The 55694-nt window shown below is 57.8% G+C and carries 58 protein-coding genes and 3 pseudogenes (2 of these 61 running past the window's edge); 21 read left to right on the forward strand and 40 right to left on the reverse strand.

Annotation, left to right across the window (positions count from 1 at the left end):
• From CAG25_RS13970 to CAG25_RS13980, 3 genes are all read left to right on the forward strand, one after another.
• Window positions 1-93 carry the 3' portion of a LysE family translocator gene (locus CAG25_RS13970; protein WP_085611844.1) on the forward strand. 504 nt of this gene lie to the left of the window's left edge, so only the last 93 of its 597 coding nucleotides appear in the window; the start codon falls outside the window, past its left edge; the stop codon is at window positions 91-93.
• A gap of 105 nt (window positions 94-198) precedes the next feature.
• Window positions 199-894, forward strand: a complete 696-nt coding sequence (locus CAG25_RS13975) for a tRNA (adenine(22)-N(1))-methyltransferase TrmK (protein WP_085611843.1) — start codon at window positions 199-201, stop codon at window positions 892-894.
• 54 nt (window positions 895-948) lie between these two features.
• Window positions 949-1113 carry a DUF2986 domain-containing protein gene (locus tag CAG25_RS13980; RefSeq protein WP_064595861.1) on the forward strand — a complete coding sequence of 55 codons (165 nt, stop codon included), beginning with the start codon at window positions 949-951 and terminating at the stop codon, window positions 1111-1113.
• A gap of 27 nt (window positions 1114-1140) precedes the next feature.
• On the opposite strand, the gene CAG25_RS13985 is transcribed toward CAG25_RS13980, so the two are convergent.
• From CAG25_RS13985 to CAG25_RS14005, 5 genes are all read right to left on the reverse strand, one after another.
• Window positions 1141-3519, reverse strand: a complete 2379-nt coding sequence (locus CAG25_RS13985; protein WP_085611842.1) for a DUF3772 domain-containing protein — start codon at window positions 3517-3519, stop codon at window positions 1141-1143.
• Window positions 3520-3636: 117 nt separating this feature from the next.
• Window positions 3637-4326 carry an arsenical resistance protein ArsH gene (gene arsH / locus CAG25_RS13990; RefSeq protein ID WP_085611841.1) on the reverse strand — a complete coding sequence of 230 codons (690 nt, stop codon included), beginning with the start codon at window positions 4324-4326 and terminating at the stop codon, window positions 3637-3639.
• A gap of 11 nt (window positions 4327-4337) precedes the next feature.
• Window positions 4338-4808, reverse strand: coding sequence for an arsenate reductase ArsC (locus tag CAG25_RS13995; RefSeq protein WP_085611840.1), 471 nt, complete (start codon window positions 4806-4808; stop codon window positions 4338-4340).
• Window positions 4809-4817: 9 nt separating this feature from the next.
• Complete coding sequence (locus CAG25_RS14000) at window positions 4818-5165, reverse strand: metalloregulator ArsR/SmtB family transcription factor (protein ID WP_085611839.1); 348 nt, start codon at window positions 5163-5165, stop codon at window positions 4818-4820.
• Window positions 5166-5283: 118 nt separating this feature from the next.
• Window positions 5284-5904, reverse strand: a complete 621-nt coding sequence (locus tag CAG25_RS14005) for a LysE family translocator (protein WP_085611838.1) — start codon at window positions 5902-5904, stop codon at window positions 5284-5286.
• Window positions 5905-6182: 278 nt separating this feature from the next.
• Between CAG25_RS14005 and CAG25_RS14010 the strand changes: the two genes are divergently transcribed.
• Genes CAG25_RS14010 through CAG25_RS14025 form a run of 4 tightly spaced genes read left to right on the forward strand, consistent with a single transcriptional unit; the run spans window position 6183 to window position 9934 of the window.
• Window positions 6183-7142, forward strand: coding sequence for a hypothetical protein (locus CAG25_RS14010; protein ID WP_256575352.1), 960 nt, complete (start codon window positions 6183-6185; stop codon window positions 7140-7142).
• Window positions 7143-7144: 2 nt separating this feature from the next.
• Window positions 7145-7774 (forward strand): DUF2997 domain-containing protein, encoded by a 630-nt coding sequence (locus CAG25_RS14015; protein WP_085611836.1) that lies wholly within the window; start codon window positions 7145-7147, stop codon window positions 7772-7774.
• A gap of 21 nt (window positions 7775-7795) precedes the next feature.
• Window positions 7796-8296 carry a 4Fe-4S single cluster domain-containing protein gene (locus CAG25_RS14020; RefSeq protein ID WP_256575355.1) on the forward strand — a complete coding sequence of 167 codons (501 nt, stop codon included), beginning with the start codon at window positions 7796-7798 and terminating at the stop codon, window positions 8294-8296.
• A 27-nt stretch (window positions 8297-8323) separates the two neighbouring features.
• A complete protein-coding gene (locus tag CAG25_RS14025) occupies window positions 8324-9934 on the forward strand; it encodes an AAA family ATPase (RefSeq protein ID WP_085611834.1) in 1611 nt (536 codons plus the stop codon).
• A gap of 57 nt (window positions 9935-9991) precedes the next feature.
• Here the strand turns inward: CAG25_RS14025 and CAG25_RS14030 are convergent, their stop codons facing one another.
• Entirely contained in the window at window positions 9992-10459 is a 468-nt protein-coding gene (locus CAG25_RS14030) for a metallophosphoesterase family protein (protein WP_085611833.1), read from the reverse strand.
• A gap of 135 nt (window positions 10460-10594) precedes the next feature.
• Here CAG25_RS14030 and CAG25_RS14035 point away from each other — a divergent pair, with 135 nt between their 5' ends.
• Window positions 10595-10996: a hypothetical protein gene (locus CAG25_RS14035; protein WP_085611832.1), complete on the forward strand. Its 402-nt coding sequence runs from the start codon at window positions 10595-10597 to the stop codon at window positions 10994-10996.
• A 641-nt stretch (window positions 10997-11637) separates the two neighbouring features.
• On the opposite strand, the gene CAG25_RS14045 is transcribed toward CAG25_RS14035, so the two are convergent.
• The 5 genes from CAG25_RS14045 to CAG25_RS14065 form a co-directional block, all read right to left on the reverse strand.
• Window positions 11638-11988 carry a DUF6124 family protein gene (locus CAG25_RS14045; RefSeq protein WP_085611831.1) on the reverse strand — a complete coding sequence of 117 codons (351 nt, stop codon included), beginning with the start codon at window positions 11986-11988 and terminating at the stop codon, window positions 11638-11640.
• Window positions 11989-12440: 452 nt separating this feature from the next.
• On the reverse strand, window positions 12441-13358 hold the full coding sequence (locus CAG25_RS14050; RefSeq protein WP_085611830.1) for an AraC family transcriptional regulator: 918 nt from the start codon (window positions 13356-13358) through the stop codon (window positions 12441-12443).
• An 81-nt stretch (window positions 13359-13439) separates the two neighbouring features.
• On the reverse strand, window positions 13440-13697 hold the full coding sequence (locus tag CAG25_RS14055) for an Atu4866 domain-containing protein (protein ID WP_039773158.1): 258 nt from the start codon (window positions 13695-13697) through the stop codon (window positions 13440-13442).
• Window positions 13698-13716: 19 nt separating this feature from the next.
• Complete coding sequence (locus CAG25_RS14060) at window positions 13717-14091, reverse strand: hypothetical protein (RefSeq protein WP_085611829.1); 375 nt, start codon at window positions 14089-14091, stop codon at window positions 13717-13719.
• Window positions 14092-14268: 177 nt separating this feature from the next.
• Window positions 14269-15033 (reverse strand): SDR family NAD(P)-dependent oxidoreductase, encoded by a 765-nt coding sequence (locus CAG25_RS14065; RefSeq protein ID WP_011333890.1) that lies wholly within the window; start codon window positions 15031-15033, stop codon window positions 14269-14271.
• 286 nt (window positions 15034-15319) lie between these two features.
• Here CAG25_RS14065 and CAG25_RS14070 point away from each other — a divergent pair, with 286 nt between their 5' ends.
• Complete coding sequence (locus CAG25_RS14070) at window positions 15320-16264, forward strand: AraC family transcriptional regulator (RefSeq protein ID WP_085611828.1); 945 nt, start codon at window positions 15320-15322, stop codon at window positions 16262-16264.
• Between the two features lie 180 nt (window positions 16265-16444).
• Entirely contained in the window at window positions 16445-17179 is a 735-nt protein-coding gene (locus CAG25_RS14075) for an SDR family oxidoreductase (protein ID WP_064595909.1), read from the forward strand.
• An 86-nt stretch (window positions 17180-17265) separates the two neighbouring features.
• Here CAG25_RS14075 and CAG25_RS14080 read toward each other — a convergent pair whose 3' ends face one another.
• From CAG25_RS14080 to CAG25_RS14090, 3 genes are all read right to left on the reverse strand, one after another.
• The gene (locus CAG25_RS14080) at window positions 17266-18651 is read right to left on the reverse strand and encodes an IS4 family transposase (protein WP_085611935.1); all 1386 of its coding nucleotides are present in this window, start codon (window positions 18649-18651) and stop codon (window positions 17266-17268) included.
• A gap of 172 nt (window positions 18652-18823) precedes the next feature.
• Window positions 18824-19384: a hypothetical protein gene (locus CAG25_RS14085; protein WP_085611827.1), complete on the reverse strand. Its 561-nt coding sequence runs from the start codon at window positions 19382-19384 to the stop codon at window positions 18824-18826.
• Between the two features lie 211 nt (window positions 19385-19595).
• Complete coding sequence (locus CAG25_RS14090; protein WP_085611826.1) at window positions 19596-20513, reverse strand: helix-turn-helix domain-containing GNAT family N-acetyltransferase; 918 nt, start codon at window positions 20511-20513, stop codon at window positions 19596-19598.
• 251 nt (window positions 20514-20764) lie between these two features.
• On the opposite strand from CAG25_RS14090, the gene CAG25_RS14095 reads away from it, so the two are divergent.
• On the forward strand, window positions 20765-21211 hold the full coding sequence (locus CAG25_RS14095; protein WP_085611825.1) for an anti-virulence regulator CigR family protein: 447 nt from the start codon (window positions 20765-20767) through the stop codon (window positions 21209-21211).
• A gap of 34 nt (window positions 21212-21245) precedes the next feature.
• Here the strand turns inward: CAG25_RS14095 and CAG25_RS14100 are convergent.
• A pseudogene (locus CAG25_RS14100) lies at window positions 21246-21419 on the reverse strand (HIT family protein); the annotation flags it as partial.
• A gap of 189 nt (window positions 21420-21608) precedes the next feature.
• Here CAG25_RS14100 and CAG25_RS14105 point away from each other — a divergent pair.
• Window positions 21609-21911: a hypothetical protein gene (locus tag CAG25_RS14105; protein WP_085611824.1), complete on the forward strand. Its 303-nt coding sequence runs from the start codon at window positions 21609-21611 to the stop codon at window positions 21909-21911.
• Window positions 21912-22146: 235 nt separating this feature from the next.
• Window positions 22147-22881, forward strand: a complete 735-nt coding sequence (locus CAG25_RS14110) for a DUF695 domain-containing protein (RefSeq protein WP_085611823.1) — start codon at window positions 22147-22149, stop codon at window positions 22879-22881.
• A gap of 101 nt (window positions 22882-22982) precedes the next feature.
• Here CAG25_RS14110 and CAG25_RS14115 read toward each other — a convergent pair whose 3' ends face one another.
• From CAG25_RS14115 to CAG25_RS14165, 11 genes and pseudogenes are all read right to left on the reverse strand, one after another.
• Entirely contained in the window at window positions 22983-23282 is a 300-nt protein-coding gene (locus tag CAG25_RS14115; RefSeq protein WP_085611822.1) for a hypothetical protein, read from the reverse strand.
• Window positions 23283-23525: 243 nt separating this feature from the next.
• Window positions 23526-23765, reverse strand: a pseudogene (locus CAG25_RS14120) (alpha/beta fold hydrolase); the annotation flags it as partial.
• A 186-nt stretch (window positions 23766-23951) separates the two neighbouring features.
• Entirely contained in the window at window positions 23952-25142 is a 1191-nt protein-coding gene (locus CAG25_RS14125; protein ID WP_256575350.1) for an MFS transporter, read from the reverse strand.
• Between the two features lie 151 nt (window positions 25143-25293).
• Window positions 25294-25653: a c-type cytochrome gene (locus tag CAG25_RS14130; RefSeq protein ID WP_143492923.1), complete on the reverse strand. Its 360-nt coding sequence runs from the start codon at window positions 25651-25653 to the stop codon at window positions 25294-25296.
• A gap of 144 nt (window positions 25654-25797) precedes the next feature.
• Window positions 25798-26727 (reverse strand): LysR family transcriptional regulator, encoded by a 930-nt coding sequence (locus CAG25_RS14135; protein WP_085611820.1) that lies wholly within the window; start codon window positions 26725-26727, stop codon window positions 25798-25800.
• 36 nt (window positions 26728-26763) lie between these two features.
• Window positions 26764-27738: a quinone oxidoreductase gene (locus CAG25_RS14140; protein WP_085611819.1), complete on the reverse strand. Its 975-nt coding sequence runs from the start codon at window positions 27736-27738 to the stop codon at window positions 26764-26766.
• A gap of 311 nt (window positions 27739-28049) precedes the next feature.
• Window positions 28050-28439, reverse strand: coding sequence for a DUF6124 family protein (locus tag CAG25_RS14145; RefSeq protein WP_085690983.1), 390 nt, complete (start codon window positions 28437-28439; stop codon window positions 28050-28052).
• Window positions 28440-29101: 662 nt separating this feature from the next.
• Window positions 29102-29320: a hypothetical protein gene (locus CAG25_RS14150; RefSeq protein ID WP_011333849.1), complete on the reverse strand. Its 219-nt coding sequence runs from the start codon at window positions 29318-29320 to the stop codon at window positions 29102-29104.
• A 357-nt stretch (window positions 29321-29677) separates the two neighbouring features.
• A complete protein-coding gene (locus tag CAG25_RS14155) occupies window positions 29678-31555 on the reverse strand; it encodes a caspase family protein (protein ID WP_085611818.1) in 1878 nt (625 codons plus the stop codon).
• Window positions 31552-32190, reverse strand: coding sequence for a hypothetical protein (locus tag CAG25_RS14160; protein WP_143492917.1), 639 nt, complete (start codon window positions 32188-32190; stop codon window positions 31552-31554). The genes CAG25_RS14155 and CAG25_RS14160 overlap by 4 nt, the downstream gene beginning before the upstream one ends.
• A gap of 392 nt (window positions 32191-32582) precedes the next feature.
• Window positions 32583-33089: a hypothetical protein gene (locus CAG25_RS14165; protein ID WP_085611816.1), complete on the reverse strand. Its 507-nt coding sequence runs from the start codon at window positions 33087-33089 to the stop codon at window positions 32583-32585.
• A gap of 283 nt (window positions 33090-33372) precedes the next feature.
• Between CAG25_RS14165 and CAG25_RS14170 the strand changes: the two genes are divergently transcribed.
• Together CAG25_RS14170 and CAG25_RS14175 are read left to right on the forward strand one after the other, a co-directional pair.
• The gene (locus CAG25_RS14170) at window positions 33373-33906 is read left to right on the forward strand and encodes a PAAR domain-containing protein (RefSeq protein ID WP_085611815.1); all 534 of its coding nucleotides are present in this window, start codon (window positions 33373-33375) and stop codon (window positions 33904-33906) included.
• A 6-nt stretch (window positions 33907-33912) separates the two neighbouring features.
• Window positions 33913-34626, forward strand: a complete 714-nt coding sequence (locus tag CAG25_RS14175) for a peptidoglycan recognition family protein (protein WP_085611814.1) — start codon at window positions 33913-33915, stop codon at window positions 34624-34626.
• A gap of 738 nt (window positions 34627-35364) precedes the next feature.
• On the opposite strand, the gene phnE is transcribed toward CAG25_RS14175, so the two are convergent.
• The 5 genes from phnE to CAG25_RS14210 all read right to left on the reverse strand — a co-directional run bounded on the left by phnE (window position 35365) and on the right by CAG25_RS14210 (window position 39541).
• Window positions 35365-36126, reverse strand: a complete 762-nt coding sequence (gene phnE / locus CAG25_RS14190) for a phosphonate ABC transporter, permease protein PhnE (protein ID WP_085611811.1) — start codon at window positions 36124-36126, stop codon at window positions 35365-35367.
• Window positions 36123-36950, reverse strand: coding sequence for an ABC transporter permease (locus CAG25_RS14195; RefSeq protein WP_085611810.1), 828 nt, complete (start codon window positions 36948-36950; stop codon window positions 36123-36125). Before CAG25_RS14195 ends, phnE begins: the two co-directional genes overlap by 4 nt.
• A complete protein-coding gene (locus CAG25_RS14200; protein ID WP_085611809.1) occupies window positions 36944-37741 on the reverse strand; it encodes a phosphonate ABC transporter ATP-binding protein in 798 nt (265 codons plus the stop codon). The genes CAG25_RS14195 and CAG25_RS14200 overlap by 7 nt, the downstream gene beginning before the upstream one ends.
• The gene (locus CAG25_RS14205; RefSeq protein ID WP_085611808.1) at window positions 37738-38592 is read right to left on the reverse strand and encodes a putative selenate ABC transporter substrate-binding protein; all 855 of its coding nucleotides are present in this window, start codon (window positions 38590-38592) and stop codon (window positions 37738-37740) included. The genes CAG25_RS14200 and CAG25_RS14205 overlap by 4 nt, the downstream gene beginning before the upstream one ends.
• A 109-nt stretch (window positions 38593-38701) precedes the next feature.
• The gene (locus CAG25_RS14210) at window positions 38702-39541 is read right to left on the reverse strand and encodes a type 1 glutamine amidotransferase domain-containing protein (protein WP_085611807.1); all 840 of its coding nucleotides are present in this window, start codon (window positions 39539-39541) and stop codon (window positions 38702-38704) included.
• Window positions 39542-39642: 101 nt separating this feature from the next.
• Here CAG25_RS14210 and CAG25_RS14215 point away from each other — a divergent pair, with 101 nt between their 5' ends.
• A complete protein-coding gene (locus tag CAG25_RS14215) occupies window positions 39643-40569 on the forward strand; it encodes a LysR family transcriptional regulator (RefSeq protein WP_085611806.1) in 927 nt (308 codons plus the stop codon).
• A 6-nt stretch (window positions 40570-40575) separates the two neighbouring features.
• Here CAG25_RS14215 and CAG25_RS14220 read toward each other — a convergent pair whose 3' ends face one another.
• A complete protein-coding gene (locus CAG25_RS14220) occupies window positions 40576-41568 on the reverse strand; it encodes a zinc-binding dehydrogenase (RefSeq protein WP_085611805.1) in 993 nt (330 codons plus the stop codon).
• A gap of 116 nt (window positions 41569-41684) precedes the next feature.
• Entirely contained in the window at window positions 41685-42581 is an 897-nt protein-coding gene (locus tag CAG25_RS14225; protein ID WP_085611804.1) for a LysR family transcriptional regulator, read from the reverse strand.
• A 164-nt stretch (window positions 42582-42745) separates the two neighbouring features.
• Between CAG25_RS14225 and CAG25_RS14230 the strand changes: the two genes are divergently transcribed.
• A complete protein-coding gene (locus CAG25_RS14230) occupies window positions 42746-43495 on the forward strand; it encodes an SDR family NAD(P)-dependent oxidoreductase (protein ID WP_085611803.1) in 750 nt (249 codons plus the stop codon).
• Between the two features lie 11 nt (window positions 43496-43506).
• Here CAG25_RS14230 and CAG25_RS14235 read toward each other — a convergent pair whose 3' ends face one another.
• Together CAG25_RS14235 and CAG25_RS14240 are read right to left on the reverse strand one after the other, a co-directional pair.
• A complete protein-coding gene (locus tag CAG25_RS14235; RefSeq protein ID WP_064381884.1) occupies window positions 43507-44178 on the reverse strand; it encodes a paraquat-inducible protein A in 672 nt (223 codons plus the stop codon).
• Entirely contained in the window at window positions 44175-44771 is a 597-nt protein-coding gene (locus tag CAG25_RS14240; protein WP_011333863.1) for a paraquat-inducible protein A, read from the reverse strand. The genes CAG25_RS14235 and CAG25_RS14240 overlap by 4 nt, the downstream gene beginning before the upstream one ends.
• A 158-nt stretch (window positions 44772-44929) precedes the next feature.
• Between CAG25_RS14240 and CAG25_RS28875 the strand changes: the two are divergent.
• A pseudogene (locus tag CAG25_RS28875) lies at window positions 44930-45121 on the forward strand (hypothetical protein); the annotation flags it as partial.
• Window positions 45122-45276: 155 nt separating this feature from the next.
• On the opposite strand, the gene gstA reads toward CAG25_RS28875, so the two are convergent.
• Window positions 45277-45891: a glutathione transferase GstA gene (gene gstA, locus CAG25_RS14250; protein ID WP_085611802.1), complete on the reverse strand. Its 615-nt coding sequence runs from the start codon at window positions 45889-45891 to the stop codon at window positions 45277-45279.
• A 108-nt stretch (window positions 45892-45999) separates the two neighbouring features.
• On the opposite strand from gstA, the gene CAG25_RS14255 reads away from it, so the two are divergent.
• Entirely contained in the window at window positions 46000-46902 is a 903-nt protein-coding gene (locus tag CAG25_RS14255) for a transcriptional regulator GcvA (protein ID WP_085611801.1), read from the forward strand.
• Window positions 46903-47025: 123 nt separating this feature from the next.
• A complete protein-coding gene (locus tag CAG25_RS14260) occupies window positions 47026-47451 on the forward strand; it encodes a cupin domain-containing protein (protein ID WP_085611800.1) in 426 nt (141 codons plus the stop codon).
• Between the two features lie 92 nt (window positions 47452-47543).
• Here CAG25_RS14260 and CAG25_RS14265 read toward each other — a convergent pair whose 3' ends face one another.
• Together CAG25_RS14265 and CAG25_RS14270 are read right to left on the reverse strand one after the other, a co-directional pair.
• Window positions 47544-47948 (reverse strand): response regulator transcription factor, encoded by a 405-nt coding sequence (locus CAG25_RS14265; protein WP_085611799.1) that lies wholly within the window; start codon window positions 47946-47948, stop codon window positions 47544-47546.
• The gene (locus CAG25_RS14270; protein WP_085611798.1) at window positions 47945-48937 is read right to left on the reverse strand and encodes a response regulator; all 993 of its coding nucleotides are present in this window, start codon (window positions 48935-48937) and stop codon (window positions 47945-47947) included. Before CAG25_RS14270 ends, CAG25_RS14265 begins: the two co-directional genes overlap by 4 nt.
• 261 nt (window positions 48938-49198) lie before the next feature.
• Here CAG25_RS14270 and CAG25_RS14275 point away from each other — a divergent pair, with 261 nt between their 5' ends.
• A complete protein-coding gene (locus CAG25_RS14275; protein WP_256575349.1) occupies window positions 49199-54340 on the forward strand; it encodes an ATP-binding sensor histidine kinase in 5142 nt (1713 codons plus the stop codon).
• Window positions 54341-54397: 57 nt separating this feature from the next.
• Here CAG25_RS14275 and CAG25_RS14280 read toward each other — a convergent pair whose 3' ends face one another.
• Both CAG25_RS14280 and CAG25_RS14285 read right to left on the reverse strand, forming a co-directional pair.
• Window positions 54398-54877: a helix-turn-helix domain-containing protein gene (locus CAG25_RS14280; RefSeq protein WP_085611797.1), complete on the reverse strand. Its 480-nt coding sequence runs from the start codon at window positions 54875-54877 to the stop codon at window positions 54398-54400.
• 111 nt (window positions 54878-54988) lie between these two features.
• Window positions 54989-55694, reverse strand: the 3' portion of a protein-coding gene (locus CAG25_RS14285) for an alkene reductase (protein WP_085611796.1). It continues 407 nt past the right edge of the window; 706 of the gene's 1113 nt are visible here — the last part of the coding sequence; its start codon lies beyond the right edge, outside the window; it ends in the stop codon at window positions 54989-54991.

The raw sequence follows: 55694 nt of genomic DNA on the forward strand, positions 1-55694 counted from the left end.
CGGTTCTTTGGATCGCCACGGGCATTGCGGCGCATGAATGCCGGGCTGGCGTTTTTGTTGTTGCTGTCGGCCTGGTTGGCGGTGTTGGTGTAGCCGGCGCGTTTGGTCACATAAATTTGAATTGCCCGCCGTTGCCCCCCAGAATCGCGCCCCGATCCGGCCACCAGCGCCGGGCGTTCAGAGTGAAAGGGGTTGCGGTTGAACGAACAGACATTGTCCATGCGCCTGGAGCGGGTGGCGGCGCACGTGCCCGCCGGTGCGCGGCTGGCCGATATCGGCTCGGATCACGGCTACCTGCCGGTGGCCCTGATGCGCCGTGGCGCGATCGCGGCGGCGGTGGCGGGCGAGATGGCCGAGACGCCGTTCCGTTCGGCGCAACGCACCGTGCGCGAAAACGATTTTGAGCAGCAGATTACCGTGCGCCTGGCCAATGGCATGTTGGCCGTCGAACCGGAAGACGGGATCACGGCAATTACCGTGTGTGGCATGGGCGGCGAAACCATCCGCGACATCCTCGAAGCCGGCAAGGCGCGCTTGAGCGGCCGCGAACGCCTGATCCTGCAACCCAACGGCGGCGAGCAACCGCTGCGCCAATGGCTGATGGACAACGACTACCGAATCCTCTGTGAGGAAATCCTTCGGGAGAACCGCTTCGACTACGAAATCATCGTGGCCGAGCGGGGCGGGCCGGTTTCCTATACCGCCGAGGAACTGTACTTCGGGCCGCTGCAGTTGCATGCGCGCAGTCCGGCGTTTGTCAGCAAGTGGCAGCACCGGCTGAGGCACAAGCAGCAGACGCTGGCTCACTTTGGACGGGCTCGGCATGCCGTTTGTGAACACAAGGTGCAGGAGCTGACGCAGCAGGTGCGCTGGATTACTGACGTGCTGGGGTGAAGCAGGCCCAACGCTGATATCATCCAACAACTTTCAAGCAGGCCAAAAAATACCATGAACCGTCAGAAAAAACTGCAACAGCTCTTCAAGGAAAAATCCAGAAAGGCCAACGCCAAACTGGCACCCAAGAGCAACAAGCCGAAGTACATCAGCAAGGCGGATCGCTTGAAGCTCGAGGCGCAAGCGGCTCCAGAGTCGATTGAAACCCCTGAGGCTTGATCAAGCTGGCGCGCAGCAGGTTTTACCTCAGGTACTCGGCGGTTTCGCCAGCTCGATTCCCGCCGCCCCCAGCCGCTTGAGAATCTCGAACAACAAATCACTCTTGGTCGTCCCGACAATCCTCGGGCTCGCCACATACCCGGTCATCGTCAACGTAATCCCGTCCGGCGTCAGCTTGCTGAAGCGCACGAACGGCGCCGGTTTTTCGAGGATGGTTTCGTGTTCCTTGTAGGTGTCGAACAGCAGGTTCTGCACCTGTTCGGGGTCGATGTCCAGCGGGAACATCAGCTCCAGCGTCGCCACGCCCTGGGCGCTGCCGCCGAGGGTGACATTGCGCAGGTTCTGCGAGATCAGTTGCGAGTTGGGCACGATCACGATCGAGCGGTCACTGAGCTGGATTTCGGTGGCGCGCACGTTGATCCGGCGGATGTCGCCCTCGACGCCGCTGATGCTGATCAGGTCGCCGACCTTGACCGGGCGTTCGGTGAGCAGGATCAGGCCGGAGACGAAGTTCTTCACGATCTCCTGCAAGCCGAAGCCGATGCCCACCGACAGGGCGCTGACGATCCACGCCAGATTGGTCCATTGCACCCCCAGCGATGACAGGGTCAGCAGGATCACCACCGCATAACCGATGTTGGAAAACAGCGTGCTGAGCGAGGCGCACATGCCCGGGTCCATGTCGGTCTTGGGCAGGAACTCGTTGTCGAGCCAGCGGCGCAGGGCGCGGATCAGGTAGATGCCGATCAGCAGCGCCAGCATCGCGTTGAGCAAGTGGCCGGGGACGATGTTCAGCTTGCGCAGGCCGGCGCCGCCGAGGATCGTGCCGATGTTGTTGGCCAGTTGGCCCAGGGTGGTGCCGATCCCGCCGACGAACAGGGTGATGACCGCCAGCAGCAACAGCGCGGCTCGACCGAAACCGGCCAGCAGGGTCGAGGCTTGTTCGAGTCGCCGGTCGCCGACGCCCAGCAGTTGTTTCAGCGCCTTGCCGCTGGAGTGGCGGGGCGAGAAGAAGTACTCGCAGCTGTCCTTGAGCAGCTGCATCAGCAGGTAAAACCCGGAAAACACGATAAACGCCCACACCAGTTCATAGGTGATGAACCGCGCCAGCGATACGTAACCCGTGAGCAGGACGCCGAACGACAGCACCATCGCCAGGGTGGCAACGGTGTAAACCACCCCGGCGAAGGTATTGCCCGCCACTTGGCTGTCTCCGGCTGCGGCCAGTGTTTTGCGCACCCTGCCGACGCGCATCAGCAGCGTGGTGACGATGCCCAGCACCGCCAGCGCAATGATGCCCCGGCCTGCGAGCACAATCTGACTGCTCATGCCGGCGGCATTGCTGACTTGCACCGCCGTCACCAGCACCAGCAGCGTCGCGGCGAGAATCCGCGCGTAGGGATGCAGCGCGAGCGCCACCGGGTCAGCCACCGCCGGCAGTCGCCAGGACGGGTGCTCGGTCGAGAGCAACGCGCGGCTGAGCCCTGTGATCAGCACGCAGGCATAAACCACTTTCCCGAACTCATCGGAAAATGTCGCCAGCATCGGCGGCAACGGCACGTGACGGGTGCAGGCGTAATAGAGCAGTTGCAGGGCGATGGCGGTGGTCGCGAGTGTCGCCAGCGCCGAGGCGAACGCCAGCGAACTGCGGCGCAGTCGACCCTCCGGCATGCGGTGGATGCACACCCACGCCAGCCAGCGGTCGGCCAGTCGCCGCCCCAGCGTCCAGACGACAAAGGCCAGTACCACCAGCAGGGCGGTGTAAAAGCGCTGACCCGGTTGCCAGGCTTCGGCGCCGGTCTGTTGCACCTGATCGACGAAAAGCCTCAGACGCTGGCGGTCATCCGCCGACGGATTGACAAGGGGAGCCCAGAAGCCGGGATTCAGAATGCTGTGGGTGCTGAGCGTCAGTTCGCTTTCGAGCAACGTGCGGCGGATACCGGCGATCTGGGTGATCAGCTCCGTGGCGTTTTGCTTGAGGGTGGCGAGGTTCTTCAACGCCGTATCGACTTTGGTTTTCTGCTCGATCAACGTCGCCCGTTGCGCGGCGATATCGGCTTGTTCGGCAGCGACCGCTTCGGCCGGCGCGGCACCGAGTACGCCCAGTTGCACGGTCAGTTGCGCCTGCTGCGGCAACAGCGATGCCGACAGCCGATCGATGTCCAGAATGAACGTCTGCACCCGGTCCTGCGGGCCTTCGAGCTGGTTGTAATTGTTGGCGGACGAGATCTGCTGCTTGAGGCCGTCGAGGCGCAGTTGAAGGGCTTGCAGATCACTTTGCGTGACGCCGGGGAGCGGGGCGCCGACATCGGGCGTGCCGGGCAGGTCGGCGGCCGACACCATCGAGACACCCGGACAGAGCAGCGTCAGGGTGATGAACATCAATGACTTCAATGCATTACGCATGGGACTGGGCGATTCCGGTTGATCACACAAACATTGAGGTTAGGTGATGGGGCCGGAGGGCGCGGAAAAGTTTCGGTGACCCGGGCGACGGGCCACCGTTCGCGGCGTTGCGGTTATTCAGATCGACCGCTGATTGACCCGCTGCATCAATTCCTCCGCCGATTCCTTGCGCTCGGAATAGCGATCCACCAGATCCGGGCGATCACGCAGCAACAGCGTGAATTTCACCAGTTCTTCCATCACGTCCACCACCCGGTCGTACAGCGCCGACGGTTTCATGCGGTTGCCTTCGTCGAATTCCAGATAAGCCTTGGGCACCGATGACTGATTGGGGATGGTGAACATGCGCATCCAGCGGCCCAGTACGCGCAGTTGATTGACCACGTTGAACGACTGCGAACCGCCGCAGACCTGCATCACCGCGAGGGTCTTGCCCTGAGTCGGGCGGACCGCGCCGAGGGCCAGCGGCACCCAGTCGATCTGCGCCTTGAACACCGCCGACATGGCGCCGTGGCGTTCCGGGGAGCACCAGACCTGGCCTTCCGACCATTGCATCAGTTCGAGCAGTTCCTGGACTTTCGGGTGATCGCCGGGTGCGTCGTCCGGCAGTGGCAGGCCTGAAGGATTGAAGGTCCGCGTCTCGGCTCCGAAGTGCTCCAGCAGGCGGGCGGCTTCTTCCACCAGCAAACGGCTGAAGGAGCGCGGGCGGGTCGAGCCGTAAAGCAGCAGGATACGCGGCTTGTGGGCGCCTTCGTCACGCGTGGTTGTTTGAAACAGTGAGGGATCGAGGTTGGGCAGGTCGGTCATGTCGGCTCCGGTTACAGCGTGCTGATGCGGTCGAGCTCGCGCTTGAGGGCATCACGGTCAAGTTGGGCGAAGGGCAGGGCGAGGAAGGCTCGGCAGCGGGTTTCGATGCGGGCGAGGGTGGCGCGGAAGGCGGCATCGATGGTCCGTTCATCGCCGACCACATCCGATGGATCTTCCAGCCCCCAATGCGCTTTCAAGGCCGGGCCGAAGTACACCGGGCAGGCTTCACCGGCGGCCTTGTCGCACACGGTGATGACGATGTCCGGCGGGTTGTCTTCGAAGGCCTCGTTGCCCTTGCTGCTCAACCCGGCGATGGAAATGCCGGCTGCCTGCAACGTGGTCAGGCTGCGCGGCAGCACCTGGCCCTTGGGGAAACTGCCGGCACTGACCGCTTCGAAACCGGCCGGCGCCAGATGGTTGAACATCGCCTCCGAAAGAATGCTTCGGCAGCTGTTGGCGGTGCACATGAATAGAACTCGCATTTTCGATCCTCAGCAGCAGGCAGACGTATTGAGCGGGCGATCGCCCATGGCCGCCAACCGCGCGCTGTTTTCTTCCAGCCAGGCGGTGTTGGCGGCGAGCGTGGTTTCAAGCAGCGTGCGAATCCATGCCGGCAAATCAGGGTTGAGCCGGTAATAAACCCATTGGCCCTGACGGCGATCCAGCAATAGACCGCAGGTGCGCAATTGCGCGAGATGGCGGGAGATTTTCGGCTGACTGTCGTCCAGCGCGCAGACCAGTTCGCAGACACACAACTCACCCTCACGGGTGATCAGCAGCGTGGCCCGGGCGCGGGTTTCGTCGGCGAGGCATTTGAAAACGGAAGCGGGGGTGAGCATGACGATGCCTTCAAGATATACGGTTGTCCGAATATACGGATATCCATATGTATTGGGCAAGCCTGGAGTTTGATGACGGTGGCAGCTCTCGACCGAAGATTTGTTTAGCGCAGGCGCTTCAACGCTTACTGAACGCCAAGCGCGCAGCAAACAACACGAAAATCATCCCGGTGGTGCGATCCATCCAGCGAATCACCTTCTTCCGGCGCAGAAAACCGGACAGTGGCTGCGTCGCGCCAATCAACACCAGCGACCAGATCAGCCCCAGCACCACATGAATGCTCACCAGCCCGAATGTCCACGGCACCAGCGGCTGACCTTGCGGAATGAACTGCGGCAGAAACGACACGTAGAAAATCCCGATCTTCGGATTCAGCACATTCCCCAGCATGCCCTTGAAAAACCAGTTCGCCCCTGGTTTGCCGTCGGCCTCGGCCGGTGCCAGCGAGCGGCGAGGGCGCAGCAACATGTTCAACCCCAGCCACGCCAGATACGCCGCGCCGCAATACTTCAACAGGTTATAGGCCAGCTCCGACACCGCAATCAACGCCCCCAACCCAAACGCCACCGCCGCGCCCCACAACAGACAACCGGCATTGATCCCCAACGCCGCACGCAACGCCTGCTGCTTGCCCTCGACGGTGGCGGTGCGCAGCACCAGCGCGGTGTCGAGGCCAGGTGTCAGGGTCAACAGCGTGGCGGCGAGGGTGAAGGCGAGGAGGTTGTCGGCGATGGACATGGTGCGTGGGTTCCCTGTTCTGGATGCGGGAACGGTAGCGGTTTCAGGCAGGGGGATCCAGCAGGGAGATGAAGTGGGCGGTAGTTTATGTAGTTAGTTGCCGACACTTACAAGGCCACGCAGGAGAGGTGCACCTGTAACGCGACCTTTCCTGAAACGTGATAAACCAAAGATGGTCATGTAGCATAGAGCCATCATCGCTACCCCGGTGCTACTCACTTCTGCCCACTCAAAAAGGTTTGTAAATGATAAAAACTATCCCGATGTGGAAAATGGTGATGGAGATCAAAGGCAAGATAATAGGACTTTTCTTGCTTGCGGCCATACCTGCTTTCATCGCTGGCAGTGCGTGGATGTTCGTTGAGACATTGAAAAAAGGGCAAATTCGCCACGCTATGGTGGGTTTTATTGCGGTGGTTTTTTTTGGTGCGTGCAGCGTTGTACTTGCACCGTCAAAAAAATATGTGCCTGGAAAAACATTCAAGTTTTATAGAGATAAAAGATTCTGTTCGAAGAAGTACATAAACTATGCTTATGCAATTACTGTTTTGATTTTTGCTGTTTGTGCCTCGGTGTCTCCAGAAGACGCGCTGAAGTCAATAGGTTATGGATCAACAGCTCTTTATGCTGTTTATATTTACTCTAAAAGCGCGAGATTTCACGCGGATGTCGATTTTTCGACGAATGAATATCTGACCACCGCTCTGGGGTTTTCTGCAGGGGAGAAAGTTCTGATCAGCTACCAGAATTTTGATGCCGAGGAGGTTAAGGCTGGTAGTAATGCTTTTGCCGCAACTGCGACCAAGTTTATTCTAGCGTCATTTGATGGAGAGGCCTGGACGAAACTGTCAAAGGACCTGAATCAAGTCTCGGGCATTGGTATCGTTGGTAAGGATGGTCAGAGTTATGCCATGAAACTGGAGTTCAATGATGGTGTCGATGCTTTGTTTTACATTGGGCTCTATGACAAGCTCACATCAAACCCGTTTATGGTAATTCGAGGGCTGTTGGACGCAATTGATGCAAGCCTCTTGAGTGACCAGGATGCACCACAGACAACCAAAAGACGTCGGGTGGTGGTCAACTCCAACAGTTCAGCTTCGACTTCAGAAAATGTTTCGGCTGATGCAACGCTTGCCGCCGGGGCACCTGTACGCAATATTGAGGTTGCTCCTGAAGTGTTGAACGCTATCCAGAATGCCGAAGTAACTGTTTCCGGTCGCAGGCTGGAGCTTTAACAATGTCTCATTGCACGAAGTTTGAATTTTCATATGTTGATGAAGAGGCCATTGCCAAAGCTTTCGGCAAGATGGGCCTCACCCCGACAACCGGCCTGGTTTCAATGTTTGCCAGCGACTTCAGTAAAAAGGTGCTGAGCGCAATAGGCTATATGGGGCAGCAACAATTTAGAGCTATTTATGGCACGGCTGGTGAGTTCAGTCTGTTTGTTTGTCAGATTGAGGAGGGTTCCTACAAACTCCTCATCGAACGGGAAACTGTTTCGGCCAACGATGAAGCGATCATGTCTGATTTGGCTTTAAGCTTTCAGAAAGCCTATATCAGCGTGGCCATCGATGAAACCGTAAAACGCATAGATGCGTCAGGTTTTCCATCAAGAGTGAAAGAAACTGTTCAAGGCTTTGAGGTTGAGTTCGGACCCAGCTACGAATACAGCATTCATGTCACTTTTACAGGCGATGAGGTGATGGAGGAAGTGCATGGCGTCAAAGGCGATATTTGCACAAAACTCACTGAAGAGCTTGAGGCACTTCTTTCCCGTCCTACTGCGGAGCTCGTGACCGAGTGGAAGCCAGCCTATGCCGTAGTCCATGAAGAGCAAACCCTTCAAATTCTCAGGGCCAATTTCTAGATGGAAATCAATGTACATCACATGGACTTGAGCAGCGTTAACGGCCCCGGGTTGCGCTTGACACTGTGGGTGCAGGGTTGCGCGCTGAATTGTAAGGGATGCTTCAATCAGAGTACCCACGCTCGCGAGGCGAGTACGCTGATGTCTGTTCATGACCTGGCAAAGAAGATCAATGCACTCGACATCGCTGGGGTTACTCTTTCCGGGGGGGAGCCGCTCGACCAGGCGCCAGCCCTTGAAAAGCTGATACATGCCGTCAATGGTGAGAAAAACTGGATACTTTATACGGGCTATACGCCAAAAGAGATATTCCAAAATGAAGCCATGATTAGAGTTGTCAAGGCCGTAGACTTGACGCTGGCAGGCCGGTATCTGCAAAACGCGAAACATCCCTATCAGCACAAACTGATTATCAAAACAAGTGATAGGGTTGATATCGACTTTTTCCGTGCCAGGAGACCTGTCGAGTTTGTTGTTTCAAACTCCGGGGTTACCAAAACCGGTCTTCCGGTGCATGTATAACTTAGTTCAGGCGCAGGGATAACAGGCATGAACCGTACCAAGCAGATAACAGATTACCTCAAGGCGCGTTACGCCATTCTGGTCATTGAAACGTTCGAGGAAGAGCGCGCCCTCAAAGAAATCTCTGAAATCGCCAAGACGCTCAGCCATCGTTTGTTCGTTTGGAACTCGACGATGGGTGTTCAGATCAATGGCGCCGTGGCCGGGGATAAAACCTTTGATTTGAAAATGGCCCTGGACTTTTGTGAAGAAAGAGCCAAGGAGGAAAACAGCAAAAACATTTTTGTCTTTTGTGACGCTCATAATTACCTTGCCCCAAGCTCGAATCCTGTCTATCGCCGTCGGCTTCGGGATCTGGCCATAAATATTCGTTCGCGTGGATATCGAAGTAATTGCATCATCGTGGCGCCAAGTTTTGAAATTGCCAATGATCTTCAGAAAGAAATCACGTTGATTGATTTCCCTTTGCCGTCGAGAGAAGAAATTAAAAGTCAGGTCAATGATTTTGTTAATTCCTGGCATGGCAACACTAGCGTCAAGATCGACCTGACTGGTGAAACCAAAGATAAACTCATTGACGCCGCTTTGGGGCTCACGGGGTTAGAAATTGACAACAGTTTGTCTCGTTCACTGGTATCCAGTCTTAGTGTCAATGAAAGTACCGTAAAGGATCTGCTTTTCGAAAAGAAACAAATCATAAGGAAGACAGGTATCCTGGAGTACATCGACTCCACGGTAAATCTTGAGGATGTTGGAGGGCTGGCGACTCTCAAGAAGTGGCTTCATTTGCGCAGCCAGTGTTTTGGGCAAATGGCTCAGGAGTTTGGTGTCAAAACCCCGAAGGGCTTGCTCTTGACCGGAGTCCCTGGCTGCGGCAAGTCGCTGACGGCAAAGTGCATATCGTCGTCCTGGAACATGCCCTTGTTGCGTCTGGATATGGGGAAAATCTTCCAGGGCGTGGTGGGTTCTTCAGAGTCAAATATTCGTTCCGCACTACACACTGCCGAAGCTATTTCGCCTTGCATCCTGTGGATCGACGAAATTGAAAAAGGACTTTCCGGTTCTTCCGGAGGAGCCTCTGATGGTGGCACGGCCACACGCGTATTCGGCACGCTGTTGACGTGGATGCAAGAAAAGACGGCGCCTGTTTTTGTATTTGCTACTGCTAACAACATCAATAGTTTGCCTCCGGAACTGTTGCGGAAGGGGCGGTTTGACGAAATATTTTTCGTTGACTTCCCGTCGACACTGGAAAGAAAAAAGATTCTTGAAATACATCTGAAGAAGTTGAAACGTGACCCGGAAAAATTTGATCTGGATCGATTGTCTGCTCTGGGAGGCGAGTCGAATTTTGGTAAAGACGTTGTGCTTTCAGGTGCTGAAATCGAAGCGTGGGTCGGGGACTCGCTGATTGAGGCGTTTTCACGGCGAATGAGCGGCACTGGTGATGCAAGTGACCTGACCATGGCTGATTTTGAAACGACTATTTCGCGTTTGGTACCCATGAGCAAAATGCGCAAAGACGAGTTTACAAAACTGCGTGACTGGGCCAATCAAAACGCAATCAGCGCTTCGGCCATGGTTGCCGGCCAGAATGATACGGAAACTCAGATCGGCGGCAGGCAAATTGACTTTTGATCTGAGGTGATTTTCAGTGGGACAGGCTTTTTTCTGGATGGGGGAACGTTAGCGGTTTCAGGCGGGTGGATCCAGCAGGGAAATCAGGCGCGGTTCGATGCAATCGGGTTGTATCTCGAGGATCGCCAGCGTGACTGGCAACTTGAAACGCCGAGGGCCGGCGCTGCCGGGGTTTACGTAGAGACGGTCACCGCGCCATTCGATGCGGGGTTTGTGGGAATGGCCGGTGATGATGAGCTTGATACCCGGATCGAGATCGGCGGGGACATCGGCGATGTCGTGGACGAGGAGGGTTGGCCAGCCGTTGAGGGTGAAGGTCAGGAGGTCGGGGAGGTTTTCGGCCCACGGGCTGTTGAGGTCGTTGTTGCCGCGCACGGCGTGGACGGGGGCGATTTTGGCCAGTTGGGCGAGGATGTCCGGGTTGCCGATGTCGCCGGCGTGGATGATCTGGTCACAGCCCTGGAGCGCGGCGAGGGCTTCGGGGCGGAGGAGGTTGTGGGTGTCGGAGATCAGGGCGGTTTTCATGGGTGGCTCTCCGTTGGTGGTTTGGGTGGGAGTGGCTGGTTTCGAGCCATAGCAGAAGTTCGACAGCACATCTGGCAGTATGGTTTTCTGACAAACCTGCCCTGAATCCATGGCAAAACCGAGTACTTTCACCCCATGAACAAAGGTCTGAGTGACGACAACCTTGATTACGTACTTGCGGTCCTTGAGAAGGCCCCAAACCCGGAATTAAGTGTGATGTGTGAACATCTGCAGATTGACAGTCGCGATCTGTTGAATCAATTGACGATCTCAGTAGCAAGACTGTTTATCACGGGCACTCGCGATTTTCATTACTGCGATGAGGTGATGAATATTGTCATCAGCGATATCGTCGACTTGTCCATTCACGCGGAAATGCCCCAGCCGGCATTTTCTATCTACCAGGCATTCGATGCAGGCGAGTATTGGCACAGCGACGATGACCGGGATGTGTTTCCTTGGGAGAAGTGGACGCGGCCTGAGCTGATGAGAATTTTGCGTGAGGTCGACGACGGCGCAAATGGGCTTTCGAAGTAGGTTCGACTTTGATTCGATTTGTTAGCCGCTTTAGATACCCCCGAAACCGAAAAGCCAGAAAGGTAATGCTCTGCCTCTATGCCCCTCATACTCCGATTCACTCTCAAGCTGTTTTCGACAATAAAACAAACTGATAATGGCTGGGATAAATAATAAGGTGAACAACCATTGAAATACGTCAGTTGATTTCAAGGTGGCCGCCACCAGTAAATTAATTAGAGTCATGCCAATAATGAATAAGTTGTATCTAATATGTCGACGCTTCGTTGAAGCAAAGCTTTCCCAATCATAAATCAGCCAGTCGTGGGAAAAATCGTCGCATTTAGGACACCTAAGGCTTGGCGGAAGCTTGTCTGCGATATAACCGCAGCTAGGGCATCGAACTTTCATGGCGTTATCCTGACACCTTCACATTAGTTGACATGCCATGTCGTGGTAAGCGCGAGATCTATCGAGGGATAACGCGATAGGGATGACGGCAAGCCCGACTACGATAAAGAGGGTAGCAGGACACAATCCATTTGCCCGTAGTCTGTCCACCGACTGCTGTTGGCCGAAGCTGCCATTCACAATGGCAGCTTCGGCCAACGCTCATTCCCTCTGTCGTTCCGAACTAGTCGGTCACCAAAGAGGGCTAGCGTTTAGCTCTTCACCTCAACATGATCCAACGCCAACTCACTCAGCATCACCAACTGCGCAATCCCGATCGCGGTCTTGCGATGAGCAGGCTCCAGCGTGGCCGCAAAGTTGTTCAGCATCTCGCTCGCCGATCCCAATGATTCGCTGGCGTTGGCCAGCAGGGATTCGGTGTTGTACGCAGGGTTGGACAGATACATGGGGTCGTGTTTGTGGTGGCTGCCCATGATCCGTTGCTGCGGAGTCAGGTAGTGATCGAGGGCGCGTTCGGCGGCTTCGTTGAGGGTCCGGGAGTCGGGGAATTTGTAGGGGGAAACCGGATCGGTTTCTGGTGGGTTCGGTGTTGGTTTGAACATGGATGAATCCTCTAGCGCGATTACCAAAAGGAACCATCACCCTTCGCTACCAAACGTTGGGTGGCGGCCATACGCGGGTTGGTAGACCGGTCGCACTAGAACCCGGCGCCCACGAATGAGCCCCACGCATGACCACCATGAAATCCGAGCCCAGAGAAAGGGCTGCACACGGTGACGCCATGAGTCTAGAACGAAGCGGGCTACCAAACCCCATCACTGTTTTTCAGTGACCCGGAAACGATAAAACCCGCGTCCCAGACGCACAAGCCGGCGGATTCTGGCGTAGTCGTAGGCAATGACGCAAGGCGTTGTAGCCTTGAGGAAGTAACGCTGAGTGTCTTTAAACAGCGAAGGCCGAAACCCTTAAACAATCTCCGAGGGTTCCTTCAATAACCGGTGTATTGGATCTTTCCCCGGCGCTCTGCTGCCCTGAACTGGCTCCGGCCAGGCCATCACGCAGGATTCCGAACCCGGCTGGCATCTCTGGAGGGCGGGCACCCGAACTGGCGACTGTATTCCCGGCTGAATTGCGACGGGCTTTCGTAGCCCACTCGATAACAGGCGCTCGCCACATCCAGCCCTTCGCCGAGCAACAGCCGGCGGGCTTCCTGCAGGCGCAGTTGTTTCTGATACTGCAGCGGGCTCATGGCAGTCACCGCCTTGAAACGATGATGCAATGTGGAGTTGCCCAAGTTGGCGACCCGGGCGAGTTCTTCGATGCGCAAGGGTTGGGTGTAGTGGTTGTTCAACCAATCGATTGCCCGTGTTACTCGCCGTGTTTGCGAGTCGCCGAGGGCAAGCTCGTACAGACGACGGCCGTGCACGCCTCGCAGGAGGCGGTAATACAACTCGCGAAGGGCGAGCGGTGCCAGCATGCCGATGTCTTTCGGTGTTTCCAGCAGCCGAACCAGCCGCAGCATTGTTTCCAGCAGGGGCACATCGACTTTCTCGAGGAAAAGACCAAGCTCCGGCTCGTCCGGGACACCTGCCGGCGGAGCGTCGGCGATGACCTGAGCGATTTCCGTGGGCTCGAAATCAAACCGGATACACAGGTAGGGCGCCTCCGGGCTCGCCATCAGCACGCGACCGGACACCGGAAGGGTGACCGAAACCACCAGGTAGCTGAGGGGGTCGTACAGGTAGTGGTCGTCACTCAGGCCGATTTCCTTTTGCCCTTGCACGATCAGGCAAAGTGCCGGTTTGTGCACGGTATGGATCAGCTCCGAAGGTGCATCGAAACGGATGACATGCAGGGGAGCTATGGCGGTCTCATAGATCCCGGGTGTGGTAAAGCGTTGCGTCAGCAGGCGAACCAGTTCGTCACGGTAGACGGCTGTGTTTTGAAGGATGAAAGCATCGCTCTGTTCCATTTCAAGGCTCTCACAAGTGTTCATGAGCGTCTGCCTGAAGCTTTTCAGGCAGACGATATTCACCCGACATCATCAAAGTACTCATTGCCGATAGAGGATCATTCCGGCGTGATACAGCACGTCGTCATGAAAGTGGCCATCAGCGGTGAAGCCGGTGTCGTCCCAGTACTGGATGTAATCACCGACCAGTTCGTAACGGCCCTGATAGGCGCTCTTGTTTTTACCACGGGCCTCGTCGTAACGACCAGTCGTCAGAAGCTCATGACGGATGAATCCATCCGCGGTGACCCACATGCCTGCGTAACGATGGTCCTGAGTGGTTTTTTTGGCATCTTTCATCACTTTTTTCCTCGGATTTTCAGACTGAGCCGATACGGCCCAAAGCCGTGCGATCAGAGCCGTTTTCGGCAACGCGAAAACCCGGAGTGCGATCACTGCCACCTTCAGTTACGCGCATGCCTGGCGTGCGGTCCGAACCATCTGCGGCAACGCGGAACCCTGGAGTGCGATCACTGCCGCCTTCAGTGACGCGCATGCCTGGCGTGCGGTCCGAACCATCTGCGGCAACGCGGAACCCTGGAGTGCGGTCACTGCCGCCTTCACTCACGCGCATGCCGGGAGTTCGATCAGCACCGTCAGCGGCCAAGTACAGGCTGGTCGAGGAAAGGTTGATCGCGCAGGCCACCATCGCGCCGATCACCAGTGAAAGGGAAAGCCGTTTTGCGTTTTTCATTATTCAGTCCTCATTGACGTTGTTCATCTGAGCGGCCTGCCGTGGCCTGTGTCTGCATCCGTTGCGTGGTTTCAGATTACGTAGCCGAGCGCAGCGGTGTTAGGACGAAACTGCCGCAGATTTGCCTGATCCTCTCGGGCTGGTCGGGCATGTCCTGCGGCGCGTTTGTGCTGCGGCTCAGCCGGCCGTGACAGTCATGCCGCCGTCGGCCATGACCACCGAACCGACCATGAAGCTGGCCCGATCCGAGGCGATGAACGCGACCACTTCGGCGATTTCTTCCGGTTGGGCGGCGCGGCCGATCGGTGCCGCTTCGCCATGTTGGGCGAGAAAGGCAGGGCCATCGTCGACCACATTGTTGAGGATATTGGTCACCACATCGCCGACACCGACAGCATTGACGCGGATGCCGTGGCCAATGACTTCAAGCGCCAGGGTGCGCGTCAGTTGGGCCAGCGCGCCTTTGGAGGCGGTGTAGGCGGCAATGGTGGGGAAGGCGAAATAGGAGGCGTAGGACGCGATGTTGACGATCGATCCGGACTTGTTGGGCATCATCGCTTTGACCGCCTCCCGGCTATGCAAAAAGGCCGCCGTGGCGTTGACCGCCTGAATGCGTTCCCAGTCTTCGCGGGTCATGTCGATGACCAGTTTGTTGATGATGATGCCGGCGTTGTTGACCAGAATGTCCAGCCGTCCGAATTGCTCGACGGCCAGGGCGACCGCGCGTTCGGCTGCCCCGTCCTGAGTGATGTCGGCCACCAGGGGGACCAGGCCGGGGCGGGCCAGTGCTTCCACCTCAGGGTTTATATCTTCAGCAATGACCTGGGCGCCGCGGGCATGCAGCAGCAGTGCGATGGCCTTGCCGATGCCACTGGCCGCGCCAGTGACCAGTGCGACTTTACCGGCCACTTCGTTTGGGGTGCTGTTCTTGAAGTCGGTCATGATGTTCTCCAGCGTTTTTGATCGAGTAGGGATAAGCCGTGTTGGCGCCGGCGAGGCGCTTTCATCGGCGACGGGCCTACTGTCTCGCAGCGAGGCAAAGTCGGCTTTCGTGAGATTGCCCATGCTGTCGGGGTTTTGCGCTGAATGTCAGTGAGGGAGGTTCGGCGCTCGATTCAACCCACGGGAAAAGCCCGATATCATCGAGCCGGTCACCGTGACACTGCGTGCGGGCAAGCATCGGAGACCTGTCTGGCTTCGCACAGCCGAATCTGAAAAGGACGAGTTCATGGCAAATACCGGGCGTACCTCCCAGGACGCGTTGTCGACATCCTCTCGAGACTTGCGCATCAACGGCGAGTCGATGGGTGAGTTCCTGCCAGGTGAACCGCAGGCGTTACCCTCGCGCCCGGAAATCACGGACGTGGTGATTCAGCTGTTTACCCATCGCAGCGTTACTGAGCCCATTCTCGTGCCTGCAGTGGTGGAACCGCTGCTCGTTCTGGTTCTGGCCGGGGCGGCGACGGTAGAGGAGCGCGCATTGGGGGGTGAGTGGGAAGCTGCCGAGGTCAGTGCCGGCGATTTTTTCCTCACCAGTTCCGATGAGCCGTATGAAATGCGCTGGCAGACGCACGGAGGCGATACCTTTGAAGTCATGCATCTTTACTTGGGGCTGCCCTTGATCGAGCAAGCGTCTCGAGAGCTGTCGGGCCAGCACGCCGGGCCTGTGCGTTTGCGCGATGTTTCAGGGGCACGGGACGGACGCGTCGCGTTTGTCATGGAGCAGTTGCGCACCGAATTGCTTCTGGAACGCTCGCCCAGCGCGCTTTTCGCCCGCTCTCTGGCGCAAGCGCTGGCCGTGCATCTGGTGCGCAGCTATCTTGCTGAAAGCCAGCCCGGGCGTCGGGTCAACGCCTTGCAAGCCTACAAGTTGCGCAAAGTCACGGACGCCATGCGCGCGCAACTGAGCGCTGAATTCAGCCTGGCCAAACTGGCCAGCCTTGCCGAGCTGAGCGAGTACCACTTCAGTCGCCTGTTCAAGCGGGCGACAGGGCTGTCGCCATCGCAGTACTTCATTCGCATGCGTATGGTTCGTGCGCGGCACCTGCTACTGGAAACCCGCCTTAGCGTCATCGACGTCGGGCTGGAGGTCGGCTACTCGAGCCCCAGTCATTTCTCGCAGGTATTTCGTCGTGAAGTGGGCGTAACGCCCAGCGAGTTCCGTGGGGCCTGAGCGGCGCCTCATTAAAAATTTGCAGGCGATGCACACAGACACGAATAGGCAAAAGTGGCGCAGGTTTCGGCACGCGCCGACGAGGCTCGTGCCCTTAATCTTTTCGACGTACCCCGCAGCAACGAACGCGTCTTCAGCGGTCGGTGCTGAACCTCAATGCAGACAGCAGGAGCTACGGATATGTCGAACATTCAAAACAAAGTCGTCCTGATTACCGGTGCAAGCAGTGGTATTGGCGAAGCGGCCGCCAGGTTGATCGCCGCCAAAGGCGCGCATGTGGTCCTCGGTGCCCGCCGCACCGAGCGTCTGGACAAACTGGTCAGCGAGATCCAGGCCGAAGGTGGTTCAGCAAGTGCCTGCGCACTGGACGTTACGGATCTGCAATCGATGCACGCCTTCGTGGCGTTCGCCAAGACGCAACATGGCAAGGTCGATGTGATCATCAATAACGCTGGGGTGATGCCTTTGTCTCCGCTGGCCTCGTTGAAGGTCAACGAATGGAACCAGATGCTCGATGTCAACGTGCGTGGCGTATTGCACGGTATTGCCGCTGTCCTGCCGGACATGCAGGCGCAGGGTTTCGGTCAGGTCATCAATATCTCGTCGATTGGTGGCCTCGCGGTTTCTCCGACCGCCGCGGTCTACTGCGCGACTAAATTCGCGGTCAGGGCTATCTCGGACGGTCTGCGCCAGGAAACGGACAAGATCCGCGTCACCGTGGTGTGCCCGGGTGTGGTCGAGTCCGAACTGGCGGATACGATTTCGGATGATGTGGCCCGCGAGGAAATGAAAGCCTTCCGCCGTGTGGCGCTCAATGCAGACGCCATTGCGCGAGCGCTCGCCTATGCCATCGAACAGCCCGATGATGTCGATGTGAGTGAGATCGTGGTTCGTCCGACCGCCAGTCCGCACTGAGCCGTTCCAGGCGCAATCACCCGTGGTTTGTGCCCCGTTCTGCCTGGCTATAAAGACTAGAAAAAGGGGACTGATTTGAATGGCACTTACTTAACATGTTTAGCATGCCCCTTTTTCCTGACCTCAGCCCTTGCTGACCGACGTGACTTGGTCAGCAAGGGGTAGGCCTGAGGTCGTCGTTTTATGGCTCGCGGTTCGATACGACCAGGTCGATTTCCAACGCGCCTTTGCGCTATCAGCATCAGTAAGTTCGCCAGACCATCCTCGTCTTCAGGACTCCCATATTGTCGTAGCGCCAGCCATAGCTGAAGGCTGTGTTTGAAGCTCAGTTCGCGAGGTAAGCAGTCCGCTAAGAGAGCCGATTGGGCCATGAGCATTCGGATCAGATTGTGGGCCAACAGATAGACCCATAACTCCTTGACGGCCATGCCCGGGGTTTTGCAGCTCAACCTTCCAAGGCCCAGCGTGGCCTTGAGATTTCGCAAGTCCAACTCGACATGCCATCGCCCCTTGTACAGCGATTTGAGAGCTGTTTTGGGTGTCTGCTTCGGGCAATGCAAGGTGGTCACCAACGTTTTTCCGCCAGTCTTCAACTCTCGCACTATCAGCCTTCCAGGGGCCTGTTCGTAATGTGTTTGACTCATCCAGGGCGGCCTTCTTTCGGGCTTTTTCAATTCGATCAAGTGGTCTTCAGAACCGAGACTTTGGCCCAGACGAAAGTCCGTGCTGCGCCGTCGGGCGCCATATTGTTCGAACACGCCATCGATACGCCGTCGCTGCAACTCGCACAGCAGAAAATAGGTCGCGTAGTAAGCGTCACCCAACAAGATGTCGCCTGTTTTCAACGTGCCGAGCATTGATCTGAGCAGCGTCTGTTCGTCACCGCCCTTACCTCGGAAACGTCCAAGTGCGGCATCTAAAACGGCGCCACTGGAGAGGCAAACGAGGCTTACCACTCGACACAACGGAAAACCAAGGCCAACTTTCTGCCCGCGAGATTGCGGATAGGCCCCCTGATTCGCAGCCGTATCGGGCATCGAGACGGTTGTCCCGTCGACAAGGCGGACAGGTCGCCCCATCCATCGCCACGAAGGCGGCGCCTGATCACTGATAGACGAACCGGTTTGTCGAACCAGCATGGAAACCATTTCTACCGGCAAGCGTTGCCTGGCCTTACAGAAAGCGCCCGTGCGAGTGCTATTGGGTTTCATGCCGCTACAGGATCGCTTGATGGAGAAATCGTTGACGGCATTCTGGCAGGAGCGATCGGCGCTCATCGCTTGAGCCAGGAACATCGACAGAGTTTCCGTTGGCGGATACAAGCGCTCCCGATGCTCTGGCAGTGCTGACTCAACTCGCTGCAGCAACTCGGGAGCCGTGAGCAGGTTGAAAAAAGCATAGGCATCACAATTCGAAGCATGGCGGCGAAAACGTTGCTGTTGATGCTGGAGAATTTGGCGTCTACGATCCATGTGGGCTGTGTCCTTGGTTTTCTGGTGTGTGTTCGCAACTATCACCGTAGACCAAGGCCAGCCCTTCTTCATTTTTTGCTTTCAGCTCAATCGGTTAGCTGTTAAGTAAGTGCCATTCGGGACTGATTTATTTTCTACTTTCTGAAAAAAACAGTCCCCCCTCGGTTTTATGTCAGAGCGTTACGCATTGACTTTTTTGAAGGAAATCTTTTAGAGCAGCCTGGTAAATAGCTAACGGTCGGTTGTCAGCCTCAAACAAGGCAAATGGAATCAAGACCAGATGTGAGAATGTCGTGGCGTTTATTGAGTAGGTTTTTTGCCTGCAAAAGCCATGTTCATTGTTTAGCGTGAAATCAAACTTGAACAGATTTTCCCTTGTGCACCAGCTAGGAATCAAACCAAGACTCAAACCGGTTAAATACTCTTGTCCGCAAGCACCACCAAACGTGAACTCTGAGACTTTTATCTCTAACGTAGGGAGAGGCGAATTTGTCGGCTTGGAGCTGACGTCTTTTGCATCTGGAATGGTTTTTTGTGTCGCTGCGTATGTGTCCTTGCCAAAGCGACTAACTTTCAATGGAGAGTCCATTTCGTAACTGTAGCTGGAGATGATTTCTGCGTTGTCGGCTCCAACGTGTTGGTTGATTGTGGGCTGCGACGAATATGAAGTGCAGCCAGAGAACAGCATTGCAATGCTGATAACAGTAAATCCATTCGCTATTAATCGATGCATGCTCGGTTTTCATCCCGGTTATTCATGGTCTAGGGTTCTGTCGTTCGACACCTTGGCTAAATTCAAGCGCCTCGTCTATCGTCATTTTGCTTGATGCAGTGCTTCGGTTGGTCGCTGCGCTGGGGCTCAAGAGACTATTCGGCAATTCCTTCCGTCGAAAGCCGACGCCATTGTCCTGCCTGACTACAACGACTCAAAGCGGGTGTAGACCTTACAACTCAATCGCCCACGTCTGACTCACCAAATCCTTGCCGAAGCTGTGAATCGGCTCTTCCTCGACCAGCTCAAATCCTGCCCGCTGGTATAACCGGCGGGCATCCACCAGATTGCTGGTAGTCCACAGGATCATCTTTTTGTAGCCGACATTCCGGGCAAAACGCAGACATTCCTCGACCAGCCGATTGCCGATTCCCAAGCCCCGCGCACTGGCATCCACGTAGAGCATGCGCAGTTTCGCGGTGGTTTCGTCGTGGCGGATGACGAACACCGAACCCACCACCTTGCCGTCCTTCTCCGCGATCCAGCAGCGCTCGCCGGTTGGGTCGAATTCGCGCAGGTATTTGGCGACGACCTCTGACACCAGCGCTTCGAACTCTGAATTCCAGCCGTATTCACGGCTGTAGATCGCGGTCTGCTGATGCACCACCAGACCCATGTCACCGGGTTGCGGATCGCGCAGCAGATAGGTCGTTGGCTGACCGCCCTCGAGCAGCGTCTGGATCTGCTTCATCGATGCGATCAGTTGCAGTTGCTGCGGTTCGGACAGGCGTTCGAGCAGGGTGATGACTTCTTGCCGCGAGGCTTGCTCCAGCGGCGCGAGGATCTCGCGGCCGAGGTCGGTGATGTGCAACTGACTGGCGCGGGCGTCGGTGGTGGAGGGGACTTTCTGGATCAGGCCTTTTTTGTCGAAACCGCTGATGAGGCGACTCATGTAGCCCGCGTCGAGGCCCAGCATCTGGCGCAGGTCGGTGCTGGTCAGATCGCCCTGGGACGCGAGTTCGTAGAGGATGCGCAGCTCGGTCAGCGAGTAGTCGCTTTGCAGCAAGTGTTCCTGCAACACGCCGATCTGATGGGTGTAGAAACGGTTGAACTGCCGGACGATGTCGGCGCAGTCGGTGATCGTGGACATGGCGTGATGCTCATATATTTGCTTTAAGCAACTATATAGTTGCCTTAGGCAAGCAAGTCAAATGAATGATTTCACGACCCCGAACGCAAAGTCAGCCGGAAAAAACCGCTCAGTCGTGTCCGTTCGTATGTTCTGAGGCTCACGGTTTCCAGATGCGTCGCCGCGTGACCGCGATGACAGGGCCATCTCTCCATGCCTGTAAAAAAAACTGACTAGAATCCAAACACACCCATTCATTCAAGGAACGACTCATGTCCGGTTTACGCACGTTGATTGCGACCACGACCTGTATTGCGCTGCTGTGCAGTTCGGTGACCGCGCTGGCCGATCCTGGTAACGGAAAGGGGCAGGGCAAAGGCAATCCGCATAACAGCCAGGATCATGGCAATCAGGGGAAAAAAGGCGGGGGCGGTTATCAGGGGCACGGTCCGAGTATCGATCGCGGCGGGGTGATCGGGATTGTGGAAGGCTATCGTGGCTACTGGACCCCGGGCCCGGCGTTACCGCCCGGCATTCAGAAGAACCTGGCGCGGGGCAAACCGCTGCCGCCAGGGATTGCGAAGAAGCTCGATGGTCGACTGGTCGGCAGACTGCCGCACTACGACGGCTATGAATGGCAGCAGGTCGGTACCGATCTGATCCTGGTCGCGCTGGCTACAGGGCTGATTTATGAAGTGCTGAATGGCGTCTTCGATTGAGTGATCAGCGCAGCGGGCGACTCGATGAACTGATTATTTGAACGAGCAGCCCTCCGAGCTCCGCCAGTGCCTCTGTCGACAGCTCGGCCAGTGAATTGGTTTGGATTTTGGTCCCCAGCATCAGATAGCCGGGAAGTGCACTGGCCAGATGGTGGTTGATGATCCAGTGCTCGGTTTCATGAAGAATGAAGTGCGGGGCAATTTCCATGTGCCATTTGCCATTTGCCATTTGCCATTTGCCATGTGCCATGTGCCATGGGGCAAGCGGTGCGCCAGCGTAGCAAAAGTGCAGACCTTTCTGCCGGAGGAACTGTGCCGTTACGTCCGACGTTGAGTTGACCGTTCGCGTTTCCCTGTCGCAGCATGCATTCACTCAAACGCCTTACCCGGAAAACCTATGCACACGCCTGTAGATCTTGATGAATTGTTAGCGCTTGTCAGAGATGAGCAGTCGTTCATTCGATTTGTCGAGGCGCTGGGGGCTGATTTTGCCAGTGAACGTTTGTTGGAACATAACGCTCCCTCATCAATAGATCGATCAGATAGCCAGGAATGGGAAAACGGAACGGTTGATGCGTTTCTCGATGCGGCAGCTGCATGGGCGCATGCCAGCAACCGATCTCCTTTGGACGATAATGCCCAATCGAATGTATGGCAGCGCTGTGCAGCGATTCTGTTCGCTGGAAAGTTTTATGAGTGACAGTTGTATTGTCGGGCACAGAAGTGACAGTTTCTTCTCCCCCGACAAAAGATGCGTCCTCTTTAAGCCGGTTCTCCGATCTTCAGAAAATGCTCGCAATGACGACAACTGTTACGTCCTGAAGATGTTTTACACCTGCCGATCTATTTTCAGGAGGACATCATGGACGCAATAAAAATTGAAGCCAGCGAGGCTGGTTTGCAGCCACAGGTCAAGGTTTAAAGGAAAGCTATTCATGGTCATTGATAAAACCGGGCGTTCTCTGATGAGGTCCGGTTTTGGCGTGATGCACGCCACAAACCGCTTCCGCTTGATGGCGATAGTCAGCGTAGTCGTCGCTGGCTGCTCCAGCTCCAAATCGCCTCCTCCGGTCGAGCGTGACGCGTGCCTGGAGGCTGGTCCGGCCAAAAGTGTTGATTACGATAATTGTGTAGCGAATCGAGAACGCGAAAGCAGGGTGGCGCTCGAAGCGCTTCTCGACGACAAATTCGTTTATCCCCCACAGCAGCAAATTCTCGAGGCCTCTGAAAGCAACTATCAGCCATCCGATTTTCCAGAATCCCCCGCACCCATGATCTACAAGGGGCTGGACTCGATATCGCTGATTGAGAAACGAGCGTTGCCTTTCAAAATCAGGATCGTCTGGAAGTACACATCGACAGGCGTGATACCGGAGCGTGGGGACGCCATCCGCATGGCTGAAATGGAGAAGTTGATAGTGCCGGCGGTAGAGGACAAGGGACTGGCGAAGTGGGTCTGCACGGTGACGGGTGGACACCAGCGGGAGTGGATTTTCTATACGCAAAACGATGAAGCGTTTACCGCCAGGACGCGGTCGGCGCTTTCGCAGCGCGGGCCATACCCTATCGAGTTGAGTGCACGCCGGGATGTGGTGTTGAGTACCGGTTCGCAGCCTGCTGACAACCTGGCGGAAGTGATTCGCATCACTCCCAAAAAATGCGTGGAGTGAAAGCTGCATAGCCACAAAGGACAGGGCGATACCCATCAGACATGAAAAAGCCCGGCGGATAAGGCCGGGCTTTCGTCGGGTACTGCGGTAAAAGCCTGCATTCAGGCGTTACGACTTTCGATCAGACGGTCAGAACCACCTTCGGCTACCGCATCACTGAACAGCGGATCGGTTTCGGTCGCGGCAACGGCATCACTGAACAGCGGATCGGTTTCGGTCGCGGCAACGGCATCACTGAACAGCGGATCGGTTTCGGTCGCGGCAACAGCGTCACTGAACAATGGATCAGTTTGGGTCGCAGCAGCAACTGCATCGCTGAACAGTGGATCGGTTTCAGTCGCTGCAAAAGCATTCAGGGCGAAGAGCGAGAAGGCGATACCGAGAAGGGTTTGGCGTTTCATGGTTCTGTACTCCGTGTGCAGTGGGTTGGTATGGAGCAGATCCTACGCTTTGGATTCGATATGAGAACTTCATTGAGTTAATGGTTGTTATTGATGCAGTCAATGATTGAGCTCGGTGGCCTGAGATGCGCTGAACGGCACCGATGACAACAACCCGCTTGCCAGTCACTGCGCAATAAACCTGCGAATCGCTTGAGTGGTTCCCACTGGCGCTTCCTCCATCAGCCAATGCCCCGCACCGGCGATCACCACGGTGTGATCCTTCGCCAGATCCGCCGCCAGCGGCGCCCACATATCCCCGGTGTCGCCGAAACCGTGCAACAGCACCACCGCCGGGCCTTTGCCGCCGATGCGCGTGTGGATTTTCGCCCCTTCCAGGGCGATGTCCTGAGTGCGGAACGAGGCGGGGAAGGGCGTCACGTCCGCATGGGCCGGAACACTCATGGCTAGCAGCAGGGAAGCGGTGAGCAGGGCGCGGATCATGGCGTTCACTCCAGAGGGGGGTGGCTGGAGCGTAGACGGATTTGATGTTTCAGACAGTATTCATACGAAATCCGGCAACAGTGTTTGTCCAGCTAGCCGATCTTTTAGCACTATCCCACCCCTTAATATCGTCTCCAACCCGTGAACAAACACGGCCCTCAACGAGGCGGTGAACATCATCACTCATCACTTTGCAACCGAAACCATGATCGACTCCAGTCCGGGATGGTTCTTTTTATAAAACAGTTCGCAGTCTGCTGCATCTTCAAGGAAAAACCAGATGGACTTCGAAAGTGCTGCATGAAACAAGACAAACAGGAAAATTGCGCAGTAAACCAATAGCAAACCATGGGTGCCGAACTGCGTCATCGTTGTTCCCATCATCATATAAGAGGCCGAATTTGCAAGTTGGCCGACAATAAGTGTGGCGGCCATTAATCTGATACGAACTCCAGACGGCACCGAGACAGTTCTCTTATCCATCCCGATCAGTGAAAGCGAGGCACTGGAAGCTCCTGCAATAAAGAGGCATGGAGCCAGTTGCCAGACTTCGACAGAGAGAGCCGCTGTGACGAGGGAGGCGGTTAATAAAGTCCAGAGTCCAATATATTTGTTTCGCTGGTTGTGTCTTCTGGCAACAAGCGGGCTCAAAAATAACAGGCCACCGATTGCGCCTCCCGCAAATATGGCGTTGAACAGGCCGACACTGCTTTCAGCGAGATTATGGGTGTGAATTTGAATTGGAATCAGCATGGGTACTGTGGCAGTAACAGCCAGGCTCAACATGAAACCAGCAACAGTCAGGAATCTTTCAGGTGGAAGAATTAATTTAAGTCTAATTCCCAAAAACATTTCCCGAACTCGTTGTACCGGCGATTTTATCTGTGTCGAGTCGGATTTGACGCTGTGCGGTAATACGAACGCTAACCCCATTGCGAACACACCCACAATGGCTGCAAAGAGAAGTGAGGCTTGTGGGGAAGACAATCCAATGACAACGCCCGCCAGGAGCGGGCCAATAACGCGACTTATGGTTACGATGATGCGCCGGATGCGAAAGGCATGTTCTATTCGAACTTTTTCTACGGTTTCAGCCGGATAAACACCGAAAAGAGATTGAACGACGCCGAAAGCCGCGACCGCAAGGATGTCAATTATCAGCAGAGCCTCTATCGAATACGAAGCGGAAACAGACACGTAGCGCAGGATGCCGGTCAACGCAATGGCGATACAGCCTATCCTTAGAGCGGTGCTGCGTCGCATGACTTCGACGCGGGAAGCCAAAAACAGTATGGAAATGACGGCGGCAAGGGCCAGCCCCGTTTCATAGGTTGCCAGCTCCAACAAGCTTCCACGCTGAACGATAATAAGGGGCACGGTTGCATTCCAACAGCTGAGATATATCCATATTAAAGCTTCAAGGCAAAGATACTTTCTAAATATGCTCAAGCCATATGTCCTTTGATTGCACGCAGAAATGGGGACGGATCTATTTTTTCACCACCGGATAATAGATTCGTCGCCATTTTTATCTGTTCGTATGGGAAATCACACCGCTCATATATTGGTGCAAGTCGCGAAAATCGTTAACGCTCCAGGCGTGCGGCGGGATCTTCACGCCATTCTCCCGCAAGGTCTTTGGAATCAAATCCCCGTTGGGGCGAAGTATCACCGAGGACACAATAACGCCCGGATAATCACTCAGTCGCTTCTTGAAAGCTGTGGTTGTCAGGTCAGGTGTCGGCGGATTGCTTTTCCTGGCCAACGGCCCGGTGCCCTTGATGTCGGCTCCGTGGCACACGGCGCATCGCTGGGAGTAGAGGGCTTTTCCATTGGCAGTATCGGCGAGGGATAGCGCCGTTTGGGTGAGGGCAAAGAAGCCTGACATGGCGATTAGGAATATTTTGAATCTCAGGCGTCCCGGTGTGGACACGCCCGCACAAAAAGCCCTGGTCATGTAAATCCGCACTTTTTCCTCCATGAATGCACGTCGATTCCGAGGCCGGCACGATATCCCATCGCGGCTGGTAAATCAGCGAGGCAGAGTCATCCAAGGCGCACCCTCGGCAAAAGCGCCCTCGATCCAGTCCTTGAACGCCGTAGTCGTCGCCGTATTGAACCGCGCCGACGGCCGCACCAGATAAACCCCCGTGTCGGCATCCAGTTGCCACTCGGGAAGCACCCGCGCCAGGCGCCCCTCGCGCAGTTCTTTGGTCATCAGCCAGTCGCCGCCGGCCAAAATCCCCACGCCCATGCGCGCGGCACACAGCTGCGCTTCGTTGTCGTTGCTGACCAGACGGCTGCGGATTTTCAGAGTGTATTTCTCGTCGCCTCGGGTCAGTCGCCATTCGGGATACGAATGCAACCCGGTAAACCCCAGGCAATGATGATCGGCAAGATCCGCCGGCGTTTTCGGCTCGCCGTGTTGTTGAAGATAGGAGGGCGCGGCACACAGGATTCGGCGGTGATCGCAGAGTTTCTTCGCCACCAGCCGATTGTCTGCCAGCTCGCCGATGCGGATCGCCGCATCAAAACCCTCAGCGACGATATCGACGAAGCGCTCGGCATATTCCACCTCCAGCGCCACGTTCGGATGGGCCAGGGCAAACGCCGAAACGATATCGCCCAGCAACAGCCGTCCCATGGCGGCCGGCAGGGCGATGCGCAAACGCCCGCGAACTTCGGCGGCACCCTCGCGCGCATCCTGCTCCGCTTCGGCAATCAGGCTGACCGCATGCCCGAACCGCGCCACCAGCCGTTGCCCCTCATCGGTGAAACGCAATTGCCGGGTGGTGCGCTCGATCAGCCGCACCCCTAGCCGCGACTCCAGCGCGCTGAGCCGTTTCGACAGCACCGAGGGATGGCGCTGCAACGTCCGGCCCGCCGCCGCAAACGAGCCGTGCTCGGCCAGGGCCAGCAGGGTGGCGACTTCATCGGCCTGACGGCTATCGAACAGATCCATGCAACGACAACCCTCGTGGATGACCCGAAAAAAGACTCAAGGCACCAGCACAACCGCCCCCGGCAAACCGCCCCGGTGCAGATCGGCATGGGCCCGGGCGGCGTCCGCCAGCGGATAACGACGCCCGACATTGGGCCGGATGATACCGGCGTCAATCGCTTGCAACACGTCCTTTGCGCGCTGCTGGTATTCCTCCGGCGTGGCGGTGTGGGCGGCGAGGGACGGTCGGGTCAGGAACAGCGAACCCTTGGCATTCAAGGTGCTGATCTCGACCGGCGCCGGCGCCCCCGACGCCATGCCGAACGACACCAGCAACCCGCGCGGGCGCAGGCAATTCAACGACGCCTCGAAAGACACCCGGCCAATCGGGTCGTACACCACATCTACTTTCTGGCCCTGGGTAAGGTCGACCACCGCGTCGGCCAGCGTCGCCGCATCGAACACCAACACCTCATCACAACCCGCCAACCGGGCCCGCTCGATACTCTCGGCGCTGGACACCACACCAATCACCAACGCCCCCAAATGCTTCGCCCACGGCACCATGATCTGCCCCAGCGCACCGGCCGCACCGTAGATCAGCACCGTCGAACCCGGCCCGACCGGGTAGGTGGACTTGAGCAAATACTGCGCGGTAATGCCCTTGAACAGCACAGCCGCCGCGTCCTCGAAACTCAGGCTGTCGGGGATCTTCACCAGCCGATTGGCCGGGTAGAGGCGGGCGCTGGCATAGGCGCCAATAGGTCCCGTGGCATAAGCGACCCGGTCGCCGACGACCACGTTCGTCACATCGGCCCCCACCGCCACAACCCGCCCGGCGCCCTCAAGCCCCAACCCGGAGGGCAACGCCAACGGCGCGGCACCGGAACGTTGGCTCAAGTCGAGCGGGTTGACGCCAATGGCCAACTGCTCAAGCCAGACTTCGCCGGGGCCGGGTGTTTGCGCGGTGGATTGCTCAAGCTGAATGACTTGAGGCTCACCGGTTTGATGGATGACGGCGCTGGTGACCATGTTGAACGCTCCCTTACGTTGATCGTGGGGAGAGTCTAAAGGCCTGCTCGGGGAGCACTAGTTGGGTTGATTGCAGTTCATATGTGCATTTAATGCAGCAATTGGATCAAGGCCCCGCATGGTTCGAATTCAACGAGCTTTACTGAAACGCAAACAGCCCGGGCCGACGCCTTCGTCGTTAACGAGGGTGTCGGCCCAGGCTGTTTTGCATTCCATTACCTCTTGAGCCGCGCTTTTTCCTGCAGCAGCGGGAGACTCAACACATCGCGCTGTAGAAGCCGCAGCGAAGGGCTCCTACAGCCATCGCCTGGTTACGCGACCTCGACGTGATCCAGCGCCTGATTCACCGCCAGCTCGGCAATCATCACGATCTGCGTAATACCGATCGCCGTCTTGCGATGCGAGGGATCGAGCGTGGCCGCGAAGTTACTCAGCATCTCACTGGCCGCTCCGAGGTTTTCGCTGGCATTGGCCAACAAGCATTCGGTGTTGAATTTCGGATTGGCCAGATACATCCGCTCGGGCTCGTTCAAGGACGACATGATCCCGGCGGCGGGGAAGAGGTAATGATCCAGCGCGCGCTCGGCGGCGTCGTGGAGTTTTTTCGATTCGTTAGAACTGTAGGGTGAAACCGGGACGGATTCAACCGTTCGCTCCTTTGGATCGGTGTCCAGCGCTGGATTTAGAGTTGCTTTGAACATGCCTAACTTCCTTCTAAATGATCCAGCGCGCGTTCGGCGGCGTCGTGGATTTTTTTGGAGTTGGGGGTTTCGTGGGGGGAGGGGGGGTCGGTTTCGGGTGGGTTGGGTGTTGGCTTGATCATGGTGAAACTCCTTGTGTCGTCATCAGGAGCCATCACCCACACGCTACCAAACGTTGGGTGGTGGCCATACGCAGGTTGGTAGACCGGGACACAAGGAGACCGGCGCGCCCGAAGACGCCCTGTGCATGGCCACCATAAAACCGGGGCGATTGACCGCCGCGATGGAGAGCTCTGCATCTTGTGTTTGTCTCGGGCTACCAAACCCGATCACTGTTTTTCAGTGACCCAGGAACGATAAAACCCGTGCCGTAGACACACAAGCCGGCGGATTCTGGCGTAGTCGTAGGCAATGACGCAAGGCGTTGTAGCCTTGGGGAAGTTACGGCGGGTTGCTTTAAACGAACCTGTTTAAGCGCTCAAAGGTGAGGGCTTATTTCCTGAAAACAGTCCCGTCCCTCATCGGCTGAAAGGGAAAGGGCGAAGCTATTTAGAGGTCGGAGAAGGCGGGGGCGTGCGATTAGTTCGCAGCAGAGAGAAGCGCTTGGCACGGAACCCAGCGCTCGGGGTAGGGCGGGGCACTTACGGCCCCACCCTGATGTTTCAGTTTTTGCTGGCGTTCAGCTTGCGCAGTTCTTCGTAGGTCGCCGACTGGACGAACCAGAAGCCGGAAATGATGCACCAGCACAGGGTGCCGGCCACGAAGATACCCAGCGCCGGCAAGAATCCGCTGGTGAAAATCGCGACGATAGCGACCAGCCAGATGAATGCCAGGGAGAGATAGAGGACGGTGTTGTTGACGCTGATGACGAAGTCTTTCACGGGGCATATTCCTTGCGGGATGTAGAAAAAATCCCCCTATCCGGGGGGCGGACGCATGCTATCACAGTGCCTTCACTGGCCAAGAGAAGTGAGCTCTTCATCTGAAAATAAATCCGTCTACTCTTTTCGTGCGGGTGTCCGCTATCGGCCAAAAGCGGACGTACGCAGTAACTGCTTACAGCCAAAAGCGGATGCTCAGATAGGAGAAAATTTTGTCTCACACAAAACCTGGCGCAGGACTTCACTTCGTCAACTGTTACGACATTGTTATTTATTGATTACGATAAGCTTGGCAACCATTCGTGTAAGATTTAGTCAAAAACAATTGCGTAACCGCACTCGCAGCGCGAGTCAAAACTAATCCTGGATACTTGCAAGGAAATAATCAATACAAAACCAAGGTACACGATCCTCGAGCAATAACGATCCAATAACTGAAAGCTTGTAGACAATGCTTCCGTTGAGTTCGTACGATAATGTCCAAGAATTTATGAAGTCCTCGACTCGAAAAACATCAAAACCGATTTGCCATGCCTCGTTCGTTCCGCCCTCCATAACAATTGATGAGTAGCGAATGTAAGAGTCTGGGCGATAGCAAGAAAAACTCAGACCGTCAATCTGCCACAAATCTTCATTCAAAATATCTTCAAGCTCAAAAACCTTTGCCGCTCGCAATAGCACGGATAAGGTCTCAATTGGTTTCTCAACAAGGGTGTAGTTGTTCTTAAAATTATTATACTCTCTAGATAGTAGATAACTCAGTGCTTTGTCGGGGGAGATGTCATATCTGGCGAGCTTGCCTTCGCAGCTTATTATAGAGTTGAATAGCAATCCTACTAGCTGTTCGGCTTGCTCATTGAGGTTCAGCGCTTTGGCCACGGCTAGAGAGACCTCCCAGTGTGAAGCTTGAGCATCACTCAATGCAATCACAGAACCAGAATACAGCTCCAATATTTTATTTAGAATGTCTGCGAATTGTTGACCTGCTTTTGTCTTGTGTGATTCCGGCGCGCAAAGAAACGCTACTCCTGCCCATCCGAGAATTTTTGATAAACGAAGAGGTAATTGATACAGCTCCACAAAGCCACCACCCTCTCTTGGCAACAAACAGTACTTATTTTGTTCCAGTGAGGACAATACGGACTCGTTTACGACCAGAAGTTCATCGACAAGCTTGTAAGTTAGCAGTTCTGCTCCAGTATCTACTATAGGTTCACCCAGGCTCGGGAGTAGGCAAGCCACTATCCCAGCAGTAATCATAGGCGTCCGGTAAGCGTCATTAGACTGTGCAGCTTTTGTAGAGAATGTCACAGCTAACCGATCAGCGCAGCTAATTAATATCGATTCATTTTCCCGACATGGATTTAATACTGAATTCACAAGTGGGATAAACTGTGAAGCATTCCAATGCCGATCCAATGCACCATATGTGCTCCATATGTCGTTGTAATTGTCTTTTATTGCTTTGTCGAGGTTTGATGGCCACTGATGCATTAAACTACGAAGAGGTGTATTGGGATCTGTTTCATATTTAGGATTACGGCAAAAACTAGGTGGCCCATACAGATTCGGCCCCCAAACGATTGCATTTTGTCCATGGTCATCAAGTTTTTTTGAGATATGTCTACCTATTTCGACTAAATCTAAAATGCTTGCTTTGTCTTGTACAAAGTCTCTTCCTTCCACACAGTCGAGAATGGCGTTAGTACCTATGCCTCCTTCTTGAGTTTCGCCGGCGGTCTGGTTTTTTGCTGAGGTAGCGATTAGCGTCAAAGCAGGTGTTCCGGCATCACCAATAAGCTCAGGTTTTAATAGTACTCCGAGATCTGATATCAATCCGCCACTCTGGCAAGCATCTATAATTATATTGCTCTGCTTTGGTGATGTTTCATTAAGCAGTCTAAACAACTCACTCAAAGACAGCGCCGTCATAGACTGTATTCTTGGGCTTGTGTCCCGGAGCCACATATGGAAGCTACCAGAGCTCACACCACCATGTCCTGCGAAAAAAAATGTGAAATTCTCTATGTGTGAATTTTCGAAAAGCGATTTTTTTAATGCAGATCTAACTTCCTCAATAGTCGGAGACAGCAGAAGTTGGGAGTGTGCGCTGTTGAACTGACCAACTTCGGGTTTCACGAGAGCATTGAATATTCTTACCGCATCATATTCTGCTGAATCGAGGGGTTTAGCGTGATCATATTCGTTGCAGCCAATTGCTAGGAGGATTCTCATCGCGCACTCTCTCCGTAACGCACAAACTTAGCTTTTCGAGCAGATTCTCTTTCCAGCGCCTCAGCCACCTTTCTCGTCTTGATGTCTTCGACCATCGCCTTATATGCTGGAGTGCTTTCTTGCATTGCCCTTGTGAACTGATTAAACGCATCTGTTCCAAGGTGGATCTCTGGGAGTGTCACCTCTCCTGCCTTGTTCGCACTAAACTCGATTTTCTCAAGAATTTCCAAGAAGGCGAGCGGCAGAGATCCAGATTTCTTTGCATCCACAACGTTTCCAGTTTGATCGCAGACCTTCGATAGTGATGAGTAAATCATACTAGCAAGCTGAGCTTCCATATCCTCCTGAAAACTATTGAAGCATCTTTCTAAAACTTTAACGTCATGGGAAGCAATGCTCTCGAGCGCAATGTCAAAAAGCGTGGAGTGAGTTTCAAGTCCGCCGTTGTATACTTGGGGGGCAGCAGGATTGCAGAACGCCGCGCCATGCTTTATTCGTTGCGCGTTTTCTGGATTGATATATTTTGCCATTGTGCTTTGCTGAAGCGTAGATAACAGTCTTCTCAGGGATTCATTAAAATTTTCTACAAAGTCAGAATCTACAAAATAATCAACACTCTGGCTGCTACGCTCCATGATCTCCACCACTTTTACCAATCTAGTTGCGGCTGAAGTTAAAGCCAGCCATGCCAACACTACGAGATGCCGCCGTGCGGTTGTTATAGACCCGTTGAGTGTTACATTTAATTGTAGAACAAAATGTAGAAAATGCTCTGCTGCCGCACTTTTGCAAACTGTAAAGATACCTCCTGTCGGTCAATACAGGCCTCGAACCTTGCACAATCGAAAATGCTTTATTCAACAGGTGATCAGTTCAACCGTCGTGAACCGGATCACCTGTGATTCACTTCTCTTTTTTCGGGGGTTGCACTTTCGGCATAGGAAGAGTGTTTTGTACAGGAGGTAACCCTCGATCATTGGTCTGTACTGGTCTACTTGGGTTATGGCGCGGTGGCTGCGATTTTTCGTTACTCATTGGTCAACTCCGGGTAATGGCTTTGGAAGTACCGTCTCATCTGTAACTCGGCTTTGGTCATAAGATCTGCTTTCTCAGGAATGACCATTCCAGCAAATGCAGATTTCATTACCGCCGATTTCTTCTTGCGTATTGCGAAACGTTTTTCGTTGATTTCTCGTTCGGTCAGTTCACCTTGCGCGACATCAAACCACCCTTTTTCTGCGTCATCAGCTAATACAGAAAGCTCTATTCCCGCTGCGCTTAGAGGCTTGATGCGGGCTTTGAATGGAAGAAATTTGTACACGACCGATACGACTTGGCTGAGCATGATGAAGAAGCCCCACACAAACGCGTATTCTTTCCAGATAGCCCAGCCACCAATACTTCCAGCCGATGCTATGGCTAGTACTATAGCGATTCCTCTCTCTATATTTTCAGATCTGATTTGGTAGAGTTCTAGATAGTAGACATGCGCTTTAAGATTTTGCAGCTCCACCCAATACTGCGCTTGATACATCGCCTTGCTTCCGTTGCTGATGAGAAAAGCCCAATGCCGCGTCTAGGGAATCATACAGTTCCTTTGAGACTGTTTGCACTCAGACAATCCATCTGCCTGGGCCAGAAGAATCCGTCAGATGAGGGGCCGCTCTTGGCCGAAAGCTGACGCTCAACGACCTCTGTCTAACCATAGGCGATTCAAAGCGGTTGCCGATATGCCAACCAGGGCAATGCCTTGAGCCACTGCTCGACGCAACTCTGATACAGTCGCCCTTGGAAAAATCGTAGACAGGAAGTCATACATGGCAAAGCCAGCTGCACGCATAACTGACCCCACCAGTTGCCCTATGCCTGGGCACGGGCCCAAAGCCATTGCGTCCGGATCTCCCGATGTGTTTTTTGACGGCCTCGCAGCTGCAAGGAAAGGCGACACTTGCACCTGCGGCAGCGCTTTGGACTCGGCAGTGTCTGCGACGGTGTTCATCAATGGCAAGAATGCGGCTCTGGTGGGAACCGTCGGCACACACGGCGACGTAGTTATTGGTGGTTCGGGTACGGTGATCATCGGCGACTCCCATAATCCTGCACCGTTCACGCCTCCACTCCCGCTTTTACTGCAAAAAACCTATGGGCATACTTTCAGCATCGTTGATAGCGAGACTGGTCAACCTCTAGTCGGAAGAAATTTCACTGCCACTGTAAATGGTCAAAAGATTACAGGTGTTACCGACAGCGCCGGGATTGCGAAGATCAAAACCCCAGTCAAAGATGCCAATATTTCCATCAGTATTGATTTCACTTCTCCAGCTCGGACGCTTAACGAACTAACGGACTGACCCAGAATGGCTGAACAATTTACTACTGAAGCAAAAGCGACTGAAGTCAAACCCGCTGTGCCAGTTGCTCCCACGATTATCACCGTCAACGATAGAGCTGCCACTAGAGAAGCGATCATCAGACTACTCAGCAAAAACAAATGCGAATTTGTAGAGCGATCATCATGGGGAGCGCATAAAGCAAAAGGTGAAATGGTGGATGATTGGGATTACTCGATGATCGCCCTTCACCACGCAGGACGAAGTGTAGGCTGCGGTGCTGGTGCAGGACAAATGCGCGCGATTCAAAGTGAACATCAGGCTAAGTTTGATGATATCGGCTATCACTACGGCATCGATTGTACGGGTAAAGTTTTTGAAGGACGTGATATACGGTTCAAGGGATCAAGCGTACATAACTACAACACGGGTGTGATTGGTATCGTTTTACTGGAAAACCTGACAACCGCCGAAGAGGGTGGCGATATGGTCGCTTTTGCTCGCCAAGCCCTCGAAAGCATCAACGGCAACATGGACCAGAAAATTCCTGCTATACAAATTGATACCCTTCTGACCTTGATTCAGGCCCTGACCAGCGTTTTCAGGGTGACGACGTTAGGTGGGCACCGTGAATTCCCCATGCAAGCCGGCGAAGGAAAAATTTGCCCTGGTAATATCGGCATGGAGCTTGTTAGAAACCTTCGGATTAAAACCAAACTTTTGCGACCGCCTTCATCATGAAATCGCTGCTAATCATATTATCAACCACGATTGTCGCCATGCTTTATATAGGTTTTTACGAAAAGATGGAGGATACTTATCCGGAAAAAGTATTCTTTATTAAGAAAAGTCCCACATTTCAGATGGAGTTTGAAAATATTTTCGCGTACGAATCCGATGATAAAAAATTGAGTGAGCTAAGCGAGGCGGAGCGAAGCCTGGTTATTAATTATTGCAAGTATCGACTTGGCTTGGATACGACATTAAAAAGTCAAAGCGAGCTTGAAAAATGCAAACAAAGGTAATCGTAAGTCGCCACTGTTAACCGTAGATTTCTCTGAAGCGCATCTGGCGACTATTATTGATTGCGACTAATGGGGCTGTTTTTCCGGAGAAACAATGCTAACCGATCAGCAAGCTCGAATAGCACTCAAAGAGCTAGTAGAGAAGTATCTCAAAGGGATAGCCCCTGATTATCAGCTCTTAATTGAGTTGATTGACGACGCATCGCAGCCAGCTCCTGTCAGGGGAGTATTGGAGGATATTCGACGATATGGCAACGCCCGATACACGCAGCAAGAATTGGAACACATTGACGACTGCGTATACATCTTCGGCTGAATCGGGTGCATGTCTGCACCCGCGTTGAAACATAGTAATTAATTGGCTTAGTTTGATAGACGTTATTTGAAGGGTGCTATTGGCCGGACGCGGACCTCGACGAATATTTGTTTTAAGCAACTTCAAAGACTATCCAACCTAAGCCTTTACCCACCGACCCCAACCACTCAACCAATCCACCCCCCACACCAAAATCAGCATAGCCAAAATCACCGTCCCCGCCTGCGCCTCCTGAAACAAACTCAAGCTCACATACAACATCTGCCCCAACCCCCCAGCCCCGACAAACCCCAGCACGCTGGCCATCCGAATATTGTTCTCCCACCGATACAAACAGTACGCCAGCAACTGCGGCGCCAGGTTCGGCAGGGTGCCGTAGCAGAACGCCAAAACCGGATTCCCCCCCTGCAACCGAATCGCATCCGCTGGTTCCGGCGGTGTGTTCTCCAGCGCTTCAGCAAACAATCGCCCCAACACGCCCGTGGTGTGCAGGGCCAGGGCCAGTGTCCCGGCATTCGGCCCAAGCCCAGCCGCAAGCACCATCAACGCAGCCCACACTAATTCGGGTATGGCGCGCAGTGCATTGAGCAGCAGGCGCGCGGCACTCTGAAAAAACCAGCCAAATCGCCCAGCGGCGGGGAGCGCCAACAACAGCCCCAACACGGCGGCGAGGAGGGTTCCGAGGGCGGACATGGCGAGGGTTTCCATCGATCCGCGCAGGATGGCGCTTAGGTAGTCAGCGCTGAGGTCCGGGCTGAGGAAGCGCGCCACATACAGGCCCATCTGTTTCAGGCTGGTAGCGCTGCCGAGTTCTTCAAGATCAAGGCCCAGGTAGGCAAATGAGGCAATGACGGCCGCGACAATGGCGAGAATCAGCACCAAATTGATCAGGCGTTTCATGCCAGCCTCCAGCGCAGCAGGCGGCTGAGTTGGTCGGCGCCGAGGACGAGCAGGAGGAAGGTCAGGAGCATGCTGGCGACTTCGCCGCCGGCGAACATGCGGATCGACAGGTCGATCTGTTGGCCGAGGCCGCCGGCGCCGACGAAGCCCATGACCACCGAGGCGCGGATGGCGCATTCCCAGCGGTAGACGGTGTAGGAGAGCAGTTCCGCCGCGACGTTGGGCAGTACGCCATAGGCGAAACTGGCGAGGCGACCGCTGCCGGCCTGGAGCAGAGCGTGGGCCGGGCGTTGGTCGGTGGATTCGTAGATTTCGGCGTAGACCTTGCCGAGCATGCCGCTGTAGGTGATGGCGATGGCCAGCACGCCCGCCGCCGGGCCGAGGCCGACGGCGCGCACGAACAGCAGGGCCCAGACGATTTCCGGCACGCTGCGCAGGAAGATCAGCAGCCCGCGCACCGGCCAGCGCAGCAGGCGGCCCAACAGGCTCGGGCGGCCGCTGCGGGAGGCGGCGGTCAGCGACAGGGCGCGGCTGGCGAGCAGGCTGGCCGGCACCGCCAACAACAGCGCCAGGGCCATGCCGGCGGTGGCGATGGCCAGGGTTTGCAGGGTGGCCTTGAGGAGTAATTGCAGAAACTCGCGATCATGGGCCGGTGGCCAGAACATCGATACGAAGCGGCCCATTTCACTCTGGCTGTCGGCGTGAAACAGCACGCCCAGATCCAGTTCGCTGAGCTGGATACCGGGCCACAGCAAGGCAATCGCCAGTATGGTCAGCAGCAACCGGGGCAGAGCGGCGGGGTCGCGGGTATCGGCGCTCAGCATCGCGGAATCTGCACAATCAGTGGGGTGACGGCGGGCGCCGGGGATTGCAGTTGTTCGTTGGCGTAGAGGGTGTCGAGCATGTCGCGGCTGACTTGCGCGGACGGGCAGTCGAACAGGATCTGCCCCTCGCGCAAACCGATGATTCGCGGGAAGTGCGCCAGCGCCAGTTCCACCGCGTGCAGGCTCGCCACCAGCGTGACGTTGTGCTCGCGAGCATGGCGCGACAGGATCGACAGCGTGTGCCCGGCCAGCACCGGGTCCATGGCCGAGACCGGTTCGTCGGCCAGCAACACCTCCGGCGCCTGGTACAGCACGCGGGCGATGCCGACCCGCTGCAATTGCCCACCGGACAGTTGCTGGCATTGGCTGAAGAGTTTGTCGGCCAGATCCAGTTTTGCCAGAGCGGCGCGGGCGCCGGGCACGTCGAGCGGATGCAGCAGGTTGATCAGGCTTTTGCCCAGACTCCATTGGCCGAGTTTGCCGGCCAGCACCGCCGTCACCACCCGTTGCCGGGGCGGCAGCGGCGGCGCCTGATGCACCAGACCGATGCGCGCACGCAGGCGCTGCCGTTGGCGCGCGGACAAATGCCAGGCGCGCTCGCCCAAAACTTCGATGTCGCCGCTGCTGGGGCGAATGGCGGTCGCCAGCAGGTTCAGCAAGCTGGATTTGCCGGCGCCGGACGGTCCGATGATCGCCACCTGCTCGCCGGCCTCGATCTGCAAATCGACGCCGCGCAAGGCCTCCACGCCATTGGTGTGGTGCAGAAAAGCCTGTTTGAGGCGCAGCGTCATTTCAGCAAGTCGGCGGCGCGGGCGGCTTCCTCGATGCCTTTGTAATTGTCCGGGCTGGTTTCGATGAAACGGCTGGCGGCTTGCAGGTCGAGGATTTTCTTGTGCTCGGGGTTGGCCGGGTCGAGGTCGAGGAAGGCTTTTTTGATCTTCGCCGCCAGCGCCGGATCGAGGGTGCCGCGCACGGTCCAGTTGTAATCGAAGTAGGCCGGGGTGGTGGCGAAGACCTTGACCTTGTTGGTGTCGACCTTGCCGGCGTCCACCAGTTTCTGCCAGACGCTGGCGTTCAGCACACCGGCGTCGACCTTGCCGGCCTGCACCCAGGCGACGGTGGCGTCGTGGGCGCCGGAGTAGCCGACGCGGCTGAAATAGTTTTCCGGTTTGATGCCGTCCTTGAGCATGAAATAGCGCGGCATCAGGCTGCCGGAGGTGGACGACACGGAGCCGAAAGCGAAGGTCTTGCCTTTGAGATCGGCGAGGCTTTTGACGTTCGGGTCGGCGGTGATGAATTTACTGGTGAACTGGGCGTCTTGTTCGCGCTGCACCAGCGGAATGACCTTTGGATCACTTTTCAACTGCGCCTGGACGAAAGTGAAGCCACCGAGCCAGGCCAGATCGAGACGGTTGGTGGCCAACGCTTCGACCACTGCCGGGTAGTCGGCCACCGGCACAAACTCGACTTTCATGTTCAGTTGCTTCTCCAGATAAGACCCCAGCGGCTCGAACTTGCGCAGCAGCTCGGTCGGGGCTTCATCGGGAATCGCGCTGACCTTCAACACCTCCGCGGCTTGCGCCAGCACGGCGGACAGGGACAGGGCCAAACCAGCGGTCAGTGCCAGGGTTCGCTTGAGCATGGAATTCTCCGTTGCGTGGGCATCAAGGTCGATGCACCCGTCGATGGGCAATCATCGTCGGGTGCAACGTCAGGTTAGACGAAACGGTGAAAGTGCGAGGGCGCCGAGATCACTTCAAGCGGTCAACGAGGGTCTTGCCCACGGCCAGGGCCGACGCCGGGTTCTGCCCGGTGACCAGTTCGCGATCAACCACTACGTGGCTGGCCCATGGCGCCGTGTTACTGCTGAAAACACCGCCAGCCTTTTCCAGGGCCGTCTGCGGATAGAACTTCATCGCGCCGCCGTTCAACAGGCCTTTGGCGATTTCTTCTTCCTGATTGCTGATGACCGTGAACTTATAGCCGGCATACGTCCAGTTGTTTGCCGTGGTGGCTTTGCCGGTTTCCAGTTGGCGGGTGAATGCGGTCGGATCCGTCAGGGTCGACAGCAGTGCAATCGGGCCGTGGCACACCAGCGCTGTGGTTTTGCCTGTTTGATGGAAGTTGTTCAGCAGTTTGCCCAGCGCCTGGCTGTGCAGCAGATCCTGCATCGGTGCGTGGCCACCCGGAATGTAGACGGCATCGAAATGCTCGTAGCCGACTTGCTCGACCCGCGACAGGCTGATGACCGGCGATTCACCGGGCGAGGTGATCTTCAGTTGTTCCAGCAGCGCCTTGTGGGTCTGCAAGGCTGCCGCGTCATTGTTGAAATACATCTTGTCGTCGGAGGAGCGATCCAGTGTCGGCGCCTTGCCGGTCGGGGTGGCGAAGGTCACGGTGTGGCCGGTATCGAGCAGCAGCTTGACCGGTTGCATCAGTTCGTTGAGGTAGAAACCGGTGCTGAAGACCTTGCCGTCCTTCAGATCGAGATGGTCGGAGTCCGACAGCACCACCAGCACATTGGCCGCCTGGGCGTTCAACGCGGCAACGGAGAGAAACAAGGCGAAAGCAAGACGTGTAATTGAGCGCATGGCGATTCCAGAAGATGAAGGAAAGTGCGGCTCACTGTATTGATGCTCATGGCGGCGATAAACTCGCGCCACAGCAAAGCATTTGTTCTCTGGAGATCAAGATGAGTCGCCGATTCGATTATCTGGCCGACGTCGAAGTGTTCGTCACGGTGGTGGAGAAGGGGTCGCTGAGCGCCGGTGCGGTGTTTCTCGCAACCACGCCGTCGGTGGTCAGCCGGGCGATTTCGCGGCTGGAGGCGCGCCTGGGTGTGCAGTTGCTGCGGCGCACCACGCGCCGCCTGAGTCTGACCGATGCCGGTGTGTTGTATCTGGAGCAATCCCGGGCGGCATTCGGCCTGATTGACGACGCCGAGCGCACGATTCAGGGACAGGACGGCGAACTCAGCGGCCGCGTGCGCCTCAGCGTGCCGACCACTTACGGCCACTATCGTTTGCCGGCCATGCTCGCCCGTTTCACCCGGCAGCATCCGCAAGTGCGCGTTGAGTTGAGCATCAGCAATCGTAATGTCGATCTGGTAGCCGAAGGCTTCGACCTGGCTATTCGGCTGGGCGCGTTGCCGGACAGCGGGCTGATCGGGCGCAAGCTGGAGGACGCCGGTTTATGTGTGGTGGCCGCGCCGGATTATCTGCGACGGGCCGGAACACCGCAGAGCGTCGACGATTTGCAGCGGCATGCGTGCCTGCCGTTCGTGATGCCCAGCACCGGGCGCGTCGGGCCGTGGCTGTTCCGTGAGCAGGGCGAAGACCGCGAATGGCTGCCCAGCGCCAATATTCAGGTGTCCGACGATGTGCTGGGGATTGTGTCGCTGGCGGAGCAGGGGCTGGGCATCTGCCAGACCTATGACTTCATCGTCCGCGAGCGGATCGAGAGCGGGCGACTGGTGCGCCTGCTTGAACAGTCGGGCGGGCGCTCCCGACCGTTCTCGGTGATCTATCCGCCGCACCGGCAGCTGTCGGCTTCGGCGCGGGCGCTGATTGATTGTCTGACCCGAGAGGTCAGTCAAGGCGTTGGGGAAGGCCTCGACTGACGCGATTCAAACGACGGGCAGACGCGTCACCCATTTCCCGCCACCCGCGCCGTCCTTCAGGGCACGCAAGACCTGGGGCAATTCATCGAAGTCGAACATCTGCAGCGCCGGGCCGATCAGGCTACCGTCGAGCAGAGCTTGCAGCAGGTGCTCGCCGTTGCGGCGCAAGGTCTGGCGATCGTGCAGGCTGGCGTGGACGTGGAAGCTGTTCAATGCCACTTCATGCAGCGAAATCGCGCTGGTGAACGCCGGCAGCGGCGCGCTTTCCTGACGATCCTGAATGCACACCAGATGGCCGTTGTAGCCCAGCAGGTCGGCCATTTTCGCCGCGTGAGCGCCGCTGACCGTGTCGAATACGGCGTGCAAACGACGTTCGCCGAGGCTGGCTGCGAGTGAGGTTTGCCAGTCCGGTTCGCGGTAATCGAATACGCCGACTGCGCCCAGGGCCTTGAGCTTTTCATGATGCGCGCCGGACGCGGTCGCCCAGACCCGCCATCCGCGTTGTACCGCCAGTTGCACCAGCAGCAGGCCGACCGCGCCGCCGGCGCCGATCACCAGCACATCGGCTGCGCCATTCGCGGGGACTTTTTCCACGGCTTGCCACGCGGTCAGTCCGGGGCAGGGCAGTGACGCCGCCGCGGCATCATCGAGCGCGGCGGGCACCGACAGCACGGTGGCGGCGTCCAGCAGGCAGTACTCGGCGAAGCTGCCATCGTTCGCCAGTGATTGGTGATACGCCACGCGACTGCCCGGTTGCAGTGTCACGCCGGCGCCGGCTGCGACCACCACGCCCATCCCGTCGACACCCGGCACGCGGCCGGTGCTCCAGGCGGGATGGCCCCACTCGATGATCTTCCAGTCCACCGGGTTCAAGGCGATGGCGCGGTTGGCCACCAGCACTTGCCCGGGGCCGGGTTGCCGGAGAGGTTTGCGGGTCAGTGTCAGGCCATCCAGCCCTTGGCCGGACGTCCAGGCCCAGGCAGCGTAATCGGTTTGCATTGTGCGGTTTCCCATGACAGTCAATGGCCGCCAGTATCGGTGGCAACGGGCATGAGAAGAACCGGCCCTGGGTCAAAGGTGTTTTGCGTAAAAGTCAGCAATGCTTCCGCAGTACGTCAATCGACCTGCGCAAACCGCTCCACCAGCCAATCAATGAACACCCGCACCCGGTTGCTCAAATGCCGGTTCGGCGGATACAGCACATGAAACGGATAGGCCGGTGGACGCCAATCCTCGAGGATCGGCACCAGTTCGCTGCGCTCGATGGCGGTCCTGACCGTGTAGCTGAAGGTGTGGATGATGCCCAGCCCGGCGAGCCCCGCCGCCAGGTGCGCGTTGCTCTCGTTGACGCTGATCAGGCCTTTGCCTTCGATCTGGTGGCGCTCGCCGTTGCGCTGGAAGTTCGACGGCAGGATGCGCCCGGTGGAGGCCGAGCGGTAGGCGATCAGCTGATGGCTGGCCAGGTCGAGCGGGTGGCTCGGGGTGCCGTGGCGTTGCAGATAATCGGGGGTGGCGCAGGTGGTCCAGGACACTTCGCCGAGGCGGCGCACGGCCAGGGTTTGTTCGGTCAGCTGGCCGCCGCGAATCACGCAGTCCACCCGTTCGCTGATCAGGTCCACCGGGCGGTCGCTGACGCCCAGATCAACCTGGATATCCGGATAGCGTTCGAAGAACTTCGGCAGTTCGGGGATCACCAGCATCGTCGCGGTCGAGCCGCCGATGTCCACGCGGATCTTGCCGCGCGGCAGCCCCTGAGCCTGGCTGAAGCCCTGATCGATGTCGTCCAGTTGATGCAGCAGTTGTTGGGTCAATTGGTAGTAGGAGGCGCCGTCAGCGGTGACGGTGAGGCGGCGGGTGGTGCGTTGCAGCAGGCGCACGCCGAGGTGGTTTTCCAGTTGGCCGATCAGTTTGCTGACCGTGGTTTTCGGCAGGTTCAGCGAGTCGGCGGCTTTGGTGAAAGAACCGCTTTCCACGACGCGGGCGAAGGTGCGGATCGCCATTAACTGATTCATCGATTCGGACTCGGTGGGGTAGATGCGGTTGAGTATTGTGCATGTCTGTGCACAAACAAAACCGATTTTGCGGATTTTTCAATTCAATCGATCGGCCTAAAGTCGCTTCCAACGGCTCACCTACGACCCGTCACCTACCTCGAAACGGTTACTGGAGATTCATCATGAGCAACAGACTTGAAGGCAAAATCGCACTGATCACTGGCGGCACCACCGGCATCGGCCTGGCCTCGGCGCAGGAATTCGTCGCCCAGGGCGCCACGGTATTCATCACCGGCCGCCGTCAGGCCGAACTGGACAAAGCGGTCGCCGCCATCGGCCCGCGTGCCATCGGCATCCAGGGCGATGTGGCGAAGCTGGAGGATCTGGATCGCATCTACAGCGAGATTTCCGCCAAGGCCGGGCACCTCGACATCCTGTTCGCCAACGCCGGCGGCGGGGATATGCTGCCGCTGGGCGCGATCACCGAAGAGCACTTCGACCGGATTTTCGACGCCAACGTGAAGGGCACGCTGTTCACCGTGCAGAAGGCCTTGCCGCTGCTGCGCGATGGCGCCTCGATTCTGCTGACCTCGTCGACCACGTCGGTGCAGGGCACGGAGAACTTCAGCGTCTACAGCGCGAGTAAAGCGGCGGTGCGCAACTTCGCCCGCTCATGGTTGCTGGACCTGAAACCACGGCGCATCCGCGTCAACGCCATCAGCCCTGGCCCGGTGCGCACGCCAGGTCTGGCAGGGCTGGTGCCGGCGGAACACACCCAGGGGCTGTTCGATCAACTGGCGTCGATCGTGCCGATCGGGCGTCTGGGCGAGCCGAGCGAGATTGCCAAGGCTGCGTTGTTCCTGGCCTCGGATGACAGCAGCTTCGTCAACGGCATCGAGTTGTTCGTTGACGGCGGTACTGCGCAGATCTGATCCGATCTGATTTAAACCGCTTGATGCCCCGGCACTTGTTCAGTCGAGTGCCGGGGTTTTTCCGTTTCTTCGTCCGGCGCGTTGTCCCAGATCAGGCGCGGGTCGAAACTCATGGCCGAGAGCATGGTGAACACGACCACCAGGCCGAAGAACAGAATCCCTACGCGCGGCTCGATATCCCCCAGCGCCTGGAATTTCACCAGCGCCGCCACCAGTGCGACCACCAGCACATCGAGCATCGACCAGTAGCCAATCAATTCGACGAAGCGGTACAGCTTCGAACGCTCCTTGCGCGCCCAATGACTGTCCCGTTGCACGGTGACCAGCAGCAAGGTCAGCGCCACGAATTTCACCCCCGGCACCGCGATGCTGGCGACGAAGATGATGACGGCGATGTCCCACGCGCCGTGTTCCCAGAACTCCAGCACGCCGCTCATGATGGTGCTGTCGGCGCCGCTGCCGAGCAGGGTGGTGTTCATCACCGGCAGCAGATTGGCCGGCACGTAAAACGCCAGCGCGGCGAACATGTAGGCCCAGGTGCGGGTCAGGGAATTGGTTTTGCGCCGATGCAGCGGCGCGTCGCAGCGCGGGCATTGGTGCGGTTCGCCGGTCATGTCGCAGGCCAGCCCGCAGCTGTGGCACAGGCACAGGTTGAGTTCGCTGGCAGTCGGTGGTCGTTTCATAGGATGTCCCACAGTTCGCGCACGTCGCGCCCGGCGATGCGGATCAGCAACAGGCTGAGCACGGCCAGCGCAAACAGGCCGATGCCGGGAATGACGTCGAGCATGCCCGCCAGTTTGAACACCGCCACCATCGCGCCGAGCAGGCACACTTCGAGCATGCTCCACGGCCGCAGCGTTTCCAGCCAGCGCATGCACAGCTTGAACCCCGGTGAACGGCGCGAGGCGAGGGCGAAGCTCAAGACCCAGATCAACAGAACCAACTGGAAGGCCGGGGCGATGATGATCGAGATTGCCGCGACCATCGCCATGAAGGTGATCGGCCCCTGACTCAGGGCCAGCACCGAATCCCAGAGGGTCGCACTGTTCTTCAGGCCTTTCATGCTGATGCTCATCACCGGGTAGAAATTGGCGAACAGCCACAGCATCGCCGCGGTGAAACTCAGGGCCAGCCGTTGCTCCACGCTCAGGTTGTTGTAGCGCTGGAGCACGGCGCCGCAGCGCACGCAGAGGGTCTTCTGGTGTTTGGCCAGCACGACTTTTTCGTACACGCAGTCGCAATGCTCGCAGATGATCAGTTGATCGGTGCTGGCCATGGGGCGCTCGACGGGAGGAGGGCTTGAACCCTCTTCACTATAGAAGCGCTGGGGCATTCGGCAACCGGGGTGCCATTCGTCCAGCAGGGGGCACTAACCCGCACGCGCTTGTTTCACACGTTCAGTTACCCCTATCCCGCAGCAGAACGGAGAACCCCATGGATATTGATGAAAATGCACCCGGTAACCAGTCACAGCAGGCTGTGACCCGCACGACCGACAACGAAACCGGCCATGATCCGCGCAAAGACGAGTCGCCAGTCCCCTTGCCGCCGGACGATGAAGCGCCACTGGAAGAAGACATGAGCGATGTGGCGGCCAACAATTCGGTGGGTTCTGAGCATCCGCAGGACGGCAACGGCTCGGGAAGCGCCGACGCCAACCCGCAGAGCACCGCCAAGGATGATGAGGACCGAGAAGCGCGTGGCCTGCCGGCAAGTGATCCGGAGTCGGGGGCCTGACTGCGCGCCGGCCCATTTGAGGGCATTCAGCGCAATCGGTCGTGTCAGAGCACCGGTTGCGTGGCTTCCTCTGCCGCGATGGCAGCCCGCACACCGGGCCGCTCGGCGATGCCTGTCATGTAGTTCGCCAGGGCTGGCCAGTCTTCGATGGCGATGCTGAATGTCGGCAACCACTTCAGCACCGTGAACAGATAGGCATCCGCTACGCCGAAGGCCTGCATCAGAAAGGGCTGGGTGGCGAGGAAGCGGTTCAGGTAATCCAGACGCTTGAACAGCTTGTGTTTGAAGATCGTTTTGGTGGTTTCCGGGATTTCGCTGCTGAACAGCGGCGCGCTGCCCCCATGAATTTCCGAGCTGATGAAGTTCAGGTATTCCTGCAAACGCGAACGCTCCCAGGTGCCATTGGCCGGAGCCAGTGTATGGCCGGGCACAAGGTCGGCGAGGTATTGCAGAATGGCCGGCCCCTCGGTCAGCACTTCACCGTTGTCCAGCATCAGCGCGGCCACGTAACCCTTAGGGTTGATCTGGCGAAAGTCCCGGCCATCGGCGGTTTGCTTGGTCTGGTTGTTGACCCGGATCAGCTCGAACGGCAGCTCCAGTTCGCGCATTACGATGTGCGGTGCCAGTGAACAGGTCATGGGGGCGAAGTACAGTTTCATGGGATCTCCTTACAGATGGAGCCTCAGAATCCGCCATCGCCGCTCGGCTTCGCAAAGGACATATCCAGTGCTAGCGTATGACAAATTCTCATGGACTGAAGAGGTCATATGCTCCCCAGACTGCCATCGCTCAACGGATTGCGAGCCTTCGAATGCGCCGCCCGGCACATGAGCTTCACCCGCGCCGCCGAAGAACTGAACGTCACGCAAACTGCGATCAGCCATCAGATCCGTCGCCTCGAGGATGAACTCGGCGTGCGTCTGTTCATGCGTTTGAAGGACGGTTTGGCTTTGACCGAGGAGGGCAATGCCTACTTGCCCGGCATTCGTTCGGCCTTTCTTGAATTGCGCTACTCGACTGAAAAGCTGCTGGAGTCGAGCAACAACAGCGTCCTGACGATCAGCACCCTGGTGTCGGTGGCGTCCAAATGGCTGTTGCCGCGCCTGCCATCGTTTCGCGAGGCGCATCCGCAGATTGATGTGCGGATCAGTGCTTCCACCGAGTGGGTGGACTTTCGCAAGGGTGGCATCGATGCGGCGATCCGCTACGGCGACGGGAACTGGCCGGGGTTACGCGCCGACTGGTTGATGTCCGACGAGATCTTTCCGGTGTGCAGTCCGCGCTTGCTGACCGGCGACAAGCCGTTGAATACGTCGGTGGACCTGGCCCATCACCCTTTGCTGCAAGTCAGCGGCGTGACCGCCAATGACTGGAACGACTGGTTGCATGCGGCAGGCCAGCCACCGCTGACGGCCAAAGGCCCGCGATTGACCTTCGACCTGGCGATGATGGCGGTGCAGGCGGCGATTGACGGGCAGGGCGTGTGCATCGGTCGCTCGACCTATGTCGATGACGATCTGCGCGCGGGCAGGCTGGTAGCGCCGTTTGATCTGCGCTTGAAATCCGCTTCCGGCTTTTACCTCGTCACGCCCCACGATCAGGCCGAATCGAAAAAGATCGTGGCGTTCAGAGGCTGGCTATCGCAGGTGCTGGCCAAACCCTTTGTATAAGCGTGTATCCATCGCGCCGCCGTACACAAACGGGTAACAAACCCCGTCATCAGGACACATCCTGCGTACATGCCTCGCCCAAAGTAGTCGTCAACACACCACGACTGCCAAGAGGACAACACCATGCGCCGCACACTTCTGATGACCGCTGCCGCCGTACTCGTTTCGCTGACCGGCCTCGCCCACGCGGCTGACACTCCATCCGCCGCCCCGGCGAAGAACTGGCAACAAGGCCTGAGCCGTACCGATCTGGTCCGACAGGACCTGGGTGCGGCGGATCGCGAGGTGATCCAGGCTCGCGTCGATTTCGAACCGGGTGTCACGTCGCCCAACCACGCGCATCCGGGTGTGGAAGTGGCTTACGTGATCAGCGGCACGTTCGAATACCGACTGGAAGGCCAGGCACCGGTGACCCTGAAGGCGGGGGATTCGCTGTTCATCCCGGCGGGTGTGGCGCATATCGCCAGGAACGTCGGCAACGAGAAAGGCTCGGAACTGGCGACCTACATCGTCAAGAAGGGCGAGCCGCTGCTGATTCTCAAGCAATAACGAACAGCGCCGACAAAAAAGGCCTGCCGATGTGGCAGGCCTTCTTGCGTCTGGCGTGCAGCCAAAGTCGTGGGTCGCGGCGAAGGTCAGTTTCAACTGTCGTTTTCGAGTGCCGACTCCACGGCCCTGAGCAGCACATCACCGGAGAACGGCTTGCCCAGGCAGGCGAAGGCGTTGTAGCGACGGGTCTCGGCCAGAGCGGCGTCGTCCCAATGGGCGGACATGCAAATGACCGGGAATTTCCTGTCTCGGGACGCCAGCGCCTGCATCACCTCGATCCCTGACAAACCGTGCATTTTCAGGTCCAGCAACAGGCACGCAATGTCCTCGAAATGTTCCTGCGTCAGGAAATCCTCGCCACCGCTGTATAACCGGGCGTGGTAACCGGCGGAGCGCAGCAGGTTGGCGAGGCTTTTACGTACGGACGCATCGTCGTCGACGATGCAGACGATAACCGCGCTGACAGCGAGCGCGGGCGTGTCGGTGTCCTGACTCATGAAGGGTTCTGCACGCCGGACGGTGGCGGCGCGCTGATCAGGCCATACAGCTCGACGAGCCCGACGAGCGAGCGCGTCTGCATTTTCACCATGATGTGTTTGCGATGAACCTTGGCCGTCACTTCACTGGTGCCCAGCTTGTTGGCAATGTGCTTGTTGGACAGACCCGCGACGATCAACGGCAACACTTCACGTTCCCGTGGCGTCAGCAGGGCGGCTCGCTGGCGCACGCTCTGGACCCGCTGCCATTGCTGGAAATCAACCGCTGCACGTTGGCGGGTCGCTTGCAGGATGGCCAGCAACCGGTCGTCGTCGAACGGCTTGGTCAGAAACTCGACGGCACCCGCTTTCATCGCTTGTACCGACATCGGGATAGTGCCGTAACCGGTCATGAAAATGACCGGCCATGGATGTCCTCGCTCGCCGAGCGTCGACTGCAATTGCAAACCGGTGGCCTCCGGCAGGCTGACGTCGAGCAACAGGCAGGCCGGCCCGGCCTCGAGGTCAGCGCCAAGCAGCTCTTCAGCTGAATTGAAGATCCGGTGGGGCACGCCTTCGGCCCGCAGCAGACGGCTGAGTGACGTGCGCACGGAAGCCTCGTCGTCCACGATGAACACCGGCACGCTGTCCGGATCGATCGCAGGCTGAACCTCTGTTGCAGGGACGCTCGCAGCGACCGGGTGGAACGGGGGCAGGGAAGGGGCACTGTCTTTCAATAATCGGTAACCTCGGCGCGGGACCGTCTGGATGATCTCATTCTCTCCAAATAACTTGCGCAGCGATGAGATCTGCACTTGAAGATTGTTTTCCTCGACGACGGTATCGGGCCAGACCTGGGTGAGCAATTCATCTTTGCTGACGATCCGGCCATCGGCCTGCATCAACACCGACAGCAGTTCGAACGCCCGTCCTCCCACGCGCAGCGGCCGCCCGTCAAGAAAGGCTTCACGCCGCTCCAGGGAAATAGTCGCTTGGCCGAGTCGGATCATACGGTTCTCTGCGTGGTGTCGAGGGAGTGGCACAGGGCGCCGGTTCATCAGGACGACACGCTAGGCGACGACCTCGCACAATGCAATTATCCCGAGGGATAAGGCCGGTGGCTTTTCAATCTCTGCAACCGGTCGGGACAGGCGCTCGACGGCCATGATGGTGCCGGATGCGGACATGGGCATCACCACGAAACCTCTGCGCCAGAGCCTTGCGTATACTCCTGCGCCAGGCCTGAAACGAATAATGAGCGGTGACAGCGAATGCCCGGCAGACTTTCCTCCACTCCAGCCCTCTGCAACCCGGATGTCGTGCCGGATGACGCCTGGCTGGAGGGCTGTGCATTCGAGCTGCTGCGCCGGGAAAACGACCTGACCTGGTTCACCATCCACGATCCTCGGTCGGACTACCGCTGGCTGGCCGCCCGCGCACCGATCCAGCGTCCCGACGTGGGCAAGCGTCTGGAACGGGACTTTCATCTGCGTCCGGATTCAGCCTGGGCCATCCGGCCGGTCGCCTTCATCCGTTCGGCAGAAGGGCCGTTGCTGGTCTACCCCGAGACGGGCGTGGCCCTGTCTGATCTGCTCGGTCAGCCTGGCCTGCCGCCGGGCCGCTTGCTTGCCATCGCGGTCGCGGCGGCCCATGCGCTGGTCAATGCCGGGAAGGCCGGCGCACGACAGTCCAATCTCTTGCCCTGGCACTTGCGGGTGGGCGCCGATGATTCGGTGAGCCTTCTGGGTTATCACACCGACGAGCAGGCGGGCGCCGTCGCCGAGCTTCCTGCGCTGGAGCACTGGCCCTATCTGGCCCCCGAGCAGGTTCGGCGCGATGGCGCCGGTTTCGATGAGCGCAGCAATGTCTACGCGCTGTCGAGCATTCTTTATCACGCCTTGACCGGCCAGCCGCCCCTGACGGCGCGCGACCCTTCGCACTGGCGGCATGTGCATGCCGCGGTCCAGCCGGCATCGCCGGCCGTGCATGTCGCCGACCTGCCGGAAGGCCTCTGTCGCGTGTTGCTCAAAGGCCTGGCCAAGGAGCCGGGTGCTCGCTATCAAAGCATGGAGTCGATGGCCACTGACCTTGTCTGGTGCCGTCAGCAATGGCTGGAGCATGGCCATGTGAAGGCTTTCAGGCTGGGCACCTTCGATGCACTGCCATCCGTTGCTGACGACCCGGTGCTGTTTGGTCGGGAGGCGGAGCGCGCACAACTGCTCGAGCAGATCAGTCAGGTGCGCAGCGACGGTATCGCCCGCGTGCTGTGGGTGGGCGGTACACCGGGGGCGGGCAAGTCAACCCTGATCCATCAGGGCGTGCGGCCGTTGGTTCCCGGCTATTGGGCCAGCGGCAAGATCAACCTGTTGCAGCAGGAAATCCCCAATGCGCCTCTGGCGGAAATCTTTCGCTCGCTGATGACTCAGTTGCTGGGCAAACCCGCACTGGAACTGCAAACCCTCGGCGCGCAACTGATTGAACGGCTCAAGGGGCGCGGCAGGATCCTGGTGGATCTGGCCCCCGAGGCCGAACTGGTGATCGGTGCCACGCCGGAACTACCCAACATGCCCGCCCGGCACGCGCTTGAGCGGGTCAATCGCACGCTGCTCGATGCGCTGGACGTGTTTGCCCAGCCCGGGCGCCCGCTGGTGCTGTTCGTGGATGACGTGCAGTGGGCGGACGATTCGACGCTTGCGTTTCTGCGCGCTTTCTTCGCCCGGCCACCGCGGCATCTGGTACTGATCCTGGCGTACCGCGACAGCGGGTCGAAGGCCTTTGCGCGGGAGTACGCCATACTCGACGCGCTGCGCGGCGAACAGGCATTGCCCGGCATTCACATCACGCTGGGCGCCTTGTCGGTGTCCGCCGTCGCGCAACTGCTGGCCGCAGAACTGGACACCGATCCCGCCAGCATTGAAGTGCTCGCCCAGGTCGTGCATTTGAAAACGGCCGGCAATCCGCTGTTCGTCAGCCAGGTGTTGCGGGCGCTGATCGATGAGCGTCTGGTGCGTTTCGACGCGGCGGCGGATCGCTGGGTCTGGAACCAGAGCGACGTGGACAGCTATCGCTATGCCGACAATGTCGCGGAGTTGATGGTACAGCGACTGGACCGTCTGACGTTGGCCGAACGAGACGTCCTGCGCACGGCGGGTTACATCGGCGGTCGCTGTGACGAGTCGCTGCTGGGCCGGTTGTTGCCGTTTGATTCGGTGCAACTGGCGCGCGATGTACAAAGTCTGGTCGAGGGGGGATTACTGCTGCGCGCCGGCGCACAACTGGTGTTCGGCCACGACCGGGTGCTCGAGGCGGCCTGTCAGCTGCCTTCGCCGGTGGGGCGTGGCAGTGAGCATGCGCGCATCGCCGCTGCCATGCTGGACCTGTGGGGCGAACAGGCCCATGAGCGCGTGTTCGAGATTGCCGGTCAGATTCAGCGTGTCGACGATGCTGCACTGACGGAGCCGCAGCGCGCCGCGTTTATTGATGTCCTGGTCGAGGCTGCCGAGCGCGCGAGGGATTCGGCCGCCGTGCAACTGGCGGCGGATTATCTGCAGACGGCGGAACACCTGCTCGGTCAGCGCGGCTGGACCCACCTCTATCCGCAAGCGTTCGCCAGCACGTGGCTCGCTGCCGAGTGCGCGATGCTGCTGGCGGATCTGACGGGGGCCCAGGGACGTCTCGATGATTGCCTGAACCACGCGCTCACGGACGCGGACCGCGCGAAAACCTATCGCTTGCGTGCCACGTTGCGCACGCTGCACTCCGACTATGAAGGGGCGATCACCGAGGCATTGACCGGCCTGGCGCTGCTGGGCATCACCCTGCAACGCAAACCTCCCGAGGACCATCTGACCCGGGCCTTTGCGCAGGTGCGCGACCTGATCGGCACGCGAGCGATCGCCGATCTGGTTCATTTGCCCAAGGCTGAGGATGCGCAGATCGAGGCGGCCATGGAGCTGCTCGGCACATTGATTCCTTCGTTCTTCGTCGATGACGATCTCCGCTTGCTGCACCTGGCGAAAATGGTCGAACTCACGCTCGAGCACGGCACTACGCCAAGCAGTGGCTACGGATTTGCTTGGTTTGGCGTGATGATCGCCGAGCGTTTCGGCGAATACGTGGACGGACTGGCATTTGCGCAAGTCGCCCTGAAACTGACTGACCTGCATGGCTATGAGGCCGGCCGCACAGGCACCCTGGTGGCGCTCGATCAGGTCAGCCCATGGACCCGGCCGATGGCGTATGCCCGGCAGACAGCGCTCGCGGCGTTCGAGTGCGGTCAGGCCGGGGGTGACCTGGGCATGTCCTGCTATGCCTGCAATCACATCGTTTCCGACCTGCTGTTCATGGGCGAACCCTTGCAAAAGGTGCTGGACGAACTGGATCACGGACTGGCCTGGGTGAGGCAGTTCAATTACATCGATATCGAACGCATTCTGCTGGCGCAGCAAGCGTTCGCCAACGACCTGCGCGACGGTCGCCCCGTGCGGGCACTGTCTGAACTGGAGGGCGTGGAACACGACCGTTTCGGCCCCATCGATCGAGCCAGTGTTTCGCAGTCGACGTTGTTCCTGTCGTGGCTGTATTCCGGCATGTCGGCCTTTTATGCAGGTGATGCGCTGTATGCCTGGCGGCGTTTCGAAGACGCTGCGACGGTGGCCTGGTCCATTCCGGCGCATATCAATCTTGCCGATTACCATCTCTTTCGCAGCCTCGCACTGGCCAGTGCGCAAGTGCCGGGTGACGTTGAGCGAAAACTGCAAGTGCTTGAGCAGCAACGCCAGCGATTTCTTGCATGGGCCGCGCTCAATCCGGCGACGTTCCGCAACAAACTGCTGTTGATCGAGGGCGTGATCGCGCGCTTGCGCGGTCAGGATCTGATTGCCATCCGTTGCTTCGATCAATCGCAGATCGCAGCGGCCGCCGCCGGTTTCGTTCACGAACAGGCACTGGCGCACGAGCAACTGGCCGACGTCTGCATGTCCAATGAGCTGGTCTCGGGGGCTCATCACCACCTGCGTTTTGCCCGGGATTGCTACGACCTCTGGGGGGCGAGCGCGAAGGCGCGGCAACTGGAAAACAGCCATCCGTTTCTGCGCACGGAACCCGCTTCGCAACCTTCACAACCGATCAACCGGGGCCGGCTGGACCTGGAGGCGGGTATCGAGGCCGCGCGGGCACTGTCCCAGGAAGTCTTGCTGGATCGGCTGGTCGAGACCTTGATGAACCACCTGATGGTTCAGGCCGGGGCTGACCAAGGTGTGCTGATGATGGTCGCTGAAGGCGACCTGCGCCTGGCGGCCGCTGCGTCGATGGAAGCCGGCAATCTGCTGATTGCGCTGGACAGTGACCAGGCGCTCGAGGCGCTGGCGCCTGCGTCGGTGCTCAATGCAACGATGCGCACCCGTGCACCCCTGGTGCTCGACGATGTGCGGGTCGATTGCCCGGAAGCCTATGGCGCCGATCTGCGTCGGCGGCAGACCCGCTCGATGTTGTGCCTGCCGCTGCTCAGACAAGGCACGTTGATCGGTCTGGTCTATTTGGAAAACAGCCTGGTGCCCGGCCTGTTCAGTGCCGAACGGCTGACCATGCTGGAAATTCTCGCCTCCCAGGCAGCGGTGTCGCTGGAGACCGCCCGGCTGTATGCGCAATTGGTGGAAGACAACCGCCTGCGGGCGCAGATGGAAGCGGATCTGCGCAGCTCCCGTGCCGAACTGGCGCGCAACTCGCACCTCAAGGTCATGGGCGAACTTTCAGCCTCCATCGCCCACGAGATCAGTCAGCCGCTGCTTGGCATTCAATCCAATGCCTCGGCCAGCCTGCGCTGGCTCAAGCGTGAAAAGCCCGATCTGGACGAGGCGATTCAGGGCCTGGAAGACATTCGTTCGGACAGCACGCGGGCCGCCGACATTGTCCAGGCGTTGCGCGCACTGGCCAGGCAGGCGCCGCTCAAGCGTTTGCCGGTGCAAATTGACGAGTTGGTGAGTGGCGTCGTTCAACTGACGGCGACCGAACTGGCCAACCGCAACGTCGCACTGCACACCCGACTCGATGCGCAATGTCAGGTGTGGGGTGACTCGGTGCAGATCCAGCAGGTGGTGTACAACCTGATCACCAATGCGATGGAGGCGATCGCCGGCGCGGGGGTGCCGGATGGGCGCATCGTCATCAGCTCCACCGTCAGGGACGGCCATGTTCGGGTGACGTTCCAGGACAACGGGCCGGGGATTGGCGTGCCTCAGCGCGAGCAGGTATTCGATGCCTTTTACACCACCAAGGGCAGCGGGATGGGAATGGGCCTGGCCATCTGCAGGTCGGTGATCGGCGCACATGGCGGGACGTTGCTGATCGAGGACAGCGAGCAGGGTGCCCGACTCAGTTTCGACCTGCCGCTGGAACCGGCTGGCGCCGAATAAAAAAAGGCCGCATCAGCGGCCAAAGGGGAGGAGCGGGTAACGTCAGGTTCGGTCAGGTCACGCGTGCGAGGGGTGGGCGTGCCTAGCGTTGTGCACGCTCCAGAGTGGAGCGTCGAGTTCGATGGCAGGCAACTGAAGCGCGATGGGCGCGCGGTTGGCGACGAAGGCGCGACGCCATTCTCGGGGCGGCATGCCTTCGAGGCGGTTGAAGGTGCGGGTGAAGTGCGAATGGTCCGAAAACCCGCATTCGTAGACGACCTCGGTGATCGGCATCGAAGTGATCAGCAGGCTTTTGGCTTTCTCGATCTTCATCCTCAGCCACCACTCCTGCGGTGAGTACCCGGTGTTCTTTTTGAACGCACGGGAAAAATGACTGCGCGAAAGATTGCAGAGGCCGGCGATCTCGCTGATGCGCGCGCTGCGGCTCAGGTCCCTGAGCATCAGTTCCTTGGCGCGACGTTCCTGCCAACTGGTCAACGATCCCAGCGGGCGCATCAGGGGGCGTGGATGGTCGGAAATCAGCGATTGCGGGCTCATGTTTGCTCTCCTTATCGTTGTGCAAAGTCTCTGCGTCGACGCCCTTTAAAGTCCTTAAACAATCCTGAAGAGTTATTAAATTCCCTCGGTCAGCCCCCTGCGGTCAGCGGGTCAGGCATGGGACGGGTAGTCAATGTAGCCACGCTGATCGCCGCCAAAGAACGTGCTCGGGTCCGGTGCGTTGAGCGTCAGGCCCTCGCGGATTCTCCGAGGCAGATCGGGGTTGGCCAGAAACGGTCTGCCGAACGCGATGATGTCGGCGCGACCGTCGGCCAGGGCCTGTTCCGCCGACTCGGGGTCGTAGCCGCCGGCGATCATCAGCACGCCATCCCAGGCATCACGCAACTGGCCGATGATCGCGTCCCAGCGCGGGTCGAAATTCTCGTCCTTGACCGTGCCGACCACGGCCGGCTCGACCAGATGCAGGTAGGCCAGTTTCCAGCGGTTCAACGAGCGCACGATGTAGCCGAACGTAGCTTGCGGGGTTTCATCGCCCATGCCCATGAAACGGCCCATGGGCGTCAGGCGCACGCCGACACGGTCGGCACCGACTTCGTCGACCACGGCCGCCACCACTTCCAGTAACAGGCGCGCACGGTTTTCCAGGGTGCCGCCATAACCGTCGGTGCGCTGGTTGCTGTTGCTGTTGATGAACTGGTCCAGCAGATAGCCGTTGCCGGCGTGAATTTCCACGCCATCCATCCCGGCGTTCAGTGCATTGCGGGCGGCGCGGCGGTAGTCGTTGATGATGTCGGCGATTTCCGAAACCTGCAGTGCGCGCGGCACTGGCACGTCGCCCCACACACCATTGCCCTCG

Source organism: Pseudomonas sp. B16(2017) (assembly GCF_002113205.1).
Lineage (GTDB): Bacteria > Pseudomonadota > Gammaproteobacteria > Pseudomonadales > Pseudomonadaceae > Aquipseudomonas > Aquipseudomonas pharyngis.

Coding starts and splice junctions, on each gene's coding strand:
- CAG25_RS13980 (WP_064595861.1), top strand. CDS start 949: ATGAACCGTCAGAAAAAACTGCAACAGCTCTTCAAGGAAAAATCCAGA.
- CAG25_RS13985 (WP_085611842.1), bottom strand. CDS start 3,519: ATGCGTAATGCATTGAAGTCATTGATGTTCATCACCCTGACGCTGCTC.
- arsH (WP_085611841.1), bottom strand. CDS start 4,326: ATGACCGACCTGCCCAACCTCGATCCCTCACTGTTTCAAACAACCACG.
- CAG25_RS13995 (WP_085611840.1), bottom strand. CDS start 4,808: ATGCGAGTTCTATTCATGTGCACCGCCAACAGCTGCCGAAGCATTCTT.
- CAG25_RS14000 (WP_085611839.1), bottom strand. CDS start 5,165: ATGCTCACCCCCGCTTCCGTTTTCAAATGCCTCGCCGACGAAACCCGC.
- CAG25_RS14005 (WP_085611838.1), bottom strand. CDS start 5,904: ATGTCCATCGCCGACAACCTCCTCGCCTTCACCCTCGCCGCCACGCTG.
- CAG25_RS14010 (WP_256575352.1), top strand. CDS start 6,183: ATGGAGATCAAAGGCAAGATAATAGGACTTTTCTTGCTTGCGGCCATA.
- CAG25_RS14015 (WP_085611836.1), top strand. CDS start 7,145: ATGTCTCATTGCACGAAGTTTGAATTTTCATATGTTGATGAAGAGGCC.
- CAG25_RS14020 (WP_256575355.1), top strand. CDS start 7,796: ATGGACTTGAGCAGCGTTAACGGCCCCGGGTTGCGCTTGACACTGTGG.
- CAG25_RS14025 (WP_085611834.1), top strand. CDS start 8,324: ATGAACCGTACCAAGCAGATAACAGATTACCTCAAGGCGCGTTACGCC.
- CAG25_RS14030 (WP_085611833.1), bottom strand. CDS start 10,459: ATGAAAACCGCCCTGATCTCCGACACCCACAACCTCCTCCGCCCCGAA.
- CAG25_RS14035 (WP_085611832.1), top strand. CDS start 10,595: ATGAACAAAGGTCTGAGTGACGACAACCTTGATTACGTACTTGCGGTC.
- CAG25_RS14045 (WP_085611831.1), bottom strand. CDS start 11,988: ATGTTCAAACCAACACCGAACCCACCAGAAACCGATCCGGTTTCCCCC.
- CAG25_RS14050 (WP_085611830.1), bottom strand. CDS start 13,358: ATGGAACAGAGCGATGCTTTCATCCTTCAAAACACAGCCGTCTACCGT.
- CAG25_RS14055 (WP_039773158.1), bottom strand. CDS start 13,697: ATGAAAGATGCCAAAAAAACCACTCAGGACCATCGTTACGCAGGCATG.
- CAG25_RS14060 (WP_085611829.1), bottom strand. CDS start 14,091: ATGAAAAACGCAAAACGGCTTTCCCTTTCACTGGTGATCGGCGCGATG.
- CAG25_RS14065 (WP_011333890.1), bottom strand. CDS start 15,033: ATGACCGACTTCAAGAACAGCACCCCAAACGAAGTGGCCGGTAAAGTC.
- CAG25_RS14070 (WP_085611828.1), top strand. CDS start 15,320: ATGGCAAATACCGGGCGTACCTCCCAGGACGCGTTGTCGACATCCTCT.
- CAG25_RS14075 (WP_064595909.1), top strand. CDS start 16,445: ATGTCGAACATTCAAAACAAAGTCGTCCTGATTACCGGTGCAAGCAGT.
- CAG25_RS14080 (WP_085611935.1), bottom strand. CDS start 18,651: ATGGATCGTAGACGCCAAATTCTCCAGCATCAACAGCAACGTTTTCGC.
- CAG25_RS14085 (WP_085611827.1), bottom strand. CDS start 19,384: ATGCATCGATTAATAGCGAATGGATTTACTGTTATCAGCATTGCAATG.
- CAG25_RS14090 (WP_085611826.1), bottom strand. CDS start 20,513: ATGTCCACGATCACCGACTGCGCCGACATCGTCCGGCAGTTCAACCGT.
- CAG25_RS14095 (WP_085611825.1), top strand. CDS start 20,765: ATGTCCGGTTTACGCACGTTGATTGCGACCACGACCTGTATTGCGCTG.
- CAG25_RS14105 (WP_085611824.1), top strand. CDS start 21,609: ATGCACACGCCTGTAGATCTTGATGAATTGTTAGCGCTTGTCAGAGAT.
- CAG25_RS14110 (WP_085611823.1), top strand. CDS start 22,147: ATGGTCATTGATAAAACCGGGCGTTCTCTGATGAGGTCCGGTTTTGGC.
- CAG25_RS14115 (WP_085611822.1), bottom strand. CDS start 23,282: ATGAAACGCCAAACCCTTCTCGGTATCGCCTTCTCGCTCTTCGCCCTG.
- CAG25_RS14130 (WP_143492923.1), bottom strand. CDS start 25,653: ATGTCAGGCTTCTTTGCCCTCACCCAAACGGCGCTATCCCTCGCCGAT.
- CAG25_RS14135 (WP_085611820.1), bottom strand. CDS start 26,727: ATGGATCTGTTCGATAGCCGTCAGGCCGATGAAGTCGCCACCCTGCTG.
- CAG25_RS14140 (WP_085611819.1), bottom strand. CDS start 27,738: ATGGTCACCAGCGCCGTCATCCATCAAACCGGTGAGCCTCAAGTCATT.
- CAG25_RS14145 (WP_085690983.1), bottom strand. CDS start 28,439: ATGTTCAAAGCAACTCTAAATCCAGCGCTGGACACCGATCCAAAGGAG.
- CAG25_RS14155 (WP_085611818.1), bottom strand. CDS start 31,555: ATGAGAATCCTCCTAGCAATTGGCTGCAACGAATATGATCACGCTAAA.
- CAG25_RS14160 (WP_143492917.1), bottom strand. CDS start 32,190: ATGGAGCGTAGCAGCCAGAGTGTTGATTATTTTGTAGATTCTGACTTT.
- CAG25_RS14165 (WP_085611816.1), bottom strand. CDS start 33,089: ATGTATCAAGCGCAGTATTGGGTGGAGCTGCAAAATCTTAAAGCGCAT.
- CAG25_RS14170 (WP_085611815.1), top strand. CDS start 33,373: ATGGCAAAGCCAGCTGCACGCATAACTGACCCCACCAGTTGCCCTATG.
- CAG25_RS14175 (WP_085611814.1), top strand. CDS start 33,913: ATGGCTGAACAATTTACTACTGAAGCAAAAGCGACTGAAGTCAAACCC.
- phnE (WP_085611811.1), bottom strand. CDS start 36,126: ATGAAACGCCTGATCAATTTGGTGCTGATTCTCGCCATTGTCGCGGCC.
- CAG25_RS14195 (WP_085611810.1), bottom strand. CDS start 36,950: ATGCTGAGCGCCGATACCCGCGACCCCGCCGCTCTGCCCCGGTTGCTG.
- CAG25_RS14200 (WP_085611809.1), bottom strand. CDS start 37,741: ATGACGCTGCGCCTCAAACAGGCTTTTCTGCACCACACCAATGGCGTG.
- CAG25_RS14205 (WP_085611808.1), bottom strand. CDS start 38,592: ATGCTCAAGCGAACCCTGGCACTGACCGCTGGTTTGGCCCTGTCCCTG.
- CAG25_RS14210 (WP_085611807.1), bottom strand. CDS start 39,541: ATGCGCTCAATTACACGTCTTGCTTTCGCCTTGTTTCTCTCCGTTGCC.
- CAG25_RS14215 (WP_085611806.1), top strand. CDS start 39,643: ATGAGTCGCCGATTCGATTATCTGGCCGACGTCGAAGTGTTCGTCACG.
- CAG25_RS14220 (WP_085611805.1), bottom strand. CDS start 41,568: ATGCAAACCGATTACGCTGCCTGGGCCTGGACGTCCGGCCAAGGGCTG.
- CAG25_RS14225 (WP_085611804.1), bottom strand. CDS start 42,581: ATGAATCAGTTAATGGCGATCCGCACCTTCGCCCGCGTCGTGGAAAGC.
- CAG25_RS14230 (WP_085611803.1), top strand. CDS start 42,746: ATGAGCAACAGACTTGAAGGCAAAATCGCACTGATCACTGGCGGCACC.
- CAG25_RS14235 (WP_064381884.1), bottom strand. CDS start 44,178: ATGAAACGACCACCGACTGCCAGCGAACTCAACCTGTGCCTGTGCCAC.
- CAG25_RS14240 (WP_011333863.1), bottom strand. CDS start 44,771: ATGGCCAGCACCGATCAACTGATCATCTGCGAGCATTGCGACTGCGTG.
- gstA (WP_085611802.1), bottom strand. CDS start 45,891: ATGAAACTGTACTTCGCCCCCATGACCTGTTCACTGGCACCGCACATC.
- CAG25_RS14255 (WP_085611801.1), top strand. CDS start 46,000: ATGCTCCCCAGACTGCCATCGCTCAACGGATTGCGAGCCTTCGAATGC.
- CAG25_RS14260 (WP_085611800.1), top strand. CDS start 47,026: ATGCGCCGCACACTTCTGATGACCGCTGCCGCCGTACTCGTTTCGCTG.
- CAG25_RS14265 (WP_085611799.1), bottom strand. CDS start 47,948: ATGAGTCAGGACACCGACACGCCCGCGCTCGCTGTCAGCGCGGTTATC.
- CAG25_RS14270 (WP_085611798.1), bottom strand. CDS start 48,937: ATGATCCGACTCGGCCAAGCGACTATTTCCCTGGAGCGGCGTGAAGCC.
- CAG25_RS14275 (WP_256575349.1), top strand. CDS start 49,199: ATGCCCGGCAGACTTTCCTCCACTCCAGCCCTCTGCAACCCGGATGTC.
- CAG25_RS14280 (WP_085611797.1), bottom strand. CDS start 54,877: ATGAGCCCGCAATCGCTGATTTCCGACCATCCACGCCCCCTGATGCGC.